Genomic DNA, 57671 nt, shown 5'->3' on the forward strand with positions numbered 1-57671 from the left:
CCGCAGCACCCAGTCCTCGAGCTCCCGCTTCAACGCCTGGATGCCGAGCCGCTCGCACAGCGGGATCAGCACCTCCCGCGTCGCCGTCGCGATCCGCACCTGCGACTTGATCGACCGCGCGTCCAGGGTCCGCATGTTGTGCAGCCGGTCCGCCAGCTTGATGACCAGCACCCGCACGTCCCGCCCGGCGGCGACGATCATCTTGCGGATCGTCTCGGCCTCGGCGTCGGCGCCGTAGAACATCTTGTCGAACTTCGTCACGCCGTCGACGAGCAGCGCCACCTCGCCGCCGAAGTCCCGCTCCAGCGCCCCGAGCGTGTAGTCCGTGTCCTCGACCGTGTCGTGCAGCAGCGACGCCACGAGCGTTGTCGTGTCCATCCCCAGGTCGGCGAGGATCTCCGTCACTTCCAGGGGGTGCGAGATGAACGCCTCGCCGCTCTTGCGCATCTGCCCGCGGTGCATCTGCTCGGCCATCGCGTACGCCCGCCGCAGCAACGCCACGTCACCGGTCGGGTGGATCGTCTTGTGCGACCGCAGCACGTTGCCCAAGGGGTCCTCGGCCGTCTGCCACGGCAGCATCGCCCGCAGCCGCGACCCGATGATCGCCGAGTACGTCGCCGTCGGGTCCCCGGGCACCGCCCCGCCCACCAGCGCCGAGTACGTCGGCGGCGGCGGCACCGCCGGCGAGTCCTCGGTCGGCGGCGCGGTGAGCCTCGCCCGCGGCGCCGCGAACCGGTCGTCGACGGGCATGGCCCGCCGCACCGTTGCGCGGTCCGCGTCCTTGCCCGCCCGCTGCCGCTTGTCCGCCCGCTCGCCCGCGGCCTGGTCCGTCGCGGGCTTCTCCACCGCGGGTCCTGCCGTCGCGGGCCCTTGCGTTGCGGGCTTCTGCGTTGCGGGCTCTTGCGTCGCGGGCGTGTCCGTTGCGGGCCGGTCGGTGGCTCGGTTGTCGGTGCCGGTCCTGTCGGCGGTGGGTCGCTCGTTGGTGGACCGTTCGTTGCGGGGCCGTTCGCCGCCCGGCCGATCCGCCGCGGGCCGGTCACCCGCCGGCCGCTCCCCGGAGGTCCGCTGCCCACCGGGCCCGGGCCGCGTCACGGGCGGCCGAGGGCCGGCGGGCCGTTCGTTGGCCGGCCAGTCCCTGCGCGTGTCGCTCTGCTCCTGCGGCCCCCGCTGGCTCTGCGGCGTCCGCGGCCCCTGCGCCGCCCACTGCCCGGGCGTCGCCTGCTCGTCCCGCGGCACCCGGCGCTCCTGCGCCCCGGGCTCCCGCCGCGAGGGCCGCTGCCCAGGTGCCACCTCGCCCTGCCCCGCACCGCCCCGCTCAGCCGCACCGCGCTCGACCGGCATGCCGTCGCCCGCGACCCCACCCGCTGCCGTCTCGGCCCCGGCGGCGCCGGCACTCTGCCAGGCCGTCAGCTCCTGACGGCTCTCGTCGTCCTGCGGCACACGCTGCCCGGGTGTCGCGTCGTTCGTCTGGTCGTCCCGCGCGGCCTGCGCTGCCGGGTGGCTCTCGGCCGTCTGCGCCTCCACCCGGCCCGGCTGCGAACGCTGCTGCCCGCCGCCACCTGCACCGGCAGCCCGTATGTCCTCGCGCCCCCGACCACCGCCACCCGGATCGGCCCGCTCCCGCGAACCCCGGTCCTGCGCGCTGTAGTCCTGCGGCTCTCGGTCCTGCGGCTCCCGGTCCTGCGGCTCCCGGTCCTGAGGATCCCGGTCCTGCGCGCTGCGCTCTTGCGTGCTGCGCTCCTGCGTGCTTCGGTCCTGCGGCCCGCGGTCCTGAAGGTCCCGGTCCTGGGCGCTTCGTTCCTGTGCGCCGGGGTCCTGCGCGCTGCGGTCCTGCGTGCCGTAGCCCTGCACGCCGTGGTCCTGCGTGCCGTGGTCCTGTGTGCTTCGGATCTGCGCACTGCGGTCCTGAGGGTCCCGAGCCTGGGCCTCTCGTTCTGGCGTGCTGCCGTCCTGTGCACTCCGGTCCTGCGGCTCCCGGCCCTGCGAACTGCGGTCCTGGGCGCCGTCCCCCTGGGAGCCTCCGCCGTAGGCGCCGGACTCGTCGGTGCCGGACTCGAGCGCCTCAGCCTCATGCACGTCGGAGTCATGCGCGCCGGGTTCGTGCGTGCTGGGGTCGGAGCGGCCGGCGTCGGACTGGTCTGTGGAGGACCTGTCCACGTACGGCTGGTCGGCGCGTTGCCGCTCCTGCTGGAGCCTGCCCCGGGTGTTGCGGTCCGGGTGGTGGCGATCGGTCGGGTGGCCGGGCCGGCGCCGCCGGGTCGGTGCCTCCGGCGCGTTGATGGCCGCGGTCGGCAGCCCCCTCGGCCCGAGCAGCGCCTCGCCCACCGCGTCGAGCAGCTGATGGGCGTCCGCGGCGCCAGGCACGGGGGGCGGAGGCGACGCGCCGCCGATCGTGAAGCCCGTCGGCAACGTGTGCACGAAACCCGCGGGCTCGTTGGGCTTGCCCCCGGGCGCCAGTGGGTCCAACATGAACTCGCTGTGCGCGGACGCGGACCCGGAGTTGGCGCCACCGGCGCCGGTGACCGTGGAGGGGCCAGCATCCAGGGGCGCGCCGGACTGATGCAGACCGGGCTCCATGCGGCACCTCCTCACCGACGGGCCGGGCGGGCCTGGGTTTGGGTAGGTTCCAGCCTAGTTTCCCTCGTGGCATCCGATCGGTCATTTGAGTATGTGCGATCGTCCGATGTGCTTACCCCTCCAAGTCGATCCGGACCGACGCAGCGGCCTCCACGCGGGTGAGAAAAGGGCGCCAGCGACCGGCGCCCGTGGCCGGCGATGACCACCCCATGTCGGCCTTGACCAGCCGAGTCTCCGGTCGCTCGAGCCACGCGAGGATCCGCTCGGTCTCCTCGGGCGTCGCGCGGGGCGTCGGGCCGTGCCCGGGCTGGACGGTCTCAGCTGTGGCGAGAACCACATCGAGCGTCGGCTGTGGATGCACCCTAGGGGGTGACACGCCCGCCGCGGCGAGCCTGCCGTGGCGCACCACCGCGAGCTCCCAGCCACCCTTCGCGGACGGGCGGGCGGCGATCAGCTCGGGCAGGCTGGTCAGCGAGACGAGCCGCTGCATGCGGATCGCGGTGCGCAGGAACGCGATCATCCGGGTGCGGATCGTGGCCGCGTCCTCGAAGCGCTCCGCGGCCGACAGCGCCTCGATGCGGGTCATGAGCCCGCGCACGACGGCGCCGGGGTCGCCGGTCGTCGCGGTGCGGAAGGGCTCGGCGGCGGCGGTCTCATAGTCGCCGGGGGAGATCTGGTGCTCGCACGGCGCCGGGCAGCGGCCGAGCTCGGCGAGCGCGCAGGCGGGGGTCTTCGTGCGCAGGGACAGCTTGTGGGTGCACTGGCGGATCGGCAGCGCGTCATAGATGCCGGCGGCGGCGAGCTCGGCGCCGCGCCGGGAGCCGAACGGGCCGAGATATGCCGCGCCGTCCGGCTGCACGTCGCGCACGACCGACAGTCGTGGATAGGCCTCGGCGGTGAGCTTGAGCCACATGACCCGCTCGGGGAACTTGGACCGGCGGTTGTACGGCGGTTTGTGCGCGGCGATCAGCCGCAGCTCCCGGACCTCGGCCTCCAGGGAATGGGCGCAGAGGATCGCCTCGACCCGCTCCGCCGCGTTGATCATCTCGTCGATGCGGGCGCGTTTCTCGGCGGCGGTGAAGTAGCTGCGGACCCGGGTCGCGATCGACGAGCTGGTCCCGATGTAGAGCGGGCGGTCCTTGTGCCCTCGGAACACATAGACCCCGGGGGCGTCGGGCAGCCCCTCGGCGAGGTGCCGCTTGCGCCGCTGGGACGGGCTGACCGCCTTCACGAACTCGATCGTCTCGCCGATGGTGTGCACCTTGTGGCTGCCCAGCCGGGCGATGAGGCCGTGCAGCACGTCGACGGTGGCGCGCGCGTCGTCGAGGGCGCGGTGGATCGGCTGGGTGCTCGCGTGGAAGTGCCGGGCCAGGGTCGACAGCTTGTTGTTGGGCACCTCGTCGGCGACCAGGGCCCGCCGGGCGATCGCCGCGGTGTCCAGGACGATCGGCTTCGGCCACGCGTAGCCGTGCTTGGCGCAGGCGGCCTTGAGGAACCCGGTGTCATACGGCGCGTTGTGCGCCACGAGCACGGCACCGGCGGCGAACTCCAGGAACGCCGGCAGCACCGTGTCGATCGTCGGCGCCTCCACCAGCATCGACTCGGTGATGCCGGTCAGGACGGTGATGAACGCCGGCAGTCGCTCCTGCGGGTTGACCAGCGTGCCGAACTCGCCCAGGACCTCGCCGCCGCGGACCTTGACCGCGCCGATCTCGGTGATGCCGCCGCCGTCCGGCGCGCCGCCGGTCGTCTCCAGGTCGACCACCACGAACGTCGACGCGAAGAGCGTCGCCGCACGTGGGTCGTCGAACAGGGCATCGAGCGTTTCCTGGTGGTAGTCGGCCACGGGCGCACACTACGACCAGGGTGTGACAAAAAATCGTTCAGTGCGGCGGGAACCGCAGTTCGAACCGGACGTCCGGCGAGCCGAGCGGGGCGTTGGTGCGCACCACGGTCGAGCCGTGCGCCCGCAGGATCTCCGCCACGGCCCGCGGGACCAGCTCGTCGGCCTCCCGGGTGCCGTCCAGGTCGGCCTGCCATTCGGGGGCGATCGACCCGCCGGCGTGACTGATCTCGACCGTGGGTGCCGGCGCACCCAGCACCCGCACGGCGACCCGTCCACCCGCTGGAGCGACCTTCAGTGCCGAGAACACGACGTAGTCCAGGGCTCTTGACAGTCTGCCTGGATCCGCCTGTACCGAAGCAGCATCCGTCACACCGAGGGTGATGGCGATGTTGCGGGCGTCCGCGATCGGCCGCAACTCACGGATGCGGGCCTCGGTGAGGTACGTGAGATCCACCGACCGTGATTCCGGCTGCCCGTCCAGGACTGAGGCCACGACCAGGTGGCGCAGCTCCAACAGCTCTGTGACCTGCTTGGCGAGCGCGCGCAACGCCCGCATCTGGTCCAGGTTCAGCCGGTGCGGTGCGTGGTCGACCACGCAGAGCGTGCCCAGCGCCGCGCCCTCACTGGTCAGCAGGGGAGCGCCGGCGTAGAACCGGATGCCGTCCTCGGCCTGCACGTAAGGGTTGTCGGCGAACCTCGCGTCCTCGGTGGCGTCCGGCACGACCATCAGGTCGCGGCCCATGATCGCGTGGGCGCAGAACGCGACCTCCCGGGGCGTCTCGGTCGGGCCGTCCAGGCCGATCTTCGCCTTGAACCACTGGCGTTGGGTGTCGACCAGGGTGACCAGGGAGATCGGCGCGCCGCAGATCTCGGATGCGATCCGGACGATGTCGTCGAAATCGGTCTCCGGAGGAGTGTCGAGGACCGCCAGCCCTCGTAGCGTCGAGATCCGCTCCGCTTCGTTCTCGGGTACCGGCGGCTGCATATCGGTGCCTCCTCGCTGGCATACCCCAATCGGGTGAAATAAGGATATGTCAGCTTTTAGCCTTTCGAGGGAAGCCGGCGGTGCTGGAGACCATCCGGGGCGAATCTGGTCGACAATGCGACACTGGAGTGATGCCCGCGCACGACGCTCCCGACGACCTCGACGACGAGGCCGCGGTGATGTCTGCGCCCGGGGAGGTGGACCTGCCGGACTCCGACGGCGGGATCGAGCCGGTGCTGCCCGAGATCATCCGCCAGCGGGTCATCTCCCTCGCCGCCGGCGCCATGACCGGCCTGCCCCTCGACGAGCTGCCGATGCCGCTGCGGCGGGTCGCGAAGTTCGCGCCGAACCGGCGCGCCCGCCTCGGTGGACCCGTCATCGCGATGCAGTTGTCCGGCGATCCCCTGCTGCGCCAGCGCCTCGCCACCAGGGTGGTCAACGACGCCGGTGACCTGGGCGCCTCCATCCTGGAAGGGCTCGCGCCACCCGCCGCCGACCCCGTCGAGGTCGCCGCGCTGGCGTACCTGGCCCGGCCCGACGGCTGGCGCGACATGGTCGAGCGGGCCACCGACACCGTCCGCGCCGAGGCGCAGGGCGCCGCTGCGTCCGAGCGGATCCGCGACGTCGAGCAGCGCCTCGCCCGCGCCGAGCACGACCGAGCCGTCGCCCGGGTCGAGGCCGACAAGCTCCGCGACGAGCTGGCCAGGCTCCGCGACGAGACGTCCGGCCTGCGCGAGGAGGTCCGCTCGCTGGGCAAGGCGCTGCGGGAGAGCCAGGCCAAGGAGCGCAAGGCGACGGAGATGCTCGCCAGCGAGAAGGGCCGCGCCACCCGGGCCACCGCCGACCACGACGCCGAGCTGCGCCGCATGCGCGCCAAGCTCGCCGAGGCGGAGACCGCGGCCGGCGCCCAGCGGCAGAGCGCCAAGGACGCACGGGCCGTCGACGACGCCCGGCTGTGGCTGCTGCTGGAGACGATCGGGCAGGCCGCCGTGGGACTGCGCCGCGAGCTGGCGCTCGACCCCACCGACCGGCTCCCGGCGGACTTCGTCGCCGACCACGACGCCGACCGGCCGGAGAACGCCACCGGCGCCGGATCGGCCCGCGCCCTGGACGCCGACGACCCCGCCCGGCTCGACCAGCTGCTGAGCCTGCCGAAGGCACACATGATCGTCGATGGGTACAACGTCACCAAGAAGGGCTACGGCGAGCTCTCCCTCGAACAGCAGCGCAACCGCCTGGTCGCCGGGGTCGGCGGCCTGGTCGCGCAGACCAGGGCCGAGGTGACCGTCGTCTTCGACGGCGCCGAACGGGTCGTCGGGCTGCCACCCGCACCACGCGGCGTGCGGGTGCTGTTCTCGAAGAAGGGCGAGACCGCCGACGAGCTGATCCGGCGCCTGGTCAGGGCGGAGCCCGCGGGCCGGCCGATCGTGGTGATCTCCTCCGACAAGGAGGTCATCGACGGCGTCCGGCGCCACGGCGCGTATCCGCTGGGCAATGACACCCTGCTGCGCCGCCTGTCGCGGTCCTGACCTGCGGAAACTCATTTTTGTCATACCCCCCGCTTACCGTGGAGCTACGGACGGTCAACGGAGGAGGAGCAATGCTCGTCGACTGCGAGACCTGCTCAGTGCGCGGCACCGCCTGCGGCGGTTGCGTGGTGACCCTGCTGCTGGACACCCCGCCCGCGCTGCACCAGCTCGGCGCCGCCGAGGTCCGCGCGATCGAGGTGTTCGAGCGCGCCGGGTTCGACGTCACCGTGCTCGACCCCACGCACGTCGAGGCGGCGGCACCACGCCGGTCGAGGCGGCACCGCGCCGCATAAGCTTGCGGAGTTTCTCACCAGGAGGTGCGGCGTGACCCCTCGCGCATGGGCGGCGATCACCCTCGCGGTGCTGCTCGTCGCGGTGGTGGTGGTCGCGGTGCTGCGGGTGCCCTGGTCGGCGCCGCCGGCCCCGCGCACCGACCAGCTCGCCGCGCTCGACACGCTGCCCGCCGACGCGGTCGCCCGCGGCCGGGCGTTCCACGCGGCGCTGCGCCCCGGCACCTACCTGTCCATCGCGCTCGGCCTCATCGTCGCGCTCCTGCTCGGGCTGACCCCGGCCGGCGCGTGGATCGTCGAGCAGGTGTCCCGGCCGTTCGGCGGCCACTGGCTGGCCCGCGCGCTGCTCGGCGGCCTCGCGGTCGTCTTCATCGGCGAGATCGTGGCGCTGCCCCTCGCCGCGTGGCGCCAGTCCATCCTGCGCCGCTATGGGCTCTCGACGCAGGACTGGTCCGGCTGGACCGTCGACATGCTCAAGGGCTACGCCGTCGGCGCCGTGATCGGCGCGGTCGCGCTCGTCGGCTTCTTCACCGTCACGCACTTCGCGCCGCGCTGGTGGTGGGCGTGGGGAGCGGTCGGTGCGGCCCTGCTCACGGTGCTGCTGTCGTTCGTCTTCCCGGTCCTGGTCGAGCCGGTGTTCAACAAGTTCACCCCGATGCCCGACGGCGAGCAGCGGACCCGGCTGATGGCCCTCGCGGCGCGCGACGGCGTCCCCGTCCGTGACGTGCTCGTCGCCGACGCGTCCCGCCGCACCCGCGCCGTCAACGCGTATGTGTCCGGCCTCGGCCCGACCCGGCGCATCGTCGTCTACGACACCCTGCTCGAAAAGGCGCCCCAGGAGGAGGTCGAGTCGGTCGTCGCGCACGAGCTCGGCCACGCCAAGGACGGCGACGTGTTCACCGGCACCCTGATCGGCGCGTTCGGCGCGGCCGCCGCCGTGTGCGCCCTCTACCTGCTCGGCTCGTGGGGCGCCCTGCTGCGCCGCGCCGGCGTCGACGCGATCGGCGAGCCCCGCGCGGTCGCCCTGCTGGTCGCCGTCGCCACCGTGGCGGGCCTGCTCGCCGGGCCCGCACAGGCGTTCGTGTCCCGGCGCGTCGAGGCCCGTGCCGACCGGCACGCCCTGCAGCTCACCGGCGACCCGGCCGGCTTCGAAGCCATGCAGGGCCGGCTCTCCCTGGTCAACCTCGGCGATCCCGACCCGAATCCGGTCGAGCAGTTCCTGTTCGGGTCCCACCCGACCGCCGTGGAGCGGATGGCGGAGGCGCGGGCCTGGGCGCGGGGCGAGCGATGACCACCCTGCTCATCACCAACGACTTCCCGCCCCGCCCCGGCGGCATTCAGCAGTTCGTGCACAACCTCGCCGTGCGCCAGCCCGCCGGCTCGGTCGTCGTCTACGCCTCGACGTTCCGCGACGCCGAGAAGTTCGACGCGGAGCAGCCCTTCGAGGTGATACGAGCACCGACCGGCATGCTCCTGCCCACCCCCGGCGCCGCCCGGCGCGCCGCCGAGCTCGCCCGCGCCCACGGCTGCGACAGCGTCTGGTTCGGCGCCGCCGCCCCGCTCGGCCTGCTCGCCGACGGCCTGCGCCGCCGCGCCGGGGTCGAGCGGGTCGTCGCCCTCACCCACGGCCACGAGGTCGGCTGGGCCGCTCTGCCGGGCGCCCGGACGCTGCTGCGGCGCATCGGCCGCGGCGCCGACGTCGTCACCTACCTCGGCGAATACACCCGCAGCCGGCTCGCCCGGGTCCTCGACGGTCACACGTCCCTGCAGCGGCTCGCCCCCGGTGTCGACGTCGACGCGTATTCACCCCAGGTCGACCGCCACCTCGTCCGCGCCCGCCACCACCTCACCGACCGCCCGGTCATCGTGTGCGTGTCCCGCCTCGTGCCCCGCAAGGGCCAGGACGTGCTGATCCGGGCGCTGCCCCTGATCCACCGCGCGGTCCCCGACGCCGCCCTGCTGATGGTCAGCGGCGGCCCCTACCGCGCCACCCTCGAGCGCCTCGCCCGGGAGACCGGCGTCGAACGCGACGTCGTGTTCACCGGCGCCGTCTCCTGGGCCGAGCTGCCCGCCCACTACGCCGCCGGCGATGTCTTCGCCATGCCCTGCCGCACCCGCCGCCGCGGCCTCGACGTCGAAGGCCTCGGCATCGTGTATCTCGAAGCCTCCGCCACCGGCCTGCCCGTCGTCGCCGGCGACTCGGGCGGCGCCCCCGACGCAGTCCGCGAGGGTGAGACCGGCTTCGTCGTCCCCGGCCGCGACGTGCCCGCCGTCGCCGACCACCTCACCACCCTCCTGCTCGACCGCGCCCTCGCCACCCGGATGGGCGCCGCGGGGCGCGCGTGGGTCGAGTCGGACTGGCGCTGGGAAACCCAGGCCGACCGCCTCCGCACCCTGCTCACCACGCCCCCGCCCCCGAACCCCTGACCCCTCTGGCCCAGGCGAAGGCCCAGGTTCGGGTCGGGCGGGTTCGGGCCGGGTTCGGGTCGGGGTCGGGTTCCGAGCCTGGTGGACCCGAGTCTCGCGTCCGAGTCCGTGTTGCGCCGGGTCCGTGTTGCACCGGGTCCGCGATCAGCTGATGTTCGACCGTGCCTGATGTTCGGAGACGGGCGCCTCGACGCTTGTGCACGGACTGCCTGGAGCGGCTCCGCTCCGCTCGGGTCGGGTCGGGTCCGAACCTGGCCGACCCGAGTCTCGCGCCCGGTCTGTGTTGCGTCCGGTCGGTGTCGCGCGCCCGGTCCGCGTCCGCTCTTCCCGCGCCAGGGTGTGATCCAGCTGATGTTCGACCGTGTCTGCTGCTCGGGGACGAGCGCCTCGACGCGGCGGTGTCGTCGCCATGATCGATGGTTCGACGGCACCACCCGGGCCAGGATCGCCTTGCGTCACGCGTTCAAGGCGTGGCGGCTGGGCTGAGTGCCGGCCCGGTGCGCGCGGGCCGCCGCCGTGATCACGGAACGTCGGTGGCGCCCAGGCCCGTGAAGTCTGTGATCACGGAGAGGTGGCCGGGTCGGCGGCGGCACCGCACGGCAGGCAGCGATTCTCGCCGGAGGGTCGCCCGCCAGGCAGCCAGGATCACTTTGCGCCAGGCGTTCAGGCGTGGACGCTGGGCTGAGTGCAGGCCCGGTGCGCGCGGGCCGTTTGCTGTGATCACGGAGAGTTGGCCGGGCCGGTGGCGGCATCACATGTCAGGCGGCCGGGATCACCTTGCGTCAGGCGTTCAAAGCGTGGCGGCTGGGCTGAGTGCCGGCCCGGTGCGCACGGGCCCGTCGCTGTGATCGCGGAACTCCGATGGCACCCCGGCCCCGTGAAGCTCCGTGATCACGGAGAGGTGGCCGGGCCGGCGGGCGCCGTCCACCCCGTGGAGTGCCGTGGGTCCGAGGATCAGCGAACCGCGACGCCCGGGTAAAGGCGCCACCACAGCATCAGTGCCATTTTTTTGCAAGCGCCCGATCGGGGGAATATTCAGCGCCGTCGCGGGCGAACATTTCCCCGCATTTCACCGGTGGCGCGACCGGGGTCAATGCCGCGCGCAGGGCCACCGGGCAGGTCGCGGAGTGGAGAAACGACAGGCTGGCCGTTCTGGGGGTTGGGGGCAGATCGGCCAGCGCCTATCGAAAGGGGGTCAGAACTTCGGGGCGTCGGGGGCTTCGAGCAGGCCGAGGCGCAGTGCGGTCATGAGGGCCTGGGCGCGGTTCGCGGCGCCGAGCTTCTCGTACAGCTTCGAGATGTGTGTCTTCGCGGTGGACTCGGAGACGAACAATTGCTTGGCGATGCCGGCGACGCTCATGCCGTCGGCGAGCAGGCGCAGCACCTGACCCTCGCGGGGGGACAGCTGCGGGCCGCTGGGGGCGAGCCGGCGCTTCATCGCCTCGGCCAGGTCGGCTGCCGTGAATGCCGAAGGGGCGGAGGCCGCGTGGCGGGCCGCCGCGACGACCTCGTCGGCGGGTGCGGTCTTCGGCACGAACGCGGACGCGCCGGCCTCGAGGGCGCCGAAGAGCTGGTCGTCCCCGGCGTACATGGTCAGCACGACGATGCCCATGGTGTTGCTGGTCTTGCGCAGCGCCCTGGTCGCCTCCAGGCCGCTGCCGTCGGGGAGGCGGAGGTCCATGATGACCACGTCGGGCTGGAGCGCGCCGGCCTGGCGGATCGCCTCGGCGGCCGTCGCGGCCTCGCCCACCACCTCGAACTGGCGGTCACGCTCGAAGGCGTGCCGCAGGCCTCTGCGGATGAGATCGTGGTCGTCGACGAGCAGAACTTTGGTGCGTGTCGTCGGCGTCGCGGTAGTCGACATTCCCGGTGCTCTCTCCCTCTGGTGCCTTCACGCTACCGCGCACGCGGTGCGGTTCCGAGCACAACCGCCACTGTTGTCCCATTCGGCACGCGCGGTGTGATCTCCAACCGGCCTCGGATACGTTCCGCTCTCTCGGCCATGATCGCAAGACCATAGCGTCCGTCAGGGCGGTTCTTACCTATGCCGCTTCCATCGTCGGAGATTTCTACCTGTGCGAACGGTGGATCGACCGCGCACGTTACCCAAAGATTCTCCGCGCCGGCGTGTTTCCGCGCGTTCGTGATGGCTTCCTGGGCAATGCGCAGCAGTTCCGCCTCGACCGCGGCGGGCAGCCGGGCGGTGGTTTCGTCGAGCGAAAGATGGACGCGCAGGCCGGCGGAGGCGCCGACGGTGCGGGCGTAGTCGGCGATCGCGGCGGTGAGCCCGCCGTACCGGTCGACCTCGCTGCGCAGCTCGAACAGCGACAGCCGCAGCTCGGTGATGACGCGGGTGACCTCGGCGCGCAGGATGCGCAGCTCCTCCTCGGCGGCGGTGGCGTCCGGCAGCGCGGCGACCGCGTTGTCGATGCCGTAGCCGACCATGACGAGCTCCTGCGCGACGCCGTCATGGATCTCGCGGGCGAGCCGCTGCCGCTCCTCGGTGGTGGCCAGGGAGCGGACCTCGTCGAACAGCAGCGCGGCCTCCAGGCGCAGCGCGGCGGCGCCGGTCAGGCCGGTGACCCGGGCGAGGACCGGCGGCGGGTACGCCCCGGCACTGTCACTCTCCAGAACGATCAGCCCGACGGTGCGTACCCCGGCGACGAGGGGCACCACCATCGAGGAGATGTCACGGCTCGGCGCGACCGACCGGGCCTGCGAGCGGCCGGACACGACCGGCTGCTGGGTGGCCCACGCGTCGGCGACGGAGCTCTCGGTGTCCAGGGCGGTCTCCCAGTCCAGGCGCTCCACGCCGGCCTGGGCGAGCACGACGAGCCGGCCGCCGCCGCTGCCGGACAGCACCGCGCCCCGGGAGGACGGGACCATGGCCCGGACCTCGTCGAGGAGATGCTCGGCGAGGCCGCCGGGGTCCAGGGTGGCGCCGGGCAGCTGCCGGGCGACGCTGCGCAGCTGGGTGAGCAGGCGGGTGGCCTCCACGTACGGCTGGGGGGTCTCGTCGGTGCGCCGCGCCAGCAGGGCCCGCTGCAGGATGGCCGCCTGGTAGGCGCCGGCCCCGGCCAGGACCAGCCACTGCAGGCAGGTGCCCAGGTAGCCGCGGTCGGACAGGAGCCCCTCCGATGCCCCGCCGGCGGCAAGGACGACGGCCGCGAGCCCCAGCAGGAGGCCGGCGACGCGCCGCCCGCCGGCGAGCACCGCGCCGATGACCGGCACCGGCAGGAAGACCAGGAAGTTGTCGTCGGCGGTCGAGGCGGCGAGGGTGACGACGAGGACCTCGGCGGCGCGGCCGAGCTGCGCGACCCGGTGCGTGGGCGGCGCGACCGTGGCGATCGCCACGGCGACCAGCAGCAGGGCGAGCCACAGCAGCTCGGCCGTGTGCATGCCGTCGATGAGCAGGAGTGTCGCGACGAGCGCGAGCATCAGGACACGAACCGCGATCACGGCGCCTCGTGGGCGGTCGCCCAGCACCGTCAGCTCGGTCAACGAATGGCCCTCCCTACCGTAGGTGACAGCATCAGCGCTCGTAGATGGCGGCGATGTCGCCGGCGTACTCCTTCAGGACCACGTTCCGCTTCACCTTCAACGACGGAGTGAGTGTTCCGGTCGCTTCGGTGAAGTCCTGCGGCAGGATTCGGAAGACCTTGATCGCCTCGGCCTTCGACACGGCGGTGTTGGCCTCGTCGATCGCCTTCTGGATCTCGGCGCGCAGCTCGGCGTCGTCGACCAGGGCGGCGGCGTCGGTGCCCGGCGCCCTGCCGTGCGCCTCGACCCAGGCCGGCAGCGCGTCGGGGTCGATGGTGACCAGCGCGGCGATGAACGGCTGCCGGTCCCCGACCACCATGCACTGGCTCACGAGGGGGTGGGCGCGGACCCGGTCCTCGAGCACGGCCGGGGCCACGTTCTTGCCGCCGGCGGTGACGATGAGCTCCTTCTTGCGCCCGGTGATGCGCAGATACCCGTCGTCGTCGAGCTCGCCGATGTCGCCGGTGTGGAACCAGCCGTCGCCGTCGATCGCCTCGGCGGTGGCGGCGGGGTTGTTCCAGTACCCCTTGAAGACGATGTCGCCCTGCACGAGGATCTCGCCGTCGTCGTCGATGCGGATCGTGACGCCGGGCAGCGGGCGGCCGACGGAGCCCATCCGGGCGCCGGTGTCGCGGTTGGCGTTGGTCGCGGGGGAGGTCTCGGTCAGCCCGTACCCCTCGAAGATGGTGACGCCGATGCCGCGGTAGAAGTGTGCGAGCCGCTCGCCGAGGGGCGCGCCGCCGGAGATCGCCCGGGAGCACTGCCCGCCGAGCGCGGCGCGCAGCTTGCCGTAGACGAGCCGGTCGAACAGTGCGTGCTGGACCTTCAGCAGCGCGCCGGGCCGCTCCGCCGAGGACCAGGCGATCGCCACCTGCTCCGCCCGGTCGAAGATCGCGCCCTTGCCGTCGGCGTGCGCCCGCTGCTTCGCGGTGTTGTACACCTTCTCGAACACCCGCGGCACCGACAGCACGAACGTGGGCCTGAAGCTCTGCAGCGTCGCCGCCAGGTTCTTGGTGTCCGCGGTGTGCCCCATGGTGGCGCGGGCCTGCACGACGCCGATCTGGATCAGCCGGGCGAAGGAGTGCGCCAGGGGCAGGAACAGCAGCGTGCGGGCGCCCTGGTGGAACAGCGACTGCAGCTCCGGGATCGCGTTGACGATGTCGGACAGCATGTTGCGGTGCGTGATCATGCAGCCCTTGGGGCGGCCGGTGGTGCCACTGGTGTAGATGATCGTGGCTAGGTCGTCGGCGCGGGTCTCGGCGCGGCGGCGCTCCACGTCCTCGCGGGGGACGGCGGCACCGTCGGCGCCGAGCACGTCCACCGCGCCGGGCGTGCCGTCGATCTGCCACAGGTGGGCGACGGCCGGCAGCCGGTCGCGGATGGCCGACACCGTGTCGCGGTGCGTGTCGGTCTCGATGAAGCAGGCGACCGCGCCGGAGTCCTCGAGGATCCAGGCGACCTGCTCGGGGCTGGACGTCTCGTAGATCGGCACGGTGACGGCGCCCACGGACCAGATCGCGTAGTCGATCAGGGTCCACTCGTAGCGCGTCTTGCTCATCAGCGCGACCCGCTCGCCCGGCTCGATCCCGGCCGCGAGGAGTCCCCGGGCGAGGGTGACGACCTGCTCGTGGAACTGGCCGCAGGTGACGTCCTGCCAGACGTCGCCGGCCTGGCGCTGGAACTGCACCGCGTCCGGCGCCGTGACCGCGTTGTCCCACACCGGGTCGGTCAGCGTGGCGTGATCGCCGACGGTGACCGCCGGGGGCACGGTGAACTCGCGCACGTGCGACTCCTTCTTCCAACCGTATTCGCCGAAACTACCCTGCCGACGGATCGCCAGGTACACCGCAGAGGTAGCCTGCCACGCATGGCCGACACTTCGACGCAGTCGATCGTCATTGACGCGCCCCCGGAGCGCATCGCCGAGGTCATCGCCGACTTCGCCCGATACCCTGAGTGGGTGGCGGCCGTGAAGTCGGTCAAGGTGATCGAGGAGTATGAGGACGGCTACGCGAGTCAGGTCAGCTTCGTGCTGGACTCGGGCCCGGTCTCCGACGAATACACCCTGCGATACGAATACGCGGAGGACCTGACCCGGATCGAGTGGAGCCTGGTCGCGCCGTCGAAGATGCAGAAGCAGCAGGAAGGCTCCTACGACATTACCGCCAACGCGGACGGGACCTCCACGGTGACCTATTCCCTCGCGGTGGAGCTGGCGATCGGCATGCTCGGCATGTTCAAGCGCAAGGCCGAGAAAATGATCATGGACACCGCGCTGAAGGAGCTCAAGCGCCGCGTCGAGGCCGGGGCGCCGGCGTGACCCGCGACCCGCGCGAGGAGGCCGAACGCCTCGTCGCCACCGCCCTCGCCGCCCTGTCGGTCGCCGCGAACAGCACCGCCGGGTTCGCCACCGGCTCCGCCGAGTGCTGCGTGTGCCCGGTCTGCAAGGCCATCGCCGCCGCCCGCGACCCCGACCCCGACTTCGCCGAGCGCCTTGCCACCGGCGTCGGCGACCTCGCCGTCGGCCTGGCCGGCGTGCTGCGAGCCTTCGGAAGCCCGGAAGCCGGAAGAGGCCGGGCAGAGGAAACCCGTACACCAGAACCGCCGGAACCGGAAGACGTTTGGCAACACGCCACCACGGAGACACCGATGTCGCCGAAACCGATGGCCAAGAAGGCCGTCAAGCCCAAGATTGATCCCGAGGCATAGCGCCTGTACGAGAGGAGACGGCCGCGGTGGGGTTGACCATCGGAGTCGACATCGGTGGAACGAAGGTGCTCGGCGGCGTCGTCGACTCGGCGGGTGACGTCCTCGCGCAGACCCGGCGTGACACGCCGGCGCAGGACCCGGCGCGGACGGCGGACCGGATCATCGAGGTGATCAAGGAGCTGGCCGAGGGGCACCCGATCGACGCGGTCGGCATCGGCGCGGCGGGCTGGATCGACGCGACGCGTTCGATCGTGCAGTTCGCACCCAACCTGGCCTGGCGCAACGAGCCGCTGCGCGACAAGATCACCGCCGCGGTCGGCCTGCCGGTCGTGGTGGAGAACGACGGCAACGCCGCGACCTGGGCGGAGTTCCAGTTCGGCGCCGCCCGCGACGCCGACAACTCGATGGTGCTGTTCACCGTCGGCACCGGCATCGGCAGCGGCATCGTCATCAACGGCAGCCTGATCCGCGGCACCAACGGCATCGCCGCCGAGCTCGGCCACATGATGATGGTCCCCGGCGGCCACCCCTGCGGCTGCGGCCGGCACGGCTGCCTGGAGCAGTACGCCAGCGGCAACGCCCTCGTCCGCTTCGCCAAGGCCGACGCACGGGACAGGCCGGAGCTCGCCGAGCAGCTCCTCGGCCTCGTCGGCGGCGACGTCGAGGCGATCAAGGGCCACGCCGTCACCCAGGCCGCCCGCCTCGGCGACACCGTCGCGATCGGCGCCTTCGAGCAGATCGGCCGCTGGCTCGGCGTCGCCCTCGCCGACATCGTGCAGATCCTCGACCCGCAGGTCATCGTCGTCGGCGGCGGTGTCATCGACGCCGGCGACCTGCTCATGAAGCCGGCCCGCGCCAGCTACGAGGACCAGCTCGCCCAGCGCGGCAGGCTGCCCGTCGCCGAGGTCCGCCCCGCACTCATGGGCAACCTCGCGGGAGTGGTCGGAGCCGCCGACCTGGCACGCGTATGACCAAGCTCCGGGTGCTGTCCTACAACCTGCACAGCCTGCGGGACGACCGCCGCGCGCTCGCGCAGGTGGTGCGGGAGATCGCGCCCGACGTGGCGATCCTGCAGGAGGCACCCCGCCGGTTCCGGTGGCGGCAGAAGTCGGCCGACCTGGCCCGCGACTTCGAGCTCGTCGTCGCCGGCGGCGGGCTGCCGGCGCTGGGCAACCTGATCCTGACCAACCTGCGGGTCCGCGCGTTCGGCGGGTTCGACATCCGCTATCCGCTGACGCCCGGCCGGCACATGCGGGGCGCCGCGTTCGTGCGCTGCAAGGTCGGCCGGTCCACGTTCGCCGTGGCCGGCTCGCACCTGTCCACCGACGCGACCGAGCGCCCCGACCAGGCCGCCGTGCTCAAACAGCACCTGTCGGAGCTGCAGGAGCCGGTCGTCTTCGCCGCCGACCTCAACGAGAACTCCGGCGGCGCCGCCTGGCGGACCCTCGCCGACGGCCTGGTCGACAGCGCCGGCGCCGACGAACGCCACACCTACCCGTGCACCGCCCCCCGCGAACGCCTCGACGTCGTCTTCGTCGACCCGCGCATCACCGTGCTGTCCTACGAGGTCGTCGACACCCCGGCCGCCCGCCTCGCGAGCGACCACTTCCCGGTGGTCGTCGAGCTCGACCTGCCCGACTGAGGCCGCGGCCGGCCCGCTGCCCGACCGGGTCGCGGCCGGCCTGCGGAGCCTGGGCCGCCGTGGTTCGTGGTCCTTCCTGCTCCGGTCCGTCGTGGGCACGCGCCGTCGCTCCCGTCAGCCACCGGTCGGCCGTGAACGGCCTCCCTGCCACCTCCGCGCACAGTTGCGCGGCCGCGACCTCCGGCCGCGACAAGCCCGCGGCCGTGGACGGCCGCGACACGACCTGCGGTCGTGACAGGCCCGCGGCCGTGGACGGCCGCGACACGACCTGCGGTCGTGACAGGCCCGCGGCCGCGACACGACCTGCGGTCGTGACAAGCCCGGCGCCGCGACGTGCGGGACTGGACAAAACAGCGCCGAGCGGACGAGGATCTGGCCGCGAAAGCACGAGCGGCATTTGGGAGACGACGCGGGTGACAAGCTTCGACGAACTGGCCGGCGGCGCGACCCACTGGCGTGACGGCGAGCCCGTCTACGACCGCGGCGACACCGTCTGCGTGATCGGCGCCGGCGGCACCGGCCTCGCCGCGATCAAGAACCTCCGCGAGGCGGGCTTCGGCGTCGACTGCTACGAGCGCGAGACCGGCGTCGGCGGCGGGTGGAACTGGCGGCACGACCGCAGCCCCGTCTACTCCAGCACGCACCTGATCTCCTCGAAGCCGTTCACCCAGTTCCCCGACTTCCCGATGCCGGACGACTGGCCCGACTACCCGCACCACTCGCAGCTGCTGGCGTACTTCGAGCGGTACGCCGACCACTTCTCGCTGCGTGAGCACATCTGGTTCGGCACCGACGTGGCCAGGGTCGAGCCCGCCGACGACCCCGACGGCGGCCCGCCGCGCTGGGACGTCACGGTCCGGGGCTCCCGCGGCGGGGCGCCACGCACGATGCGCTACGCCGCCGTCGTGGCCGCCAACGGGCACAACTGGTCGCCGAAGATGCCCGAGTACGAGGGGCTCGCCGAGTTCCGCGGCAAGGTGATCCACGCCAGCCAGTACAAGGACGCGGCCCAGCTGCGCGGGCGCAAGGTGCTCGTCGTCGGCGCCGGCAACAGCGGCTGCGACATCGCGGTCGAGGCGGCCCAGCAGGCGGCGAAGTGCTGGCACTCGACCCGCCGCGGCTACTGGTACGCACCCAAGTACGCCCTCGGCAAACCCGCCGACCAGGTCAACGACCGGATCCTGGCGATGCGGCTGCCGTTCCGGCTGCGCCAGTGGCTGCTGCAGCGCACGATCGCGATGACGGTCGGCGACCTGACCCGCTTCGGCCTGAAGGCACCCGACCACGGGCTGCTCGAGATGCACCCGCTGGTCAACAGCCAGCTGCCGTACTACCTCGGCCACGGCGGCATCACCCCGCTGCCGGACATCAAGCGCTTCGAACGCACCGAGGTCGTCCTGTCCGACGGCCGCACCGTCGAGCCGGACCTGGTCGTGTTCGCCACCGGGTACCTGCCGAACTTCGACTTCCTCGCCCCTGAGCTGCTGTCGACCGACGCGTCGGGCCGCCCGCGGCTGGCGCTGCAGATGCTGTCGCGCACCCACCCGACCCTCGCCGTCGCGGGGCTGCTGCAACCCGACTCGGGCGTGTTCACGCTCTCGCACTGGCAGACCGTGTTCATCGCCCAGTGGCTGCGGGTCCTGGACGCCTCACCGGCCAAGGCGCAGGCGCTGTGGGCCAAGATGCGCCAGGACGGTGACCGCCGCTTCACCGCCGGCAAGGTCACCGACTCGACCCGGCACTGGTTCGAGGTGAGCCACTTCGTGTACCTGCAGGAGCTGGAGAAGTCCCTGCACGAACTGGAGGCGGTCCGTTGACCACCCGAGTGATGCGCTCCGACGAGTGGTCCTCCCCGCCGAAGCCCGTCCAGCGCGAGGTGCTCATCGAGCAGCCCGACTCGCCGCAGGACCGGCCCCCGGTGCTGTTCGTCCCCGGGTACGGCCACGGCGCCTGGGCCTACGCCCAGCACTGGCTCGAGCACGCCGCCCGCCGGGGCTTCCCCGCCTCCGCGATGAGCCTGCGCGGCCACGGCGGCAGCGGCGCCGACCCCGCCGCCCGCCTGCGCGACCACGTCCACGACGTCACCCAGGTCGCCGCCGGCCTGCCCAAGCAGGCGGTCCTCGTCGGCCACGGCACCGGCGCCCTCATCGTCGCGATGGCCCTCGCGAGGTACCCGGCCCGCGCCGGCGTCCTCGTCGCCCCCTCTTCGGCGGCGTCAGCACCGCCCTCGGCCTGCTGCGCCGCAACCCCGCCGGCACGCTGCCCGGCCTGTTCGGCGGCCGCGTCACGCTGCGCCCGGCGCAGCTGTTCAGCCGCTCGCTGCCGGCGAAGGAGGCCCAGTCCTATACCGCCCGCCTCCAGCGCGTCCCGGCCGGCGCACAGCGGCAGCTGATCCGCCGGCAGGAGCCGGAAACCCCGGTCGGCGCCCCGCCGGTCCTCGTCGCCGGCAGCCCCGACGACCGCATCGTGTCGGCATCCGCCCTGGAGTGGGTCGCGCGCCGCTACGGCGGCTCCCCGCTGCTCTTCCCCGGCATGGGCCACGACCTGATGCTCGACGCCCGCTGGCAGGAACCCATCGACGCCATCCTGGACTGGCTGGAAAAACCCAGCTACGTGGGTTGAGCGGGCCGGGCTTGCCGGGCCAGCGGACAGGCCTGACGTCCGACGGGACATCAGGGTCGATATCGCGGCTTTTGTCCGGCGCCGCACGGCTGAGTGATCGTCGGGGCCCGGACAGGTGATCTTGCGGTCGTGATCGAAGGACGGCGGTGGTCGTCCTGGCGGCCAGGGCCGTCCTTTGATCTACAGGCGGGGTGGAGATCGCGGCGGTTCGGCGCGGGCGGCCTGCGCGCCGAAGTGTTCGTGCTGGTGGGTGGGCGGGTTCGGGGCTGGCGGGCGGACGGATGGTCTTGCGGTCGTGATCGAAGGACGGCGGTGGTCGTTCCGGCGGCCAGGATTTGCCTTCGATCAAGCGGGCGGGGTGAAGATCGCCGCCTGAAGCGTGACGTTCCCGGCCCAGTCTTCGAAGCTGTTCGCTGCGGGGAGGTCTCGGAGGATCGCGCCTTCTCCGCGCAGGGTGGATCTTGCACGGCGGGTGTGGGTTCAGGTGGCAGACGATCTTGCGGTCGTGATCGAAGGACGGCGGTGGTCGTCCTGGCGGCCAGGGCCGTCCTTTGATCTACAGGCGGGGTGGAGATCACGGCGGTCCGGCGCGGGCGGCCTGCGCGCCGAGGTGTTCGTGCTGGTGGGTGGCGGGCGCGGGTTGGCGGACGGACGGTCTTGCGGCCGTGATCCAAGGATGGCGGTGGTCGTTCCGGCGGCCAGGATTTGTCTTCGATCAAGCGGGCGGGGTGAAGATCGCCGCCTGAAGCGTGGGCGCTCCCGGTCCAGTCATCGAAGCTGGTCACTGCGGGGAGGTCTCGGAGGATTGTGCCGTCTCCGTGCAGAGCGGATCTTGCAGGGCGTGCGTGGGTTCAGGGGGAGACGATCTTGCGGTCGTGATCGAAGGACGGCGGTGGTCGTCTCAGCGACCGCTGGTGTCCTTCGATCACGCGGGTGGGGTGAAGATCGCCGTCCGGGGCGTGCTCCGCTGCAACAGACGCCGCGTCGTAGATGGCTCAGCGCGGCGGTGGCTCAGCGCGGCGGTGGGGCCGAGCGGCGCGGCGCTACACGCGGGCGCCGTTGTCGGGGTCGTCGTCCTCCTCGTCGCCGGGGCGCAGGCGCAGGATCAGCGTCACGAAGCCGCTCAGCAGCATCGCGAAGCCCAGGAACAGCGTCGACTGCGGCCCGAAGACCGGCAGCAGGTCGGGCCAGATCAGCAGCATCAGCCCGCCGACCAGGCCGATGACCGCCAGGAGCGTCGACGGCGCGATCCGTGGCAGCGGCGGCGGGGGAGGGGGCGTGTAGCCGGCCTCGTCGTCCTCGTCGTCGGGCAGGTCGGCGCCGAACGTGTCCAGGCCCTCCAGCAGCGACCGGTCGACGGCGTCGGAGGCGCGCCGCAGCGGCGTGCGGGGTGCCGGCTCGGTGTCCATGTCGGCGGCGGCGGAGCCGGACGAGTCGAGGTCCTCGGCGGCGGGCCAGGGCGCGCTGGTCGGATCGACGGTGGTGTGGAAGCCGGCGATGATGCTGGCGAACGTCTCGTCGTCCGATTTGCGGCTCGTCTTGGCCTCCGGGGCGGGGGTCGCCTTGGCCGGCTGGGGTGCCTCGGCGGGTGGGGTGTGCTGCTCGGGCACGGCGGTGAGCTGGCTGAGATAGTCGCGGGCCGTTGCGAGATGGTCACGATCAGCGTAGAGCCGGTCGGTGGGTCTGGCGGGCAGTGTCGTGGTGCGCGTCACCGGGTGCAGATCGGTGGCAGGCTGGAGGTATGCCGCGATCCCGCCGGCCGCCAGGACGTCCAGCAGATGCTCACCGACCCGAGGGTCGACGTCTCCGACGACCGCATACTCCTGCGCCACCAGGCCGTTGTCGCGCCGGCCGCGCCGCGCCCCACCCCCTGGCACCGCCTGCCCCTCCCCGCGGCCGACACCGCGACGACCGGGTCCGCCGCGAAAATACCGCTGACCGAAATCCTGACATGCGCAGTGGTGCTTCCGGGAGTGCGTTGTGGTGTGCCGAACTGGTTCGTAGGCTCTTTGCGACGGTCATCACCGATTGTCGGCAGATCTTGGAAGGTTGAGCGGTGCTCTACTGGTTCCTCAAGTACATCGTCCTCGGGCCTGTGCTGAAGCTCATCTTCCGCCCCAAGGTGGAGGGACTGGAGCATGTCCCCGCCGAGGGGCCCGTGATCATCGCCAGCAACCACCTGTCGTTCGCGGACTCGATCTTCATGCCGCTGAGCGTCAAACGCCGGGTCACCTTTCCCGCGAAAGCGGAGTATTTCACCGGGAAGGGGATCAAGGGCCGGCTCGTGAAGCTCTTCATGTCCGGGACCGGGCAGATCCCGATCGACCGCTCCGGCGGCAAGGCGGCCAGGGCCGCCCTGGAGGTCGGGCTCAAGATCCTGCGGGCCGGCGGCGTCTTCGGCATCTACCCGGAGGGCACCCGGTCCCCGGACGGGCGGCTCTACCGGGGCAAGACGGGCGTGGCGCGCCTCGCCCTGGAGTCCGGGGCCGTCGTGGTGCCGGTCGCGATGATGAACATGGACAAGGTCCAGCCGATCGGGCAGCGCCTGCCCAACCTGAAGCGCGTGCACATCCGCTTCGGCCCGGCGCTGGACTTCTCCCGCTACGCCGGGATGGCCGGCGACCGGTTCATCGAGCGGGCGGTCACCGACGAGATCATGTATGAGCTGATGACGCTGTCGGGCCGCGAGTACATCGACATGTACGCCCAGAAGGTGAAGAGCACCCCCGAACCGGCCAAGGCGGAACCTATAGCGGCGTAGGCGGCAGCTCGGCGAGGGTCAGCAGCAGCGGCGCCCCGGCCTGGGTGGCGAAGGCGACCAGCTCGCTGCGCCACGGCTCGAGCCGGTCGGCGGAGGAGGGGCCCAGCCGGCCGAGCGCCTGCACCGCCCAGGTCAGCGACAGGATGCGGGCGGAGGCGTTGGGGATCTCGCCGTAGAGCTCCGCGGCGGCCAGGTGCATGTCGGCGGCCCGGGCGAAGTCGCCGTCGACGAAGGCGATCGCCCCGGTGATGGTCCGCATCGCCGCCTCGACCCAGGGGGTGCGGTGCGGCACGTCGGCGAGCATGTCGCGGATCGCCATCATCGCGACCCGGCCGGCGAGGACGGCGGCGTGCGCGGTCGCGTCGATCCACTCGCCGCTGGCGATGGCCCGCACCTCGCGCCAGGTCTTGGCGAGCTCGACGATGAGCGCCTCCGCGTCGCGCTCCCGGCCCTGCAGGGCACGGCAGAGGGCACCGTGGCCCAGGACGGTCCACTGGAGGCGGTAGAAGCCGCTGCGCCGCCCGGCGGCGACGAGGTCCTCGATCTCCTCCGGGTTGACGAGGGGCTCGCCGCGCAGGATCTTCATCCAGGCGTGGGCGCCGCGCACCTGCAGGTCCCACTCCGACGCGGGGGCGCGTTCGGCCACGTCGATCAGGGTGGCCCAGTCGCCGGTGAAGTACGCGACCTGCGCGACGTTGGAGTAGCCGGTCGCGAGGGTGTGGCTGCCGGGGACGGTGTGGCGGGTGCTCTCGTACATCGCCGCCGATGCGGTCCAGTCGCCGTCCTCGAGCAGCGCCCACGCCACGTTGCGCATGGCCCGGTGCTCCGACAGCAGCCGCCGCTCCCGGCACACCTCCAGGGCGGCCTGCAGCTCGACCAGGCCGGAGCGGTCGCCGGCCTGGAACAGCGCGGTGCCGATGGTGATCCGGGCGCTGGTGGCGACCTCGATCAGGCCGAGACGGTCGGCGATCTCCGCGGCGGCGCTGGCCGCGGCCACCGCCGGCTCGACCTCGAAGTTGGACATGTGCAGCCGGCCGAGCTCCGCGTAGGCGTCGGCCTTCTGCGGCGCGTCCGGCAGCTCGTCGAACAGCTCCACGGCCCGGTCCAGGCAGGACAGCGCGCCGAGCCGGTCGGCGCGCAGCCACGCGGCCTGGCCGCGGATGGTCCAGGCCCGGGCGGCGCTGGCCTGCTCGCCGGCCGCGTACAGCCGCTCGGCCAGCTCGGCGAGCTGGTCGGTGCCGCCGGTGCCGAGGAAGGACTCCGGGTCGGCGTAGAAGGCGATCTCGGTCCCGAGGAGCGCGATGCGCAGCCACTCGCCCTGCTCGGTGGTGTCGTCGCAGAGGGCAAGCGCCTTGCCGGCGTGCGCCGCGGCCGCGTCCAGGGCGTGCAGCGCGTAGGTGCGGCGGGCCGCCCGGTGCAGCGCGTCGCGCGCGGGCACGCTGTACCGCGGTGCGTCCAGCCCGAGCGAGCCGGCGATCTCGTAGGCGGTGTAGCGGTGGTTGGCGACCACCTCGGCGAGGTCGGTGTCGCGGTCGGCGGCGACGCTGTCGAGCCAGGCGGCGGTCAGTTCGTGCCGGGCGACCCGCTCGGTGCGGGGGAGCCGCTGGTAGCACACGTCACGGACGAGGACGTGGCCGAAGCGGTACTCCGTCTGCCCCTCCATGGTGGAGGCGGCCTGCTCGTGGATCAGGTCGCGCTGCTCCAGCCGGCGCAGCGAACGCTCGATGCCGTCGGCGGGGCGGCTCATGGCGGCGGCGACCGCGCCCGGCCAGAAGTTCATCCCGACCACGGCGGCGGCCTGCAGTACCGCCCGATCCGCCGCTTCGAGCAGGTCGACCCGGTTGGCGATGACGGCGTGGACGCTGTCGGGCATCGGCAGCACCCGGCTCAGCGCGTCGGAGGTGCGCAGGTTGCCCTGCTCGGCGAGCATGCGGGTGTACTCGAGCGCGTACAGCGGGTTGCCGTCGGCGAGCTCGACGAGGGAGTTCAGCGAGTGGCCGGGGAACGCCGCCTGGCCCAGCAGGTGCGCATACATGGTGGCGATCTCGGCGTCGCGCAGCGGCGGCAGCGTGATGGTGACCGACCCCGCGATCGCGCCGGCCCAGCTCGCGTTGCGCTCCAGGAACTCCGGCCGGGCCGTGGACAGCAGCAGCAGCGGCACGTCGCGCACCGAGGCGCCCAGGCGCTCCACGAAGCGCACCATCGACTCGTCGGCCCAGTGCAGGTCCTCGAAGACCAGGACGGTGGGGCGGTGCGCGGCGAGGGCGACCACGAAGCGCCGCCACGCGGACTCGGTCTCGTCCGGGGCGAGCTTCGGCCCGGGCAGGCCGACGAGGGGGCTGAGCGCGTCGGAGAGCCGCTCGGCCTCCGACGGGGTGACGATCACGCTGAGCGCGGTGTCCAGGCGTTCCCGGGCCGTCTCGGCGGTGTCGGTGTCCAGGATGCCGGCCTGCGCCTTGACGATGTCGGCGAGCGCGGCGTAGGTCACGTTCTCCCCGAACGGCGGGCAGCGCCCGGTGCGCCACGCGACCGGCGCGTCGAAGAGCCGCTCGGCGTGCAGGAACAGCTCGTGCACCAGGCGGCTCTTGCCGATCCCGGCGTGGCCGATGACGGTGACGAGCTGCGGGGTGCGCTCGCGCAGCCCCCGGTGCAGGGCGTTGACCAGCAGGCTCAGCTCGTGGGTGCGGTTGACCAGCGGGGTGGAGCCGGCCTCCCGGTCGGGGTGGTTGCGCCGCAGCGGTGCCAGGGCCAGCCACACCTCGGTCGGGGTGGAGCGCCCGCGCAGCGTCGCCGGTGGCTGCGCCTCGTAGCGGATCGAGGACTTCGTCAGCGCGTACGTGCTGCCGCAGACGAGGACCCCGCCGGGCGGTGCGAGGGACTGCAGCCGGGAGGCGGTGTTGACCACGTCGCCGGCGACGATCGCCTGGCCGCCGTCGCGGGCCGCGGCCACGTCGACCAGGGCCTCACCGGTCGCGACGCCGACGCGGAAGCGCAGCGCGCGCTCGCCTTCGCCGGTGCTGGCGTACCGCGCCAGGACCCGCTGCAGCTCCAGGCCGGCCCGCACGCAGCGCACCGCGTCGGTCTCGGTGGCCACCGGCGCGCCGAAGAGGGCCATCACGGCGTCGCCGATGTACTTCTCGACCACCCCGCCGTACTGGCCGATGACCTCGCGGGCGGTGGAGAAGAAGCCCTTCTGCAGCTCGCGGACCAGCTCCGGGTCGGCGCGCTCGACGTAGGGCGTGAAGTCGATCAGGTCGACGAACAGCACGCTGATGCGGCGGCGGTCCTCGCTGCGGGTGGCGGGGATCGGCACCGTGGCGCGACCCATGTGACCACCGCCACGGTCGGACCGGCTCCGCCCGCCGCCGGCGGACCCTGACGAGGCGCGGGGGGTGCCGCAGCCGGTGCAGAACGACGCGTCCCGGCCCAGCGAGCGCCCGCAGGTCGCGCAGGCAGGGCTCAGCTCGGCGCCGCATCCACCGCAGAAGCGGTCGCCGTCGCCCGACTGGCGGCCGCAGCGTGCGCACTGACTGGAAATCGCCGACACTCCCTGACTCAGGTCCCCGCACATCCTCACATGCCGGGAACCCCACCGGCCACCGCGTTGCGCTCCGCAGCGCGGTGGTGCGAGACGCAGGTCAGCGGTCGGTCATCCCGGCGCGGCGGCGCAGGGCGCTGAGGTCGGTCACGACGATGCGCCGGCCCTCGGTGCGCAGCCAGCCGCGGCTGGCGAACGAGCCGATGGCCTGGTTGACGCTCTGCCGGGAGCCGCCCGCCATCTCGGCCAGCTGGCTCTGGTTGAGCTCGATGGTGACCATCGGCGCGTTGGTCTCGCCGGCGAGGCGCACGAGGGTCTTGGCGACCCGGCCCGGCAGGTCGAGGAAGACGTGGTCGGCGTTCTGCTCGGTGAGCCGCCGGATGAGCGCGCCCAGGGAGCGCATGACGGCGTCGAGGATGCGCGGGTTGGCGTGCACCAGCTCGATGAAGGCGTGCCGGGACAGGGCGAGGGCCTGGCAGTCCTCGATCGCCTCCGCGGACGCCGAGCGGGCCGCCCCGTCGAGCAGGGACACCTCGCCGAGCGTGTCGGGCGGGCGGACCACCGAGAGGACCGCGCGCTCGCCGGTCGGCGCGGTCCGGAACACCATCACGGCACCGCGCTTGAGCACGATGAGTGATTCGCCCGGATCGTTTTCGACGAACAGCAGCTGGCCCTTGCGGTATGTCCGTGGCACTGCCGCCTGGATGACCCGCTGACGCACGTCGGGCTCCAGACCACTGAACATTTCCACACCGGTCAGTGCGTCGCCGGGATCTGGCAGCCGACCCTCCACGGTCAAACCCCTCCCGGTGCAGCGTTGATCGGACTCATGATCACCGTAGGTGATCACGAGCACAGTACGGAACTTCTACCAGATCATGACGCGCGTGTCGGAGTCTGTACATCCCCCGCATCGGCTCACCGACAGCCCGCGCATGAGCCCGCAGGCAGGCTAGTGCCAGCACGCAAACCGCTGGGGGGCGGGGTTGGTGTCGGGTGCCCGGGGTGCCGGTGGTGCGAGCACCGGTTCCCCGGGTATCTGCGTTTTTCCAGACACGTGCGCCGATGCGGGCGCATAATGCGCTGCGTGGCACCCGCTGCCGACCAGGTGCACGCGACGCTGCGCAGGAGTTGGCAGTGCAGTCCCGGTCCGTGCATTCCTCTCGGCGACGACGCCTGGCGGGTGGGGATCGACGACGGCCAATTTGATGCGACTCGGCTCGACGGCGACCAGTTCGTGGTGAAATGGGCCCCGGTGGCCCGGCGGCGGGGGTTTGAGGCCGGCCTGTGTGCCGCGGAACACGTCGACGCCTCCGGGGTGTGCGCCGGCCGTCCGGTCCGCGCCGCCGACGGCGCGCTCACCACGCGGGCCGGTGACGGCGTGCTGGCCCTGCTGTGTCTGGTGCCCGGCCGGCCGCTGCGCGCCGACGACCCCCTGGACCAGTCGTGGTGGGGCGGCGCGCTGGGCGCCGTGCACCGCAGCCTGCGCCGCTTCGTGCACCCCGACCTGGCGAGGTTCCAGGCGGCCACGGCGCCGGCGGCGGCACCGCACCTGGCGACGGAGCCGTGGCTCGGGCCGGCCGTCGCGGACACCGCGGCCGTGGTGCGCCGCATCATGATCACCGACCAGCTCACCTACGGGGTCCGGCACGGCTCGCCCGCCGCCGCCCGCTTCCGGCTCGACTCCGCCACCGGCCGGGTCGGCCTGGTCGGCTGGGCCGGCTCCGGCACCGGTCCGCTGCTGTACGACCTCGCCCACGCCGTGCTGTGCGCCGGCGGCACCGGCACCGACGCCCTCGTCGAGGCCTACGTGCGGGCGGGGCCCGTCCCGGCCGACGAGTGCGCGGCGATCCTGCCGCCGATGCTCGCCCTGCGCGCCGCCACCCACGCCGTCACCGTCGCCGCGAAGATCCACGCCGGCGTCGGTACCCCCCGCGACCACGCCGAACTGACCCGGCTGGCGACCCTGCTGCTGTGAGGCCGGGCGCCGCCGGGCAGGATGGGGGCGGTGTCGGCCTATCGCTACTTCTACGACTGTGAGTTCATCGAGGACGGTCGCCTGATCGACCTGGTCTCCATCGGGGTGGTGGACGAGCACGGCCGGGAGTACTACGCGGTCTCCACGGAGTTCGACGGCTCACGGGCGGTGCCGTGGGTGCGCCGCAACGTGCTGGACAAGCTGCCGTCACCCGCCGACAAGGCGTGGCGCTCCCGCGAACGGATCCGGGAGGAGCTGCTGGAGTTCCTGGTCGAGCCGCTGCGCGCCGGCGAGGCCGACGAGCTGGAGCTGTGGGCCTGGTACGCCGCCTACGACCACGTCGCCCTCGCCCAGCTGTGGGGCCCGATGCCGACGCTGCCCCGGGAGATCCCCAGGTTCACCAAGGACCTGCGCCAGCTGTGGGACGAGTCGGGCCGCCCGCCCCTGCCCGCGGCGGAGGGGCGGCACGACGCGCTCGTCGACGCCCGGCACAACCTGGCCCGCTGGGCCGTCATGCGCCCGGCGTAGCCCTCGTCAGCGGCACCCGCAGCAGGAAGTACAGCGGCATCCCGATCGGCGACAGCAGGATCGTCAGGACCAGGACCGGCGCCATGACCAGCGGATGGATCCGCCGTTCGCGGCTGTCCAGGTAGATCCACCGGCCGATGAACAGGTCCCAGGCGAGGACCTGCGCCCAGACGGCGGCGACCACGTCGTCGTCGGCGAACAGGGCGCGCACGCCGGCGAGGTCGGGGTTGAGCATCTCCGCGGCGAAGTCACCGAAGACCGGTGCGATCGCGAAGGCCCAGACGACCAGGGCGGGCAGGACGACGTACGGCGACCCGGCGATGCGCTCGCTCCACCGCCACCCGGGCGCGACGATCATCAGCGCCCAGAACGGCACGACCACCAGGAACGCCAGCTGGAACAGGGTGCCGGCCATCAGTGGACCTCACTCAGCATCGGTGCGGCGGGGGTCTGCACCGTACGGGGACGGGCCAGGGCCCAGGTCAGGCCGCCGCCGGCGGCCAGCAGCAGGCCGGCGAGCGCGGCCAGGGTCAGGGCGTCGGGGTGCGCGACCGACTGCCCGCGCAACGCCTGCCACACGAACAGGACGGTGAGCGCCGCGTACGCGCTGCCGGCGACGATCACGAGCCGCGACCGGACCCGGTCGAACCGCAGCCGGGCGAACCGCCGCGAGGCCAGGACCAGCAGGAACCCGAGCAGCGGCAGTGCCTGCAGGGCGTGCATGCCGATGAAGTGCCCGGCGCGCAGGTCGCCGCCGGTGGTGCTCCAGTTGACCAGTGGCAGCCCGGGCCCGCCGTCGGGCACGCCGACGCTGTGCGCGCCGATGATCGTGGGCTGCTGGCCCTCGGGCAGGTTCAGCTGCGCCTTGGTGGGCATGGTCATCAGGAAGCCGACCATCATGCCGCCGAGGCCGACGAGCAGGCCGAAGCGCACGGCGAGGGCGTTGGCCCGGTCCGGCAGCCGCTGGATCAGCAGCAGGACGGCGAGCCAGGCGGTGCACAGCCAGGCGATCGCGATCGTGGCGCCCATCACGCTGAACAGGGTCGAGTCGAGCGGGGTCTGGTTGTTGAAGTGGCTCTGCCGGCCACGTGCCGCCTGGCCGACGATGATCACCATCTCGCCGATCATGGCGGTGGCGATCACGGTGCCGAGCCACCAGCCGAGCCGCTGCCGGCGATCCAGCAGCGACAGCAGCCACGCGATGGTGACGGCGTAGATCGTGATCGACACCGCGAACTTGAACGGCTTGAGCCAGATCGGGACGCCGAGCAGGTCCCGGTCGTCGACGACGAGGCCGGCACCGGCGAAGATCGCGATGAGGACCATCACCGCGGCGGAGAAGATGAGGGGGCGGTGCAGCTGTGCGAGACGCATCAGAAGCTCCCAGCAGTATGGATAGCGGTGCTGTCCACTATTGGAGAGCTACACTATCCATGTCAACCCTGAAAGGACCCTGATGCGCATCGCGGAACTGAGTCAGAAGACCGGCGTGCCCGTGCCGACCATCAAGTACTACCTGCGCGAGGGGCTCCTCCCGGCCGGCGAGCTGACCAGCCCCAACCAGGCGCACTATGACGATCGCCACGTCCAGCGGCTGCGCCTGGTGCGGGTGCTGCTGGACATCGGCCGGCTGCCGATCGCCACGATCCGTGACCTGCTCACCGAGCTGGACCAGCCGGATCCCGACGTGCACGAGGTGCTCGGCCGGGCCCTGCCGGCCACCGTCGGCACCCGTGAGACCAGCGATCCGGCCATGATCGCCGCGGCCCACGAACGGGTGAGGACGCTCATCAAGCAGCGCGGCTGGCTCATCTCCGACAACGCCCGCACGCGGCAGGCGGCGGCCGAGGTCGTCGCCGCGTTCCAGCAGGTCGGCGCCGATGTCGAGCACCTGCTGGAGCAGTACGCCGACCTCGCCGAGCAGATCGCCGTGCACGACCTGCGCTTCGTCGCCCGGGCGGCGGACAACGAGGGCAAGCTGCACGCCGCCGTGGTGGGCTCGATTCTGGGGGATTCCCTGCTCGCGGCCCTGCGGCGGATGGCGCAGGAGCACGAGTCGGCCAAGATGTTCGGCATCCGCGACGACACCTGTTAGGCGCGATGTGCTGACTGATGCGACGTCGGCGGGTTCAGGCGGAGCGACTACAGTGCGCTGTGAATCGGCAGCGTCGCCAACGAGTGGGACCCTCCGGCTCGGCTGTGCCCCTCAACAGGGCCCGTCAGCATGGTCGAGCAGCACCGCAACCAGGAAGGCAAGATCTAGCATGCGTATCGGCGTACTGACCGGGGGCGGCGACTGCCCCGGCCTCAACGCGGTCATCCGTGCCGTGGTCCGCAAGGGAATCTCCACCTACGGTCACGAGTTCGTGGGCTTCCGTGACGGTTGGCGCGGCCCCCTTGAGGGCAACACCCGCGAGCTGGGCATCGCGCAGGTCCGTGGCATCCTGCCGCGAGGCGGCACCATCCTCGGCTCCTCCCGGACCAACCCGTTCAAGATCGACGGCGGTGTCGAGAGGATCAAGTCGAACCTGGCCGAGCTGGGCATCGACGCGCTCGTCGCGATCGGCGGCGAGGACACCCTCGGCGTCGCGGCGAAGCTGACCGACCTGGGCGTCAACGTCGTCGGCGTGCCGAAGACGATCGACAACGATCTCGGCGCGACCGACTACACGTTCGGCTTCGACACCGCGGTCAACATCGCCATGGAGGCGATCGACCGGCTGCACACCACCGCCGAGTCGCACCACCGCACCCTCGTCGTGGAGGTCATGGGCCGCCACGCCGGCTGGATCGCGCTGCACGCCGGCCTCGCCGGTGGCGCCAACGTCATCCTCCTGCCGGAGCGGCAGTTCGACGTCGAGCAGGTCGCCGGCTACGTCGAGAAGCGTTTCCAGACGCAGTACTCGCCGATCGTCGTCGTCGCCGAGGGCGCGCAGCCGCTCGACGGCCAGATGGTGACGCACAACCAGGAGCTCGACGCGTTCGGCCACGTCCGCCTCGGCGGCATCGGCCAGTGGCTCGCCGAGCAGCTGGAGGCCAAGACCGGCAAGGAGGCCCGCACCGTCGTGCTCGGCCACATCCAGCGTGGTGGCACCCCGACCGCGTTCGACCGGGTCCTCGCGACCCGCTTCGGTCTCGGCGCGATCGACGCCGTGCACGAGGGCGACTTCGGCAAGATGGTCGCGCTGCAGTCCACGGACATCGTCCGCGTGCCGCTGGCCGACGCGACCCGTGAGCTCAAGACCGTCCCGGTCGAGCGGTACACCGAGGCCGAGGTCTTCTTCGGCTCCTGAGCCCCTGACGTGGGTCCGGCCCTGGGTGCAGGGCCGGACCCGTGCTGCGCCGCCAACCTAGGGAGTGCGTTCGTGCGGACCATCGCCGTCTTCGGCGCCGGCAAGCTCGGCGAGGTGCTGCTGTCGGGGCTGCTGCGGGCCGGCTGGCCCGCCGACCGCCTCCTCGCCACCGCCCGCCGCCCCGAGCGGGCGAAGGAGCTGCAGGAGCGCTACGGCATCCGGGTCGTGGACAGCGAGACCGCGCTGCTGGAGGCCGACGTGCTCACCGTCGCGGTGAAGCCGCAGGACGCCGGGGCGCTGCTGGCCGACCTCGGCCCGAAGCTGCCCGCCGGCAAGCTCGTCGTGTCGCTGTGCGCCGGCCTGCCGACCGCGTTCTTCGCCCGGCACCTGCCCGAGGGCACCCCCGTGGTCAGGGTCATGACCAACACCCCGGCCCTGGTCGACGAGGCGATGACCGCGATCTCCGCCGGGCCGCACGCCACCGCCGAGCACCTCGCCCTCACCGAGGAGATGTTCCGCCCCCTCGGCCGCACCATCCGGGTCCCCGAGTCGCAGCAGGACGCGGTCACCGCGCTGTCCGGCTCCGGCCCCGCGTACTTCTACTTCCTGGTCGAGGCGATGACCGACGCCGGCATCCTGCTCGGCCTGCCCCGGCAGGTGGCGCACGACCTCATCGTGCAGACCGCGATCGGCTCCGCGGTGATGCTGCGGGAGTCCGGTGAGCACCCGGTGAAGCTCCGCGAGGCCGTGACGTCGCCGGCCGGCACGACCATCAACGCCATCCGCGAGCTGGAGAACCACGGGGTCAGGGCCGCGTTCCTGGCCGCGCTCGAGGCCGCGCGGGACCGCGCCAGGGAGCTCGCAGCGCAGAGTGGTTGAATCTGCGGCGTGACCGTCATCACTTGCACGTGCTGCGGCGTGGAGCTCGGCGACGTGCCGAGCATGTGGTCGTTCTCCGCACCCGACACCTGGGGTGTGCCGGGCGTCGGCGGTGCGTCGTTCCTGGAGGAGGAGCTCTGCTTCGTGGAGCTGCCCGACCTCGATGAGCAGCACTTCTTCATCCGTGGCCTGATCGAGGTGCCGATCCGGGGCGCGCAGGAGGCGCTGACCTACAGCGTCTGGGCCAGCCTCAGCCCGGCCGGCTTCGCGCGGGCCGTCGAGCAGTGGGAGGACCCGGACCGGGCCGCCGAGCCGCCGTTCTTCGGGCAGCTCGCCAACCGCATCCCCGGCTATCCCGAGACGCTGCGCCTGCGGGTGCGGGTGCACACCCGCCGGCCGGGGCTGCGGCCCCTGGTGGAGGTGCGCGCGCACGAGCATCCCCTGGGGGCGCGGCAGCGCGAGGGCATCGACGCGCATGAGCTCAAGGAGATCGCCGCCGTGTGCGGCGCCTGACAGTTCGTTCATTCAGGTATTCACCGGTATCCGCACACGGTGTGGTGCCCGTACCGTTACGTGCAGTGAAGCTGATGTATGCCGTGACCGGTGGCCCCCCGCCCGTCACGTGTCCCGCGCTCGGTGCCCTTCCCCAGCCGACGAGCGCGGCGCAAGGCCCGCCGTCGGCCGCAGAGGTGGTCGACGGCGGCTTTGCGGCATGATAACCGGGTGCGATTCGAAACCAGCCGTGCCCTCGACGCGGTCGAGCGGAGACTGAGTGTCGACCCCCTCGCGGTGGGCGGGGTCATCGACCTGGTGGAGGCTGCCCGCAGCGTCGACCTCGACGGCGGCCGCCCCGCCTCCCTGCTGCGGCTCGGCATGTTCATCGACGCCCTGAGCCGGCAGCTCGGCGACGGCAACGTCGCCCTGTACGCCGTCGCCGAGCGCGGTGCCATGTCCGACACCGACTTCACCTCCAACGAGCGGATGGTGCTGCGCCGCTGGTCCGACGACGGGCTGATCGAGATGCTGCCGCCCGGCGCGCGGACCGGTGCCAGGGTGCGTGAGGCGGCCGCGCTCACCGGCCTGCCGCTGATCAGCCGCACGCCGCTGCCCGGCCACCCGGGCCCGGTCTACCTCACCACCGGCGCGGCCGGCGGGATGGAGCTGGCCCTGGCCCCGTCGACCGGCTCCTCGCCGCGGCCGCACCCCGTGCTCGCCCGGTTCTGGCGCTGCCCGGCCGCGGACTGCCCGACGTTCGGCCGGCAGCCCGCCGCCGGCGCCGGTCAGCCACCGCCCGCGCTGCCCAGTGGCGCGCCGCTGTGCCCGCGCCACGGCGACCGGCTGATCGACGCCGGCCCCCGGCCGCCGGCGATGACGATGGCGGTGCGCATCGACGGCACCGTGCGTGCCCGCTTCCCGCTGACCGCGGCCCGCCCGGTCGTCGTCGGCCGGGCCCCGGAGGAGCCGGGCGGCATCACCATCGGCAACTGGCTCAGCGACGAGTCGACCCGGCGGGTCAGCCGCAACCACGTCCGGCTCGAGCTGCGCGACGGCATGATCCTGGTCACCGACGTCAGCACCAACGGCGCCGCGGTCCTGGCCCGCACCGGCTCCTCGGTCCCGCCGCGCGAGGTCGACCTGCACCGAGGCGAGCCCAAGGCGATGGGGGAGTGGGACGAGGTCGAGCTGTATCCGGAGGTCACCGTCGGCCGCGCGGACCGCCCGCCGTCGACGGTCGCCAAGGGCGGCGCCCCCAACTCCGTCATGGCCGACGCGCCCACGATCGCCCTGCGCCTGCCGAAACAATAGGCGTGAGTGCGTCGCGGCAGCGGCGCATGGGGGGTGTGGGGTGGGACCCCCGCACCCAACCGCGGGCGAAGCCCGGGAGCTGGAAACTGTGTTGCCGTTGCAGCGACGGCGAGCTATCTTTCGAGCGTGATCACGACGACCGCCCTCTTCGAGTCAGGCCTATCGGCCGGCTCGGCGGTCGCGCGCGCCTCGGCACTGCGAAGCTGACCCTCCTCCCGCAGCCTTCATTGCGGAACCTACGGAGGAGGGTGGTTCGGCCACCCTGACGACGTGGCCGCACGGTTCTGCACACCCACCACACATCCACTGTGGAGTGTCAGATGGCCAAGCAGACGTTCACGAGGAACAAGCCTCACCTCAACATCGGCACCATGGGTCACGTCGACCACGGCAAGACGACCCTGACCGCCGCGATCACCAAGGTGCTCGCCGAGCGCTACCCGACCGTCAACCGGTTCACCTCGTTCGAGGGGATCGACCGGGCGCCGGAGGAGATCAGCCGGGGCATCACCATCAACATCGCCCACGTCGAGTACGAGACCGCGACCCGCCACTACGCGCACGTCGACATGCCCGGCCACGCCGACTACGTGAAGAACATGATCACCGGCGCGGCGCAGGTCGACGGTGCGATCCTGGTGGTCAGCGCGGTCGACGGGGTCATGCCGCAGACGCGCGAGCACGTCCTGCTCGCGCGGCGCATCGGCGTGCCCCACCTGGTCGTGGCGATGAACAAGGCCGACGCGGTCGGCGACGCCGAGCTGCTCGACCTCGTCGAGCTGGAGATCCGCGAGCTGCTCACCGGCTACGGGTTCCCCGGCGACGACGTGCCGGTCGTCAGGGTGTCCGCGCTGCGGGCGCTGCAGGGCGACCCGGCCGGCGTGCGGTCGGTGTCCGACCTGCTCGACGCGGTCGACCGGTACGTCCCGGTGCCCGACCGGGTCCTCGCCGAGCCGTTCCTGATGCCGATCGAGAACGTGCTCACGATCACCGGCCGTGGCACCGTCGTCACCGGTGCGGTCGAGCGGGGCACGCTGCGGCTCAACGCCCCGGTCGAGGTCGTCGGGCTGGGCCCCACCCGGTCCACCGTGGTGACCGGCCTGGAGACGTTCGGCCGGCAGCTGGAGCAGGCCGAGGCGGGTGACAACGCGGCGCTGCTGCTGCGCGGGATCCGCCGCGGCGACGTGCAGCGCGGCCAGGTCGTGGCCGTGCCGGGCTCGGTCTCGCCGCACCGCCGGTTCACCGCACACGTGTACGCGCTGACCACGAAGGAAGGGGGCCGGCACACGCCGTTCTTCGCCAACTACCGGCCGCAGTTCTTCTTCCGGACCACGGACGTGGTCGGCGCGGTCGACCTCGGCGAGGTGAGCATGGTCATGCCCGGCGACACCGTCGACCTGACGGTCGAACTGGGCAAGCCGGTCGCCATGGCCACCGGGCTGGGCTTCGCCGTCCGCGAGGGTGGCCGCACGGTTGCCGCCGGTACGGTCACCGAACTCTTGGATTGAGTGCGAGCTCAGCGAGCATGGGGGGGGTGTGGGGTGGGAACCCCCCCCCAACGGAACCGCTGGCGAAGCCGCCGGAGCCAGGAACAGCATGAAAATCCAGGGGGCGGGCAGGTGGCCGGTATGGACACCGATCACGTGCAAGGACCGGCCGACGCACCGCTGACGCTGCTCGAGTACGGGGACTACCAGTGCCCGTACTCGGGCAGGGCGTTCGGCGTGGTGGAGCGCCTGCAGCTGCACTTCGCCGGGCGGCTGCGCTTCGCGTTCCGGCACTTCCCGCTCGTCGACCAGCACCCGAGGGCGATGCCGGCGGCGCTGCTCGCCGAGGCCGCCGCCGACGCCGGCTCGTTCTGGGGGATGCACGCGCTGCTGCTGTCCCACCAGGACTACCTGGAGGACACGGACCTGTCCCGCTACGCCGAGCAGTTCGGCCTGCCGGGCACCGGCGGGACCCGCGCGCACTACCAGCGGGTCGACGACGACCTGGCCGCGGGCCGTGCCGCCGGGGTGCGAGGGACACCCGCGTTCTTCGTGAACGGAGTGCCGCACGAGCGCGGCTTCGAGTTCGAGTCGCTGCGCGAGACGCTCGATAAAGTAGCAATCGGGTGAGATAAGGGTGAACAGTGTCGATTGCCGGACCGGTTACGGCTTGTCCTCCCTAAGATTTTTGAGAAGAAACACAGCCAATTTTGAGCTGAACGAAGGTTGCCGCTAAGAACGTCAGGGCAACCTGTAGGGGATGCGGAACCGGTACGTAGACCTCCTGCGAGCCGTCGCGATCATCCGGGTGGTGACCTACCACACCCTGGGGTTCGCGTGGCTGACCGTTGCGTTCCCGGCCATGGGCCTCATGTTCGCGCTCGGCGGCTCCCTCATGGCCGCCTCCCTCGACCGTGCCGACGGCATCGGGCTGAAGGCGATCGGCCGGCGCATGCGCCGCATCGTCGTGCCGTTCTGGGTGCTCGGAGCGTTCGCCGTCGTGCTCATGTCGTTCATGGGCGGCCTCGAGCACACCTGGCGCCTCGTCCTGTGGTTCCTGCCGCTGGACGACCCGCCGACGTCGGAGAAGGGCGGGGTCTGGTTCAGCCAGATCTGGTACGTCCGTTCCTACCTGTGGTTCATCATCCTGTCGCCGGTCATGCTGTGGCTCTTCCGGCGGGCGCCGATCCCGACCGTCCTCGTGCCGTTCGGGATCCTCGTCGCGCTGTGGGAGACCGGCCACGGCACCGGCGGCATGATCCGCGACTTCTTCATGTACGCGCCGATGTGGATGCTGGGCTTCGCCCACCACGACGGCACCCTGCAGCGCATCTCGAAGAAGGTGCTCTGGCCCGCGTGCCTCGTCATCGGCGGCATCGGCCTGGCCATCCTGTACAGCCACCCCGGGCCGCGCGGGTACGACATGAACGACGCGCCGATCGCCGACGCGCTGTGGTCGACCGCGTTCCTGCTGGTGATGCTGCACGCGGCGCCGGCGGCGCTGAGCCTCGGCGCGGCCGAACCGGCGGTCGAGGCGGTCAACCGGCGGGCGCTGACCATCTACCTGTGGCACGAGGCGGTCATCACGGCCGTGCGGCTCGCGGCGGTCGCCGCGGGCGTGTCGCTGCTCGGCCCGTACGGCGGGCTGCTCCAGGTCGTGCTGGTGTTCGCCCTGGTCAGCCTCGTGGTCCTCGCGCTGGGCTGGGTCGAGGACCTGGCCGCCAGGCGCAAGCCGAAGCTCATCCCGCTGCCCTCCCGGGCACCGGCCGGCCGGCTCGAGGACCGGGTGCAGCCCGTACCGGTGTAAAAAGCAGGACGACACGCCGACACTGGTCTTTGCTGGAACTTGCTGGAACCCGCTACCGTGCCGTTCGTGTCCGAACCGATCACCATCGAGATGCTCGAGCGGCGGATCGACCGGTTGCGTGGCGAACTGCGACGAGCCGCCACCACCGGTGACCGGATGCAGGCCCGTGCCCTGCGGGCCGAGCTGCGCCAGGCGGAGCACGCCTGGGACGACGCCCTGGCCGACCTGGAGGACCAGGCCCGGCCGGCGCCGCAGCCGGTGCACAAGCCGATGCTGTCCATCCGTGAGCAGGTCCATCACGCGCTGACCCTGCTCACGGTGCCGGCCGCGCCGAAGCTCATCATCGCCGTCCACGACGCCTTCTTCCCGGGTGAACTGGTCGCGGCGCGCCTGACCAGCCTGCGCCGCGACGAGGAACGCTCGTTCCGCGTCCAGCCGTTCGGCCGGCCGTACTACCTGTGCCCCGCGCTCACCGCCGACCTGCTGTCGCCGGCGCGCGGGCTCCTGGCGCTGTCCACCTGGCCCCTGGAGACCAGGGTCGTCGGTCCGCTCAGCGCCCGCGTCGACTTCCTCACCGGCGCGATCAGGGTGGCCCAGCGGGTGGCGCAGCTGCCCGAGGACGCCCACGACGCCCAGCGGCTGCTGTGGCGGTTCGCGGCCAGCATCCCCGGCGCCGGCAGCGCCGGCATCACCCCCGAAACCGTCGCCGGCCTCGCCCAGGCCGAGCTCGACGTGCACCTCGAAGCCGACACCGCGGACCGCACCGCGGCGGCGGCCAGGGCGCAGGAACGCCTCGACGGATCCGAAGCACTGTTCGGTGCCCGTCTGCAACGCCTGCGTCGTACCGCGAGCACGACATGAACACGAGCACCACACCGCGAACAGCTTCCCCGAAAGAAGACCGCTCATGGACCCACTGGTCGACCGGTTGGACCGCATCCGCGGCACGGTGGCGCCGCGCAACCACAACGCGCGCACCATCGCGGCCCTCACCAGCAACCCCGGGTGCGGCCGCCGCGGGCTGATGGACGCCGCCGGGGTCAACAAGGGCGCCGTCGCCGGGCAGCTCGGCTTCCCCGCCGGCTTCGGCCAGTCCCGGTTCGCGATCGCCCGCGGCAACGCGTTCGAGGCGCAGGTGAAGGCCGACGGCGCCGCCGAGCTGCTGCAGCTGCTGCGGGAGCGGCTCGGCCTGGCGATCCCCGAGGTCGCCTACGACGACCTGTCCAACGTCGGCGGCAACGCCAGCCGCGAGGTCCGCTACGCCCGCACGAAGGCGCTGCTCGCCCGCGCCGCGTCGGAGCGTGACGACGCCGGGACGCTGTTCGACCACCCGATGCTGCGGCTGGAGATCGCCGGGTACTACGCGTACCTGGAGCCGGACCTGATCGCGTTCCGGGCCGGCGGGCGGTTCCACGTCGTGGAGATCAAGTCGTTCGCGGTCATCGACGGGCAGGCCGACCCCGGCAAGACCGCCGCCGCCGCGACCCAGTCCGCGGTGTACGTGATGGCGATGCGCGAGCTGCTCGCCGAGCTCGGCCACCCGCCGGAGACGGTGTCGCACGACGTGGTCCTCGTCTGCCCGGAGAACTTCGCCAACCGGCCGACCGCCACCCTCGTCGACGTGCGCAAGCAGCTGACGGTCCTGCGCCGGCAGCTGTCCCGGCTCACCCGCCTGGAGGCGATCCTCGACGCGCTGCCGGCCGGGCTGTCCTTCGACCTCGCCTACGACAGCGACCAGCAGGCCACCCGCCCCGCCGACGAGCTGCGCAAGGCGGTCAGCACGATCGACGCCCGGTACAGCCCGGACTGCCTCGGCACGTGCGAGATGGCGTTCTTCTGCCGCGACGAGGCGGCCGGCTCGACGTCCGCGCTGGGTCGTTCGGTCCGGGACGACCTCGGCGGGGTCGAGAGCATCGGCACCGTCCTGGGCCTGGCCCGGGGGACTCTGACGCCGGGTGCCGGCCAGGAGGAGATCGCCGGGCTGCTGCGCTTCGCGCACAAGCTGCGCACCGAGTGCCTCGACGGCATCGGATAGCACGACGTGAGTATCTTGACGGCCCTGGCACGGGCGGAGGCGGTGGAGTCCGGCAGGGCGCAGCCGCTGACCACGGTCCGGCACACGCACATCGCCGAACGGCCCCTCGTGCTCGTGCCGCTGAGCCTCGCCGGCGAGGCCGCCGCGCCCCTGGCCGCGATCGTCGGCACCGACCCGGCGCAGCCGCGGCTGCTGGTCGTGGCCAACCCGCGCGACCGCACGCAGCGCTTCGACTTCGTCGCCGAGCTCGCCCGGGTCGTGCTGTCCTATGTGGACGGTTGCGCCCGCAGCGTCGACACCGGCACCGGCGGCACGAAGCTGCGCTACGCCGAGGCGCCGCAGGTCATCGTGCCGAACCGGGGCGGCGTCGAGTTCGTGCGGCTGCTGGGCCGCTCCACCCGGTTCCGCCGGCCGTTCGGCCCGTACCCGGTGCACCGCACCGTGCCGATCCTCGGGCAGTGGCTGACGTTCCTGCGGGAACGCGCCGACCACCCGGGCTCCTCGATGCTCCTGGCGATGACCGAGGTCCTCGGCAACCACTGGGCGACCGGGCAGAGCGGCCTGGAGGACGCGAACCTCGCGGCGCTGCTCGGCTGGATCGACCCGCCCGGCGGTCTGGACGGCGCCTCCGCCGCCGCGCTCGCCGAGGACCCGCTGCGCTCCCCGCCGGCCGGGCCGAGCACCGACCCGACCTTCGACAACGAGATCCTCGCCCCGGCGCTGGCCGCCGTGGCCCGCTCCGACACCGACGACTTCGCCCGGGAACGGGCCCTCGCGGCGCTGACCGCCGCCGTCGCCGACCAGATGCGGCCGACCTGGGACCTGACCTGGCAGGCGGTCCGGCTCCTGCGCGGCCGGCCCGCCGGCTCGTCCGTGCAGACCCGATGGGCGATGGACCGCGACGTGTTCACCATGTACCACATGGCCCTGGCCGAGGGGACCGCGCTGCCGCAGCCCCGCCGGGACAGTGCGGTCGCCGCCGCGGGCCGCCTCGACCGGCTGGAGCGTGAGCAGGCCCGCTACGACGCGCAGCGCGCCCTCGACGACCCCTTGGTGATGGCCGAGTTCCGGCTGTCGGGGGAGGCGTTCACCGGTACCGTCGTGGCCGCGTCACCGAACCGGGTCGACACGTCGGGCAAGAAGGCCGCGCTGCGCCCCCACATCACGGTGCAGACCGACGACCCGGTGCGCCTGGAACCGGGTGCGCACCTGGTGTCCCCGGCCCGCCTCGCGCAGCAGGCGACCGTCGTGTCGGTGTCCAGTGTGGACGTGGTCCTGGAGCTGTCCAAGGGCATGGGCCGCTCCACGAAGCAGCCGGCGCCGGGCTCGGTGCCGGAGGTGGGGGAGCGCGTCACGTACGGCCCGGTCACCGACGCCTACCAGCCACCGGGCCGCTTCCCGAGCCGCGACGACACCCCGTGGACGCACGGCGGCCCGCCGCCGGTCGTCGAGTACGGACCCAGCGAGAACGACGCCGTGGAGGACTGGTCGTGAGCAACGTGATCGACGACATCCTGCGCGACTTCGGCTCCGCCGCGGGGCGGGGCGTGGTCGTCGACTCACCGCCCGGCGCCGGCAAGTCGACCCTGGTGGTGCGGGCCGCGCGGACCCTCGCGGAGGCCGGTGAGCGGCTCATGGTGGTCGCGCAGACCAACGAGCAGGTCGACGACCTCATCGACCGGCTCGCCACCGCCGCACCCACGCTCGCCATCGGCCGGCTGTCGGCGTCGACCTACGTACCGGCGCAACGCGTCGTCAAGCACGGCACCGTCACCGTCAGCGGCGCGGTCGGCGACATGAACGCCAGCGCCGTCACCATCGGCACCGCCGCGAAGTGGGCGACCGTCACCGACGGCAGCTGGGAGCGCGCGATCGTCGACGAGGCGTACCAGATGCGCTCCGACATGCTGCTGCGCGTCGCCGGCCGGTTCTCCCGCGCGCTGTTCGTCGGCGACCCCGGCCAGCTCGACCCGTTCTCCGTCGTGGCGGTCGAACGCTGGGCGGGCCTGTCCTGGGACCCGATGCAGAGCGCCGTCGCCGTGCTGCTGCGGCACAACCCGGACCTGCCCGTGCACCGGCTGCCGGTGTCGTGGCGGCTCCCGCCGTCGGCGGCGTCGGTGGTGTCGGCGGCGTTCTACCCGTTCACCCCGTTCGAGGCGGGCACGAAGCCGGCGGACCGGCGCCTCGAGTTCTCCGCCCGGGCACTCGGCGGCGCCGGCCGTCCTGACACGGGCCTCGACGCGACCCTGGAGACCGCCCGGCGGACCGGCTGGGCGCTGCACGAGCTGCCGCCCCGGCACACGGTGCGCACCGACCGGGAGGCCGTCGCCGCGATCGCCGACCTGGTGACCCGCCTGCTGCAGCGCGGGCCCGTCGCCTACTCCGAGCACGCCCCCGGCGGCGCCCCGTCACCGTCGACCGGGTCGCGGTCGGCGCCGCGCACCGCGACCAGGTCGCCGCGATCCGCCAGGCCCTGGCCGGCACGGTCGCCACCGACGTCACCGTCGACACCGCGAACCGCCTGCAGGGCCGCGAGTACGACGTGACGGTCATCCTGCACCCGCTGTCCGGCCGCCGCGACGCCAGCGCCTTCCACCTGGAGGCCGGCCGCCTGTGCGTGCTCGCCTCCCGCCACCGCCACGCGTGCATCGTGGTGGCCCGCGCCGGCATCGCCGAGCTCCTCGACACCCACCCGTCCGCCGAACCGGTCCACCTCAACGTCCCGGTCCGCTTCCCCGACGGCTGGGAGGCCAACCAGGCCATGCTCGCCCATCTTTCCTCCGCTGCGGCCTGACGGCCGAAAGAGCAGTGGGGGATTCTCACCCCACACCCCCAATGCTCCCTTCGGTCGCACGCCCTGCGCTGCGCGCGGCCGGAACACACGCATGCGCGTGGCGATCGGAAGAACCCGGGTCCAGGTTCGAGGTCGTGCCAGGTCTGTCGTCCGATTCGCCTGCCCTGCGCGCGAGACGCGAAGGCAGGCCCGACCCCAAAAGATCCACCACAGCCCTCGACGGACGTGACCCTCCCGGCGCGTCTTGCGCGCAGCGCGGCGGCCGGGTGGCTCGGCGCGGCGGCGGCAGGGTGGTTCAGCGCAGCTGCGGCAGGGTGGTTCAGCGCAGCTGCGGCAGGAAACGGTGCCGGGCGAGCGCCGCCGTCGTCTCGGCGGCGAGTGCGGCGACGAACGCGGTGATCGCGAGGATGACGATCCACGCCCAGATCCGGTAGCCCGGCGGGTGGGCGTAGGCGACCCAGTGCAGCGTGAACGTGGCGACCGCCGCGTAGGGGAAGGCGTACGCCCAGAATCCCGACGTGAAGTGCAGGCGGCGGTACACGCCGATGAGCCGGAGCTGGACGAGCGCCGCCAGCAGGGTGTAGCCGGCGAGCCCGAAGGTCACGGCGTCGACCCTGTTGTGGGTGACGGCCAGGTACGCCAGGCCGGCGAGGGCGGGCGGAGCCGCCTGGATCGCCAGGGTGGGCCGCAGCTGCGGCGGGAGCGGCGGCCGGAAGTACAGCCGGGCCAGGATCATCGAATCGATGACCAGCCACGACACGACACCGAGGCCGAAGCACACCCGGGCGGGGCCCGGCCAGCCGGCGAGGGCCGCGCCGATGGCGGCGATGAGTCCCCCGGCGACGGAGGGCAGCACGTATCCGGGGTGCAGCTTGTCCGGGTCGAGGCCGGCGGAGATCCACTGGCCGGTCATCCATCCGGCCAGCACGATCGTGACGGCGGCGAACACGCCGAACAGCCACTGCCCCGCCGTGCGTTCGTGCCGCATCAGGCCGATGGCCAGCAGCATGCCGACGATCGGGATCAGCGCGACGAACGGCCCCAGCACCGGGTCGCTCAGCTCGGCGGCCCAGCCGCCCGGCCGCCGCGGCACCTGCGACACGTAGGCGGCCAGGAGCGTCAGCCAGACGGCGGCGGCCAGGACGCACAGGATGTCGGAGACGACCGCGGGTGCGAAGTGCAGCAGCGCGGCGTAGCCCCAGCAACCGGCCAGGCCCGTCAGGCCGTACGCGATGCCGAACAGGTTCGGGGTGACCCCGACGGCCGGCTCGCTGGTCCGTGTGTCCACGCCCGCGCAATACCCGGCGCCGCGGCGGATATCCCGGCCCGCCCGTGGCCACGACAGCAGCCGCCGCTGCCGCCAGCGGACGGTGTACACGCACGCCTCGGCACCCTCGACCTGGCAGATGTCGTGGGTGACGGTGGCGGCGGGCAGCCCGAACAGCGCCGGCAGCTGGGTCAGCAGCCCGCGGGTGTAGTCGCAGTCGTAGCGGCTGGGCCGGTAGCCGGCGCGCAGCCGGTACTGCACCCGCGCCGCGCCGTGGCCGGTCGACAGCGTGGACATGTCGGCGGTGGTGTTGAACTTGGCGCTGGTGGTCGCGATGAGCCGGATCAGCCTCGTCGGCCCGCCGGGCATCAGCAGGCCCAGCCGCAGCGGGGTGTTCACCGAGTAGGACAGGATGCTCTGCCCGACCCGCAGCCCGACGGACTCGTCGCCGAGCACCTGCGCCGCCGCGCCGAACACGTTGATCTTCGTCTCGTAGGACCACCAGCGGCGGGCGTCGTCGTATGCCTCCGGCGGCTCGTGTTCGCCGGCGAGGTTGAGCACGTGCGCGACCGCGGTGTCGCCGCCCCTGGCGCGCACATACCGCACAATGGCGCGCAGGGTGACACCGGCCGTCTCGCGGATCTGTTCCATGGCGCCTCCGGTGCTCGACATCGGCGCGATCCGGGGACTGCGGAGGATGTCCGGCGGGTAAGACTGCTCACATGGATCCTGAGCCGCTCATCGTCGTGGACGGCGCCAACGTCGTCGGGTCCGTGCCGGACGGCTGGTGGCGCGACCGGCGAGGGGCCGCGACCCGGCTCCGCGACGCACTGGCGGCCCGCGACACCGCCGCACTGCCCGCCTCGCTGCTCGGTGCGGTGACCCTGGTGGTGGAGGGCGCCGCCCGTGGTGTGCCGCCGGTCGCGGGTGTGGCGGTGCAAGCCGCGCCGCAATCCGGTGACGACCACATCGTCGCGCTCGTCGCTGACAATGTCGGCCGCCGTCCTGTCGTGGTGGTGACCTCCGACCGGGAGCTCCGCCAACGAGTGCGCGAGCTCGGTGCGAGTATTGTCAGCCCTGGTGAGTTGCGCGCGTCGATCCCATATGGTGGGCGACGTGAATCTATCTAGCGGATAGGATTTGTCGGCAACATGTGCGCACCTTGGCATGGGTTTGCCGGTACCCGGAGGTTCGACCTTCTCAACATGCGGGAAGAGATTGACCGGGCGTCGTACGGTGACAAAGCTGAACTCGTAGACGTGTCGTGAATGGCCGGTGAATGTCGGCCGAAAACATCAGACAAATTGTCATCGATCTATTCTGTGCGGCAGGTTACAACTCTGTCGCGCGGCGTGACGATGCTGGTAAGGTCGGTGCCATGTGCCATGAGGTACTCCTTGACCCACTCTGGGTCTCGCGGCGTGCACACCATTTCGACGGCCTTTGTCGAGCGGCTGTCCGTTGATTCGGCGTCATTCCAAAGGCTTTTCGAGAGGAATTGAAAATGGCCATTTCGGTCGTCGGCGCTCCAGAGGTGACGCCATCGGTGGTCACCATCACCGTGCACATCACCCTCAACGGTGACGAACTCCCACCGGAGGCGTCCCGCCTGATCAGCGACCTCGAGGCGCTCGCCGCCAGCCAGGCCAAGCAGCAGATCCAGCGCGGCCCGCAGACCTCGGCGCCGCTGCAGCGCGCCACCGCGCCGGCGCACACGCTGCAGCACGGGCCGTCCCAGCACACCGGCCGTAACCTGCGACTGGTCGAGACCCCCGACTCCGGCGGATCCGGCGCGGCCGAGCCCACAAGGGTCAAGCGGATCGGCGCCGCCGCACCCGACGCGCCGTCGCTCTACCTGTGCACCGGCTCCCGGCTCGTCCTGCGCGACGGCGCGCCCGTGCCGCTGACCCGCCGCGAATACGACCTGTTCCTGTTCCTGTGCGAGCACCCGCGTCGCGTGTTCAGCCGGGCGCAGCTGCTGCGCCAGGTGTGGGGCTACGACATGGTCGGCACCGAGCGCACCGTCGACGTCCACGTGCGGCGCCTGCGGGTCAAGCTCGGTGAGGCCGCACGGATCATCGCCACGGTGCGCGGCGTCGGCTATCGTCTCGACGATGACGCCGCCGTCCAGGTTGTCGTTCGCGAGGACTGACCTCCGGATCCCCGCGCTCGCCGCGGGGATCCTCCTGCTCGTCGACCTGCTCAGGGTCTGGCTCCCGTCGATCATCACGATCTTCGGGCAGGCGGCGTCGACGCCGGCCGAGCTCATGGGCGCCTTCGCGCTGCTGTGGTTCCTCGCGCCGTTCGCGGTCGTGCCGCTGGCCGTCAGGTGGGACGCGGCGAAGGTCGCGATCGCTGGCGCCGCGGTGCTCGCCGCCGCCCGCTTCGCGCTGCTGTTCGTCCACGGTGGACAGCCGCAGCTGTATGTCGCCTCCGCCGGCCTGCTCGGGGGGCTGTCGTGGCTCGCGGCGAGCGCCGTGCGCGGCGGCCGCCGCCGTCGGCGTCCCGCTCGGCCTGGCCGCCGCCGCGCTGCAGCACGCCGCCCTGCGCACCGTCGACCTGACCTGGCAGCCACGCTGGTGGGCCGCTCCACTCGTCGCGCTCGAGTGCCTCGTCCTCATCTGGTGCCAGTGGCGCACCGCACCGGGGCGCAGCTCCGCCGCGGCCTGGTTCCTGGTGGGGCCGGCGATGCTGCTCACGGGCATGTTCGCGCTGTCCCCGGCCGTCGCGACGCTCGCACTGTCCTACCGCTTCGACCCCGTCGCAGGCACGGCCCCGCCCGTGGTGCCGGAGCTGCTGCTCGGCCTGGCCGTGGCCGGGTTCCTGGCCGGCGCCACCGGCCGGCTCGCCGGGCGCTTCGACCGTGCCCTCGCGGCGGTGCTGCTGCTCGGCGCCGCGGTCGTGTTCGGCTGGCTCGGCCCCGACGGGCTGTTCCTCGCGCTGCTGCTGGGCTGCGGCGCCTTCGGCCGGGCGTTCCGTGCCGCCGCGGCCGACGCCGCACCCGACGCGGACGCGGGCCGCGGGGCGGCGGCCGGGCACGCCGCGGTCGCCGGGATGGTCGTGTTCGCCGTCGCCGCCGTCGCGTACTACGCCGCCTACGACCTCGGCTACCCCAACCGGTGGGTGCCGGTCGCGGTGGCCCTCGCGCCGGCGTGGGTCCTGCTCCGCGCCGGTGGTGGCGCCCCCGCCGTCGGGCTGTCGTGGCGCCCCGGGCTCGCCGCCCTCGGCGTCTGCCTGCTCGTGCCGCTGCTCGGGATCACCACGACGCCGCCGGTCTCCGCCGCCTCCGGCGCCGCGCCGGAGCGGGGGCTGCGGCTCGTGGCGTACAACATCCGCATGGGCTTCGGGCTCGACGGCACCTACCGTCCCGCCGTCGCCGCCCGGGCGATCGCCGCGTCCGACCCTGACGTCGTGGTCCTGTCCGAGGTCGACCGGGCCTGGCTGCTCAACGGCGGCCACGACGACCTGCGGGTCCTCGCCGCCGAACTCGGCATGCGCTCCTGGTTCGCCCCGGCCGCCGACGCCGTCTGGGGCGACGCGGTGCTGACGAACCTGCCGGTCAGCGCGGTCGAGACGGTGCCGCTGTCCGCGGTGGGCGCGCCGACCGGTGCCCAGGCCCTCGGCGTCGTGGTGCGCTTCGGCGGCCGCGACATCGCCGTCGTCTCCACCCACATCCAGCCCCCGCCGGACGCCGAGCCCCTGGTCCAGGTCGCCGAGATCGCCGCGTTCGCGACCCGCTTCGGCGCCGGCCGCCCGACGTTCATCGCCGGCGACCTCAACATCGAACCCGGCGACGCGTCGATGCGGGCGTTCGCCGACGCCGGGTACGCCGACGGGTTCGCGGCGTTCCGCCCGGTGCGCACGTTCCCCGCCGACCTCCCCGTCAAGCAGATCGACCACGTCCTCGTCCGCGGCCTGACCTGCACCGATGTCAGCGTCGGCACCGCAGTGACGTCGGACCATGCGCCGATCGTCACAACACTGCGCTGATTGAGCACGCCCATGAATGGGCAACCTGACGCTCAGAGAGAGAAAGGGGCAGCGATGAGCGTCACACATGCGAACACGAACGGGAGCACGATCGGTGGCCTGGCCACCGAGCGTCGCGACGACCTTGGCAACACGGTCGACACGATGTCAGCCAAGACCGAGCAGCGCGCGGCCGAACTGGCCGAGCAGGGCAAGGACGTGGCACGCCGTCGGCCCGTTCCGCTGGTGACCGCCGCCGCGGCCGGTGTCGCCACCGTGATCGTCGCGGTGGTCACGGTCGTGCGACGCCGCCGGAAGCCGACGCCGCGTCAGCGGGCCGTCAACGCCTGGCGGAGCACCAGCAAGAGCGTGAGGAAACGGGTCAAGCGGTAACTTCCTCTCCAAGGAACGCGCCCCCGTACCGGGACACCGGTGCGGGGGCGCGCCTGTTCAGCGGCTCAGGATGCGGGCATGCGGTAGGCGGCGAGCTGGGTGGCCTGGGCGACGATGCGGTCCTCGGCGTCCCAGATCTCGCAGACCTGGTCCACCAGGCTCTCGGTGAGCAGCCGCGCGCGCTGGCGGACCCGCAGCGGGCCGGGGGCGGGCAGCGCCCGCACGTACACCGTGAGCTCCAGGGTCGGCGTCCAGCCGTTGCTGCCCAGGGTGAACGTCGCCGGCGGGAAGGCATCGGCGGCGAACAGCAGGGACACCGGGTCCCAGGCGGCGCCGTCCGGCAGCCGCAGCCAGCCGCGCAGCTCGCCGGGCGGGTCACCGACGGCCTGCCAGTCGATGCGCTGCTCGAACTGGTCCAGCATGTCGATGCGCAGCCCGGTGCCGGGTGCCTGCGAGGGCGTGGCGAACAGGGCGTCCTCGGCGGCGACCGGCGGGGGAGCGGCGTCGACCCAGCGGGGCTCGCCGGCCGCCGCCAGGGCGCCCAGGGTGAACAAGGCCTCGACGCACGTGCGGTCCTTCTGGCTCAGCCGCGCCCTGACCTGGCTGGCGGAGCGGCCGGCGCGCAGCACCTCGACGGTGACGGCGGCGGGACCGGGGTCGGGCGGTGAGAGATACACCGCGCTCGCCGACAGCGGGTCGGGGTGGGTGCCGGCGGTCTCGATCGCGGCGCGGGCGAGGATCGCCAGGAGGTAGCCGCCGTTGGGCTTGCCGCCGACGGTCCACAGTGGATCAAGGTCGGTGTCGAAGCTGTCGTCGTCGGCGCGCTGCACGCTCGTCGCGTCGGTGAACCCTGCCACGCCTGCCTCCTTCTGGTTGGATGACGGCATGGCTCGCACGCGGCTCTACCGCAACGGTGACCTGGTAGCCGAGGATTTCCCGATCGACGATATCTCGGATCACCTGCAGGCCGACGACACGGTGGTGTGGCTGGACCTCACGGCACCGTCGCGGGAGCAGTACGAGCAGGTGCAGGAGGAGTTCGGGCTGCACCGGCTGGCGATCGAGGACGCCGCCTCGCCCCGGGAGCGGCCGAAGCTCAACCACTACAGCGGCCACCTCTACCTCAGCGCGTATCAGGTCGCCTTCGACGGCGGCACCAGCGAGCTCGTCGTGCACCAGGTGTCGGCGTTCCTCACCGACCGGGCGCTGATCACCGTGCACGGCGACGGCTTCGACATCGACGCGGTGGTGCAACGCTGGGACACGACCACCGAGCTGGCCGTGCACGGCGTCGCGTACCTCGTGCACGGGCTGCTCGACGTCGTCGTCGACGGGCACTTCGACGCGGTGCAGGAGCTCGACGACGCGCTCGAGGCCCTGGAGGACAAGCTCTTCGAGGAGACGCCGCAGGCGGTCCGCGACGTGCAGCAGCGCAACTTCCGGCTCCGGCGGGTCCTCAGCCACCTGCGCAAGATCGTGCTGCCGATGCGCGAGGTGGTCAACGGCCTGGCCCGGACCAAATTCGTCGACGAGGACATCGCGCCCTACTACCAGGACCTCTTCGACCACGTCATGCGGGTCACGGAGTGGACCGAGAGCCTGCGCGACTTCGTGTCGAGCATCCTGGAGTCCAACCTCGCCGTGCAGGGCAACCGGATGAACAACATCATGAAGAAGGTCACCAGCTGGGCGGCCATCATCGCGGTGCCGACGGCTGTTACAGGTTACTACGGGCAGAATCTTCCGTTTCCCGGTTACGAGCACCGCACGGGCTTCGTGACCTCCGCCGTGCTCATCGTGCTGCTGTCCGTAGGGCTGTACGTCACCTTCAAACGCAAGGATTGGCTATGACTGACTTCGATGTGGTGGTGCTCGGCGCCGGTCCGGGCGGCTACACCGCCGCCGTGCGCGCCTCCCAGCTCGGGCTGCGGACCGCGATCGTGGAGGACAGGTACTGGGGCGGCGTCTGTCTCAACGTCGGCTGCATCCCGAGCAAGGCCCTGCTGCGCAACGCCGAGCTGGCGCACATCTTCACCGCCGAGGCCAAGACGTTCGGCATCCAGGGCTCGGTGACCTTCGACTACTCCGCCGCGTTCCAGCGCAGCCGCAAGGTCGCCGACGGCCGGGTCAAGGGCGTGCACTACCTCATGAAGAAGAACGAGATCCGCCAGTTCCACGGCCGCGGTGTCTTCCTCGACGACCACACGCTGCAGGTCGGGGACGAGACGGTGACGTTCGCCAACGCCATCATCGCCACCGGTGCCACCACCAGGCTGCTGCCCGGCACCTCGCTGTCGGACCGGGTCGTCACGTACGAGGAGCAGATCCTCAGCGAGGAGCTGCCGTCCTCGATCGTCATCGCCGGGGCGGGCGCGATCGGCGTCGAGTTCGCGTACGTGCTGCACAACTACGGCGTCAAGGTCACGATCGTGGAGTTCCTGGACCGCATGGTGCCGCTCGAGGACGCCGAGGTGTCCGCGGAGCTGGCGAAGCGGTACAAGCGACTCGGCATCACGGTGCTCACCTCGACCCGGGTCGAGTCGGTCTCCGAAACGGACGCCGGGGTCAAGGTCACCGTTTCCTCGGGCGGCAAGTCGCAGGTCCTGGAGGCGGACAAGCTGCTGCAGGCGATCGGCTTCCAGCCCCGCGTCGAGGGCTACGGCCTGGAGAAGACCGGGGTCGCGCTGACCGAGCGGGGCGCGATCGCGGTCGACGGGCGGCTGCGCACCAACGTGCCGCACATCTACGCGATCGGCGACGTCACCGCGAAGCTGATGCTCGCGCACGCCGCGGAGTCGATGGGCATCATCGCGGCGGAGACCATCGCCGGCGCGGAGACGATGGAGCTGGACTACGTCATGATCCCGCGGGCGACGTACTGCCAGCCGCAGGTCGCCAGCTTCGGCTGGACCGAGGCGCAGGCGCGCGAGCAGGGCTTCGACGTGAAGGTCGTGAAGTTCCCGTACACCGCCAACGGCAAGGCGCACGGCCTCGGCGACGCCACCGGCTTCGTGAAGATCATCAGCGACGGGAAGTACGGCGAGCTGCTCGGCGCCCACCTGATCGGCCCCGAGGTCACCGAGCTGCTGCCGGAGCTGACCCTGGCCCAGCAGTGGGACCTCACGGTGCACGAGGTCGCCCGCAACGTCCACGCCCACCCGACCCTCGGCGAGGCGGTCAAGGAGGCCATCCACGGCCTTGCCGGCCACATGATCAACATGTAGTCCAGTTTCTAGGACCGGCGGGATGGCGACAGCCGCCGGTCCTGGGCGGTCGGTAGGCTTTGCGGTATGCGGCAGGAGTGGCACCACTTCACATATCCCGGTCCCGAGATCTCCCGAGTGGCCGTCGCGGGCAACCTCGACGACGACGCGGAGTTCGGTCTGGACCACTGGCGCACCCTGCCCCGCGCGCAGACCCCGCCGTGGCCGGACCAGCAGGCCGTCGACGAGGTCGGCCAGCTGCTGTCCTCCGTGCCGCCGATCGTCGCGCCCTACGAGGTCGACCAGCTCCGCGAGCGGCTCGCCCTCGTCGCCGACGGCAAGGCGTTCATGCTGCAGGGCGGCGACTGCGCCGAGACGTTCGCCGACAACACCGAGGCGCACGTCCTGGCCAACGCCCGCACCCTGCTGCAGATGGCGGTCGTGCTCACCTACGGCGCGTCCCTGCCCGTCATCAAGCTCGGCCGGGTCGCCGGCCAGTTCACCAAGCCCCGCTCCGCGGCATTGGACTCGCTGGGGCTCCCGGCATACCGCGGCGACATGATCAACTCCTTGGACAAGGACCCGCAGGCGCGCATCGCCGACCCGCAGCGCATGGTCCGCGCCTACGCCAACTCCTCCAGCGCGATGAACATGCTCCGCGCCTACCTCGGCGGCGGCATGGGCGACCTGCACGCCGTGCACGACTGGAACAAGGGCTTCGTCGTCACCTCACCCGCCGGCCAGCGCTACGAGGCGATCGCCCGCGAGATCGACCGCGCGCTGCGCTTCATGCAGGCGTGCGGCGTCAACGACGACGAGGCGCTGCGCACCGTCACCCTGTACTGCTCGCACGAGGCCCTGGCGCTGGAATACGAGCGCCCCCTGGCCCGCATCGCCGGTGGCCGTCCCTACGGGCTGTCCGGGCACTTCCTGTGGATCGGCGAGCGCACCCGCCAGATCGACGGCGCCCACGTCGACTTCATGTCGCGCATCGCCAACCCGATCGGCGTCAAGCTCGGCCCGACCACCGCCCCCGAGCAGGCCCTGGAGCTGTTCGAGAAGCTCAACCCCGACAACATCCCCGGCCGGCTCACGTTCGTCGCCCGCATGGGCAGCACCAAGGTCCGCGACGCGCTCCCGCCGATCGTGGAGAAGGTCACCGCCGCCGGCTGCCGCGTCGTGTGGCAGTGCGACCCCATGCACGGCAACACCCACGAGTCCTCCAACGGATACAAGACCCGGCACTTCGACCGGATCGTCGACGAGGTCCTCGGCTACTTCGAGGTCCACCGGGAGCTGGAGACCCACCCCGGCGGCCTGCACGTCGAGCTCACCGGCGAGGACGTCACCGAGTGCCTCGGCGGCGCCCAGGCGATCGTCGACGAGGACCTCCCCGACCGGTATGAGACCGCCTGCGACCCGCGGCTCAACACCCAGCAGTCCCTGGAGCTGGCGTTCCTCGTCGCGGAGATGCTGCGTGGCTGAGGGCCGGGTCGCGGACCTGCGCTCCGACACCGTCACCCGGCCGACGCCGGCCATGCGCGCCGCCATGGCCGACGCGCCGGTCGGCGACGACGTGTTCGACGAGGACCCGTCGCTGCACGAGCTGCAGTCGCATGCGGCCGCGTTGTTCGGCCACGAGGCGGCGCTGTTCACCCCGTCCGGCTGCATGGCCAACCAGATCGCCCTGCAGCTCGTCGTCCCGCGCGCCGAGGAGCTGCTCTGCGACGCCGACGCCCACGTCGTCACCTATGAGATGGGCGCGGCCGCGGCGTACGGCGGCATCTCCACCCGCACCTGGCCCGCCGTCGGCGGCGCGCTGGACCCCGCGGTCGTCGCCGCGATGATCCGCCCGCCGGGCGGTTACACCGTCGCCACCCGTGCCATCGCCGTCGAACAGACCCACAACCGCGGCGGCGGCACCATCATCCCGCTGCCGGCCCTGCGCGACCTGCGCACCGTCTGCGACGACGCCGGCCTGCTCCTGCACTGCGACGGCGCCCGCATCTGGCACGCGCACGTCGCCACCGGCGTCCCCCTCGCCGAATACGGCCGGCTCTTCGACACCCTGTCCGTCTGCCTCTCCAAGGGCCTCGGCGCGCCCGTCGGCTCCCTGGTCATCGGCTCCGCCGCCCGCATCGCCGAGGCCCGCCTGATCCGCAAGCGCCTCGGCGGCGGCATGCGCCAGGCCGGCATCCTCGCCGCCGCCGGCCTGCACGCCCTGCGCCACCACATCGGCCGCCTCGCCGACGACCACGGCAAGGCCCGGCACCTCGCGGCGTCCCTCGCCCCGGCCGGCGTCGTCGACCCGGCCCGCGTCGAGACCAACATCGTCCTGCTGGACCTGCGCGACGCGCCCCTCGACGCGGCGCAGCTGACGGCGGCCGCGCGTGAGCACGGCGTCCTCGTCTCCGCGTTCGGCCCGCGCACCGTGCGCCTGACCACGCACATGGACCTCACCGACGACGACGTCGCCACCACCGCGGCGGTCCTCACCAAGCTCCTGACCTGATCGTCCCTCCCCGCCACCGCCGCGGGGTCAGCGAGGTGCGGGCAGACCTCGCAGCAGCGCGATGTCGGCGGCGTGGTCGGCGGACAGTTCGCCGCCCGGGGTCTCCACGATCAGCGGCACGCCCGCCGCGGCCGGGTGGCGGACCAGCTCCGCGAACGCCGCCGCGCCGATGGTGCCCTTGCCGAGCGACTCGTGGCGGTCGCGGGTGGAGCCGCAGGTGTCCTTCGAGTCGTTGGCGTGGATCAGTTGCAGCCGGCCGGGCCCGGCCGCCCGGACCAGGGCGTCGAGGGTCGCGGTCATGCCCCCGGCGGTGGCCAGGTCGTGGCCGGCGGCCCAGGCGTGGCAGGTGTCGAAGCAGACGCCCAGGTGCGGGTGGTCGTCGACGGCGGCGAGGTACGCCTCCAGGTGCTCGACCCGCGACGCCAGGGAGCGGCCACCGCCGGCGCTCGGCTCGACCAGCAGCGGCGGCCAGCCCTGCCCGGCCGCACGGTCGAGCAGGGGGCGCAGCACGTCGCGTACCACATCCAATGCCTTCTCGGCATGGGCGGCGTCGACCGCCGAACCGGCGTGGAACACCACACCCCGCGCGCCGATCGCCTTGCCGCGGCGCAGGGCGTGCTCAAGGGTGGCGACGGACCGTTCGACGGTCGCCTCGGTGGGGGAGCCGAGGTTGACCAGCAGCGCGGCGTGGATGTACGCGGTGACGCCGCGCTCGCCGCAGCCGGTGAGGAACGCGGCGTCCTGCCCGGGGTCGCCCTCGGTGAGCGCCCACCCGCGCGGGTTGGACACGTAGACCTGCACGGCGGTCGCGTCCGTCTGCTCGACGTAACGCAGCGACGCCTTGGCCAGGCCACCGGCGGCGGGCGCGTGCCCGCCGACCGGTGTCGTGCCATGCACTAGAAGTACGCCAGCAGGCGGATCCGCGTGCCCGGTGGGACCTGGGTGTTCGGCGGCGGGTCCATCTGGCGGACGGTGCCGAAGCCCTGCGCGTCGACCGCGAGCCCCATCGCCTCCAGGGTCTGGCGGGCCTGGTCGAGCTGCATACCGCGGACCTCGGGGACGGTGAGGAGCGCGGGACCCTTGGAGATCTGCAGATCGATGACCATGCCGTCGGTGACGCTGTTGCCGTCGCCGATGCTCTGCGAGACGACCTGGTCCTTGGGCTTGTCGTTGTCGACCGCCTCGATCTTGCCGACGGTGATCTTCACCTTGGCGAGGGCCTGCTTGGCCTCCTCGATGTTCTTGCCGATGACCAGCGGCACCTTCACCGGGTTGGGGCCCTTGCTGACGTTGACCTTGATCGTCTGGCCGGGCTTGACCTCGGCGCCGATCTTCGGGTCGGTGTCCACGACGTATCCCGCGGGGACCGCGTCGTCGAACTTCTCGGCGCGGGTGGCCTGCAGGCCGGTCGCCTGGAGGTCGACGACGGCGAGGTCGTACTCCTTGCCGGCGATGTCGGGGACCTTGTGGATCTCCGGTCCGAGCGACAGCGTCAGCGTGATCGTGCCGCCGTCCAGGATGCGCGCGTGCGCGGCCGGGTCCTGGGCGAGGACCTTGTCCTTGGCGACCTTCGCGTCGAACTTCGGCGGGCCGAACTTCACCTTGAACCCGGCGGCCCGCGCCTGCTGACCGGCCATGTCACTGGTCATCGTGGTCAGGTCGGGGGCGTCGGTGTACCGGCCGACACCGATCCAGTAGCCGCCGACGGCGACCAGCAGACCCAGCGTGAGCATCGCCGCGATCACCGTGAGGCGGGTCCGGGGGTTGGCGTTGACCTGGGCGAGCAGCTCCGCGAGCTTTGCGGCGGGCCCGGCCGGCTCCGGCTGCGCCCGGCGGCGACGGGTCACCTGCTGTGCGGGGGCGGGGCTGGGCAGCTTCGCCCACGAGGGCCGGGCCGGCTCCATCGTGCCGGTGCGGTACACGTTCTGCGGCACCGACTCGATCTGCGGCACGATCACCGTCGGCTGCGACAGCGGCCGGGACCGGGTCGCGAGCTCGACGCCGACGTCCTCGCGGGCCGCCTGCACCTCGGTGAGCATCGCGCCCGCGTCGGTCGGGCGGGCGCCGGGGTCGCGGCGGGTCGCGCGGATCACCAGGTCGTCGACGGCCGGCGGGAGCCCCGGCGTGTACCGCGACGGGAACGGCACGTCCCGGTCGACGTGCTGCCACGCGACCTCGACGGGACGGTCCGCCTCGTAGGGCACCCGGCCGGTGAGCATCTCGAACAGCACGATGCCTGCGGAGTACACGTCGGTGCGGGGATCGGCGTGGCCGTCGGTGACCAGCTCCGGCGCGACATAGGCGACGGTGGCCATGAGGTGCGAGCCGGTCTCGTCGGCGCTGGCCTCGACCGCGCGGGCGAGCCCGAAGTCGGCGACCTTGACCACGCCGTCGATGAGGTTGTGCGCGTCGCCGGGGGCCTCCGCGACGAGGACGTTCTCCGGCTTGACATCGCGGTGGACCAGGCCGGCGCGGTGCGCGGCGGCGATCGCGGCGAGCATCTGCTCCATGATCGCGAGGGCTTCCTGCGGCTGCAGGCGGCGGCGCTCGGCGAGCACCTCGCGCAGCGTGCGACCCCGCACGAACTCCATGACCAGATACGGCAGCCCCTGATGGTTGCCCTGGTCGTAGACCGCGACGACGTTGGGATGGGTGAGCCGGGCGATCGTCTTCGCCTCGTCGGTGAACCGGCTGACGAACTGCGGATCGTGCGACTGCGCAGGGTGGATGATCTTCAGGGCGACGGTCCGCTCGAGCCGCTCGTCGAGAGCGGTGTAGACCGTCGCCATGCCGCCTTTGGCGACACGGGAGCGAACGCGGTAGCGCCCGTCTACAAGCGCACCGAGAAGGGGATCGGCGACCGTGGTATCCATTGGCTGCGAGTGTACGGCTGGTGAACCGGTTTCCTCAGCGTCCTGCCATACCGACATTGCTTTGTCCCTGTTTCGGGGTTTTCGAGGCCGTACGCGTCGGCGACGGTGCCGATACGGACGGTGACGGACTGGCCGAAACGGTCGCGCTGGGGCTCGCCGTGGGCGTCGGCGTGCTCTCCGGCGTGTTCGTCGCAGGGGTCCCGGCGGGCGGCGGCACAGCCGGCATCGCCAGGACCGGCGGCGCCACTGACCGGCGCACCTGCGGCCGGGCGTGGGTCGGCTGGGCCGCCGGCCCCGGCGACACGCCGCCGATCACCTCGGGGGTCGGGCCGGCCGTGGCGGCGGCGGCCGCGACCGACGCCGGCGGCGGCGTGCGCAACG

Annotated in this window: 47 protein-coding genes and 2 pseudogenes (2 of these 49 cut by a window edge); 34 read left to right on the top strand and 15 right to left on the bottom strand. The window is 72.3% G+C overall.

Annotated features, from left to right (window positions below):
- The 3 genes from OHA72_RS18640 to OHA72_RS18650 all read right to left on the bottom strand — a co-directional run.
- Positions 1-750 carry the beginning of a RelA/SpoT family protein gene (locus OHA72_RS18640; protein WP_442788726.1) on the bottom strand. 1140 nt of this gene lie to the left of the window's left edge, so 750 of the gene's 1890 nt are visible here — the first part of the coding sequence; the start codon lies at positions 748-750; its stop codon lies off the left edge, out of view.
- Between the two features lie 1939 nt (positions 751-2689).
- The gene (locus OHA72_RS18645) at positions 2690-4423 is read right to left on the bottom strand and encodes a DEDD exonuclease domain-containing protein (RefSeq protein WP_327009083.1); all 1734 of its coding nucleotides are present in this window, start codon (positions 4421-4423) and stop codon (positions 2690-2692) included.
- A 37-nt stretch (positions 4424-4460) separates the two neighbouring features.
- Positions 4461-5408, bottom strand: coding sequence for a GAF domain-containing sensor histidine kinase (locus tag OHA72_RS18650; RefSeq protein ID WP_327009084.1), 948 nt, complete (start codon positions 5406-5408; stop codon positions 4461-4463).
- A 131-nt stretch (positions 5409-5539) separates the two neighbouring features.
- Between OHA72_RS18650 and OHA72_RS18655 the strand changes: the two genes are divergently transcribed.
- The 4 genes from OHA72_RS18655 (at position 5540) to OHA72_RS18670 (ending at position 9654) form a co-directional block, all read left to right on the top strand.
- The gene (locus tag OHA72_RS18655; protein WP_442788606.1) at positions 5540-6937 is read left to right on the top strand and encodes an NYN domain-containing protein; all 1398 of its coding nucleotides are present in this window, start codon (positions 5540-5542) and stop codon (positions 6935-6937) included.
- A 71-nt stretch (positions 6938-7008) separates the two neighbouring features.
- Positions 7009-7230, top strand: a complete 222-nt coding sequence (locus OHA72_RS18660; protein ID WP_327009085.1) for a hypothetical protein — start codon at positions 7009-7011, stop codon at positions 7228-7230.
- A gap of 31 nt (positions 7231-7261) precedes the next feature.
- Positions 7262-8518 carry a M48 family metallopeptidase gene (locus OHA72_RS18665; RefSeq protein WP_327009086.1) on the top strand — a complete coding sequence of 419 codons (1257 nt, stop codon included), beginning with the start codon at positions 7262-7264 and terminating at the stop codon, positions 8516-8518.
- The gene (locus OHA72_RS18670; RefSeq protein WP_327009087.1) at positions 8515-9654 is read left to right on the top strand and encodes a glycosyltransferase family 4 protein; all 1140 of its coding nucleotides are present in this window, start codon (positions 8515-8517) and stop codon (positions 9652-9654) included. Before OHA72_RS18665 ends, OHA72_RS18670 begins: the two co-directional genes overlap by 4 nt.
- 1195 nt (positions 9655-10849) lie before the next feature.
- On the opposite strand, the gene OHA72_RS18675 is transcribed toward OHA72_RS18670, so the two are convergent.
- The 3 genes from OHA72_RS18675 to OHA72_RS18685 are packed head-to-tail and all read right to left on the bottom strand — an operon-like array spanning position 10850 to position 14977.
- A complete protein-coding gene (locus OHA72_RS18675) occupies positions 10850-11518 on the bottom strand; it encodes a response regulator transcription factor (protein WP_033362529.1) in 669 nt (222 codons plus the stop codon).
- A 32-nt stretch (positions 11519-11550) separates the two neighbouring features.
- Positions 11551-13155: a sensor histidine kinase gene (locus OHA72_RS18680; protein WP_442788607.1), complete on the bottom strand. Its 1605-nt coding sequence runs from the start codon at positions 13153-13155 to the stop codon at positions 11551-11553.
- A gap of 31 nt (positions 13156-13186) precedes the next feature.
- Positions 13187-14977, bottom strand: a complete 1791-nt coding sequence (locus OHA72_RS18685) for an AMP-dependent synthetase/ligase (protein WP_327009088.1) — start codon at positions 14975-14977, stop codon at positions 13187-13189.
- A gap of 84 nt (positions 14978-15061) precedes the next feature.
- Here OHA72_RS18685 and OHA72_RS18690 point away from each other — a divergent pair, with 84 nt between their 5' ends.
- The 6 genes and pseudogenes from OHA72_RS18690 to OHA72_RS18715 all read left to right on the top strand — a co-directional run bounded on the left by OHA72_RS18690 (position 15062) and on the right by OHA72_RS18715 (position 20167).
- Complete coding sequence (locus OHA72_RS18690; protein ID WP_327009089.1) at positions 15062-15514, top strand: SRPBCC family protein; 453 nt, start codon at positions 15062-15064, stop codon at positions 15512-15514.
- Positions 15511-15903, top strand: coding sequence for a hypothetical protein (locus OHA72_RS64695; protein ID WP_442788608.1), 393 nt, complete (start codon positions 15511-15513; stop codon positions 15901-15903). Before OHA72_RS18690 ends, OHA72_RS64695 begins: the two co-directional genes overlap by 4 nt.
- A 26-nt stretch (positions 15904-15929) precedes the next feature.
- Positions 15930-16874 carry an ROK family glucokinase gene (locus tag OHA72_RS18700; protein ID WP_327009090.1) on the top strand — a complete coding sequence of 315 codons (945 nt, stop codon included), beginning with the start codon at positions 15930-15932 and terminating at the stop codon, positions 16872-16874.
- Positions 16871-17545, top strand: coding sequence for an endonuclease/exonuclease/phosphatase family protein (locus OHA72_RS18705; RefSeq protein ID WP_327009091.1), 675 nt, complete (start codon positions 16871-16873; stop codon positions 17543-17545). The genes OHA72_RS18700 and OHA72_RS18705 overlap by 4 nt, the downstream gene beginning before the upstream one ends.
- A 413-nt stretch (positions 17546-17958) precedes the next feature.
- Complete coding sequence (locus tag OHA72_RS18710) at positions 17959-19362, top strand: flavin-containing monooxygenase (protein ID WP_327009092.1); 1404 nt, start codon at positions 17959-17961, stop codon at positions 19360-19362.
- An 11-nt stretch (positions 19363-19373) separates the two neighbouring features.
- A pseudogene (locus OHA72_RS18715) lies at positions 19374-20167 on the top strand (alpha/beta hydrolase).
- Between the two features lie 1043 nt (positions 20168-21210).
- Here the strand turns inward: OHA72_RS18715 and OHA72_RS18720 are convergent.
- Positions 21211-22044: a DUF308 domain-containing protein gene (locus tag OHA72_RS18720; RefSeq protein ID WP_327009093.1), complete on the bottom strand. Its 834-nt coding sequence runs from the start codon at positions 22042-22044 to the stop codon at positions 21211-21213.
- 179 nt (positions 22045-22223) lie between these two features.
- Between OHA72_RS18720 and OHA72_RS18725 the strand changes: the two genes are divergently transcribed.
- Entirely contained in the window at positions 22224-22928 is a 705-nt protein-coding gene (locus OHA72_RS18725) for a lysophospholipid acyltransferase family protein (RefSeq protein WP_327009094.1), read from the top strand.
- Here the strand turns inward: OHA72_RS18725 and OHA72_RS18730 are convergent.
- Positions 22915-26499, bottom strand: coding sequence for an AAA family ATPase (locus OHA72_RS18730; RefSeq protein WP_327009095.1), 3585 nt, complete (start codon positions 26497-26499; stop codon positions 22915-22917). The genes OHA72_RS18725 and OHA72_RS18730 overlap by 14 nt on opposite strands.
- Positions 26500-26566: 67 nt before the next feature.
- Positions 26567-27259, bottom strand: coding sequence for a Crp/Fnr family transcriptional regulator (locus OHA72_RS18735; RefSeq protein ID WP_033362537.1), 693 nt, complete (start codon positions 27257-27259; stop codon positions 26567-26569).
- Between the two features lie 294 nt (positions 27260-27553).
- On the opposite strand from OHA72_RS18735, the gene OHA72_RS18740 reads away from it, so the two are divergent.
- Both OHA72_RS18740 and OHA72_RS18745 read left to right on the top strand, forming a co-directional pair.
- On the top strand, positions 27554-28444 hold the full coding sequence (locus OHA72_RS18740; protein WP_327009096.1) for a phosphotransferase enzyme family protein: 891 nt from the start codon (positions 27554-27556) through the stop codon (positions 28442-28444).
- Between the two features lie 30 nt (positions 28445-28474).
- The gene (locus tag OHA72_RS18745) at positions 28475-28972 is read left to right on the top strand and encodes a polyadenylate-specific 3'-exoribonuclease AS (protein ID WP_327009097.1); all 498 of its coding nucleotides are present in this window, start codon (positions 28475-28477) and stop codon (positions 28970-28972) included.
- Here the strand turns inward: OHA72_RS18745 and OHA72_RS18750 are convergent.
- Positions 28956-29387: an ABA4-like family protein gene (locus OHA72_RS18750; protein ID WP_327009098.1), complete on the bottom strand. Its 432-nt coding sequence runs from the start codon at positions 29385-29387 to the stop codon at positions 28956-28958. The genes OHA72_RS18745 and OHA72_RS18750 overlap by 17 nt on opposite strands.
- The gene (locus tag OHA72_RS18755; RefSeq protein ID WP_327009099.1) at positions 29387-30346 is read right to left on the bottom strand and encodes a hypothetical protein; all 960 of its coding nucleotides are present in this window, start codon (positions 30344-30346) and stop codon (positions 29387-29389) included. The genes OHA72_RS18750 and OHA72_RS18755 overlap by 1 nt, the downstream gene beginning before the upstream one ends.
- Positions 30347-30428: 82 nt before the next feature.
- Between OHA72_RS18755 and OHA72_RS18760 the strand changes: the two genes are divergently transcribed.
- The 12 genes and pseudogenes from OHA72_RS18760 to OHA72_RS18815 all read left to right on the top strand — a co-directional run bounded on the left by OHA72_RS18760 (position 30429) and on the right by OHA72_RS18815 (position 43073).
- Complete coding sequence (locus tag OHA72_RS18760) at positions 30429-31067, top strand: MerR family transcriptional regulator (protein WP_327009100.1); 639 nt, start codon at positions 30429-30431, stop codon at positions 31065-31067.
- A gap of 169 nt (positions 31068-31236) precedes the next feature.
- Complete coding sequence (locus tag OHA72_RS18765; protein WP_327009101.1) at positions 31237-32265, top strand: 6-phosphofructokinase; 1029 nt, start codon at positions 31237-31239, stop codon at positions 32263-32265.
- A gap of 72 nt (positions 32266-32337) precedes the next feature.
- Positions 32338-33144 (top strand): pyrroline-5-carboxylate reductase, encoded by an 807-nt coding sequence (gene proC / locus OHA72_RS18770; RefSeq protein ID WP_327009102.1) that lies wholly within the window; start codon positions 32338-32340, stop codon positions 33142-33144.
- A 9-nt stretch (positions 33145-33153) separates the two neighbouring features.
- Positions 33154-33657, top strand: a complete 504-nt coding sequence (locus OHA72_RS18775) for a DUF2199 domain-containing protein (protein ID WP_327009103.1) — start codon at positions 33154-33156, stop codon at positions 33655-33657.
- A gap of 210 nt (positions 33658-33867) precedes the next feature.
- Positions 33868-34950 carry an FHA domain-containing protein gene (locus OHA72_RS18780; RefSeq protein WP_327009104.1) on the top strand — a complete coding sequence of 361 codons (1083 nt, stop codon included), beginning with the start codon at positions 33868-33870 and terminating at the stop codon, positions 34948-34950.
- 320 nt (positions 34951-35270) lie between these two features.
- The gene (gene tuf, locus OHA72_RS18785) at positions 35271-36458 is read left to right on the top strand and encodes an elongation factor Tu (RefSeq protein WP_327009105.1); all 1188 of its coding nucleotides are present in this window, start codon (positions 35271-35273) and stop codon (positions 36456-36458) included.
- Positions 36459-36578: 120 nt separating this feature from the next.
- Positions 36579-37067 (top strand): DsbA family protein, encoded by a 489-nt coding sequence (locus OHA72_RS18790; protein WP_327009106.1) that lies wholly within the window; start codon positions 36579-36581, stop codon positions 37065-37067.
- Positions 37068-37197: 130 nt separating this feature from the next.
- Positions 37198-38244: an acyltransferase family protein gene (locus OHA72_RS18795; RefSeq protein WP_327009107.1), complete on the top strand. Its 1047-nt coding sequence runs from the start codon at positions 37198-37200 to the stop codon at positions 38242-38244.
- Between the two features lie 66 nt (positions 38245-38310).
- Positions 38311-39105 (top strand): hypothetical protein, encoded by a 795-nt coding sequence (locus OHA72_RS18800; protein ID WP_327009108.1) that lies wholly within the window; start codon positions 38311-38313, stop codon positions 39103-39105.
- A 46-nt stretch (positions 39106-39151) separates the two neighbouring features.
- Positions 39152-40279 (top strand): hypothetical protein, encoded by a 1128-nt coding sequence (locus OHA72_RS18805; protein WP_327009109.1) that lies wholly within the window; start codon positions 39152-39154, stop codon positions 40277-40279.
- 6 nt (positions 40280-40285) lie between these two features.
- Positions 40286-41773 carry a hypothetical protein gene (locus OHA72_RS18810; protein ID WP_327009110.1) on the top strand — a complete coding sequence of 496 codons (1488 nt, stop codon included), beginning with the start codon at positions 40286-40288 and terminating at the stop codon, positions 41771-41773.
- Positions 41764-43073 (top strand): annotated as a pseudogene (locus tag OHA72_RS18815) (AAA domain-containing protein). Before OHA72_RS18810 ends, OHA72_RS18815 begins: the two are co-directional and overlap by 10 nt.
- A gap of 319 nt (positions 43074-43392) precedes the next feature.
- Here OHA72_RS18815 and OHA72_RS18820 read toward each other — a convergent pair.
- Positions 43393-44991, bottom strand: a complete 1599-nt coding sequence (locus OHA72_RS18820) for an SLAC1 family transporter (RefSeq protein ID WP_327009111.1) — start codon at positions 44989-44991, stop codon at positions 43393-43395.
- 71 nt (positions 44992-45062) lie between these two features.
- Between OHA72_RS18820 and OHA72_RS18825 the strand changes: the two genes are divergently transcribed.
- From OHA72_RS18825 to OHA72_RS18840, 4 genes are all read left to right on the top strand, one after another.
- Positions 45063-45470, top strand: a complete 408-nt coding sequence (locus OHA72_RS18825) for an NYN domain-containing protein (RefSeq protein WP_327009112.1) — start codon at positions 45063-45065, stop codon at positions 45468-45470.
- Between the two features lie 374 nt (positions 45471-45844).
- Positions 45845-46492, top strand: coding sequence for a winged helix-turn-helix domain-containing protein (locus tag OHA72_RS18830; protein ID WP_327009113.1), 648 nt, complete (start codon positions 45845-45847; stop codon positions 46490-46492).
- Positions 46493-46764: 272 nt separating this feature from the next.
- Positions 46765-48330, top strand: coding sequence for an endonuclease/exonuclease/phosphatase family protein (locus OHA72_RS18835; protein ID WP_327009114.1), 1566 nt, complete (start codon positions 46765-46767; stop codon positions 48328-48330).
- On the top strand, positions 48331-48702 hold the full coding sequence (locus tag OHA72_RS18840) for a hypothetical protein (protein WP_327009115.1): 372 nt from the start codon (positions 48331-48333) through the stop codon (positions 48700-48702).
- 65 nt (positions 48703-48767) lie between these two features.
- On the opposite strand, the gene OHA72_RS18845 is transcribed toward OHA72_RS18840, so the two are convergent.
- Positions 48768-49559 carry a thioesterase family protein gene (locus OHA72_RS18845; protein WP_327009116.1) on the bottom strand — a complete coding sequence of 264 codons (792 nt, stop codon included), beginning with the start codon at positions 49557-49559 and terminating at the stop codon, positions 48768-48770.
- Positions 49560-49587: 28 nt separating this feature from the next.
- Here OHA72_RS18845 and OHA72_RS18850 point away from each other — a divergent pair, with 28 nt between their 5' ends.
- From OHA72_RS18850 to OHA72_RS18865, 4 genes are all read left to right on the top strand, one after another.
- Positions 49588-50553: a magnesium transporter CorA family protein gene (locus OHA72_RS18850; protein WP_327009117.1), complete on the top strand. Its 966-nt coding sequence runs from the start codon at positions 49588-49590 to the stop codon at positions 50551-50553.
- On the top strand, positions 50550-51926 hold the full coding sequence (gene lpdA / locus OHA72_RS18855) for a dihydrolipoyl dehydrogenase (protein ID WP_327009118.1): 1377 nt from the start codon (positions 50550-50552) through the stop codon (positions 51924-51926). Before OHA72_RS18850 ends, lpdA begins: the two co-directional genes overlap by 4 nt.
- 66 nt (positions 51927-51992) lie before the next feature.
- On the top strand, positions 51993-53390 hold the full coding sequence (locus OHA72_RS18860; RefSeq protein ID WP_327009119.1) for a class II 3-deoxy-7-phosphoheptulonate synthase: 1398 nt from the start codon (positions 51993-51995) through the stop codon (positions 53388-53390).
- Positions 53391-53442: 52 nt separating this feature from the next.
- Positions 53443-54417: a threonine aldolase family protein gene (locus tag OHA72_RS18865; RefSeq protein WP_327011602.1), complete on the top strand. Its 975-nt coding sequence runs from the start codon at positions 53443-53445 to the stop codon at positions 54415-54417.
- A 27-nt stretch (positions 54418-54444) separates the two neighbouring features.
- Here the strand turns inward: OHA72_RS18865 and OHA72_RS18870 are convergent, their stop codons facing one another.
- Both OHA72_RS18870 and OHA72_RS18875 read right to left on the bottom strand, forming a co-directional pair.
- Positions 54445-55314, bottom strand: coding sequence for a deoxyribonuclease IV (locus tag OHA72_RS18870; RefSeq protein WP_327009120.1), 870 nt, complete (start codon positions 55312-55314; stop codon positions 54445-54447).
- Complete coding sequence (locus tag OHA72_RS18875; RefSeq protein WP_327009121.1) at positions 55314-57290, bottom strand: Stk1 family PASTA domain-containing Ser/Thr kinase; 1977 nt, start codon at positions 57288-57290, stop codon at positions 55314-55316. Before OHA72_RS18875 ends, OHA72_RS18870 begins: the two co-directional genes overlap by 1 nt.
- 158 nt (positions 57291-57448) lie before the next feature.
- On the opposite strand from OHA72_RS18875, the gene OHA72_RS18880 reads away from it, so the two are divergent.
- Positions 57449-57671: the 5' portion of a hypothetical protein gene (locus OHA72_RS18880; RefSeq protein WP_327009122.1), read on the top strand. It continues 188 nt past the right edge of the window; 223 of the gene's 411 nt are visible here — the first part of the coding sequence; the start codon lies at positions 57449-57451; its stop codon lies off the right edge, out of view.

The organism is Dactylosporangium sp. NBC_01737 (assembly GCF_035963215.1).
Lineage (GTDB): Bacteria > Actinomycetota > Actinomycetes > Mycobacteriales > Micromonosporaceae > Dactylosporangium.

Excerpts from the sequence above, each read along its gene's own strand:
- OHA72_RS18675 (WP_033362529.1), bottom strand. The coding sequence starts at position 11,518 with ATGTCGACTACCGCGACGCCGACGACACGCACCAAAGTTCTGCTCGTC.
- OHA72_RS18655 (WP_442788606.1), top strand. The coding sequence starts at position 5,540 with ATGCCCGCGCACGACGCTCCCGACGACCTCGACGACGAGGCCGCGGTG.
- OHA72_RS18755 (WP_327009099.1), bottom strand. The coding sequence starts at position 30,346 with ATGCGTCTCGCACAGCTGCACCGCCCCCTCATCTTCTCCGCCGCGGTG.
- OHA72_RS18790 (WP_327009106.1), top strand. The coding sequence starts at position 36,579 with ATGGACACCGATCACGTGCAAGGACCGGCCGACGCACCGCTGACGCTG.
- OHA72_RS18850 (WP_327009117.1), top strand. The coding sequence starts at position 49,588 with ATGGCTCGCACGCGGCTCTACCGCAACGGTGACCTGGTAGCCGAGGAT.
- OHA72_RS18795 (WP_327009107.1), top strand. The coding sequence starts at position 37,198 with ATGCGGAACCGGTACGTAGACCTCCTGCGAGCCGTCGCGATCATCCGG.
- OHA72_RS18705 (WP_327009091.1), top strand. The coding sequence starts at position 16,871 with ATGACCAAGCTCCGGGTGCTGTCCTACAACCTGCACAGCCTGCGGGAC.
- OHA72_RS18835 (WP_327009114.1), top strand. The coding sequence starts at position 46,765 with ATGTCGCCTCCGCCGGCCTGCTCGGGGGGCTGTCGTGGCTCGCGGCGA.
- OHA72_RS18690 (WP_327009089.1), top strand. The coding sequence starts at position 15,062 with ATGGCCGACACTTCGACGCAGTCGATCGTCATTGACGCGCCCCCGGAG.
- OHA72_RS18865 (WP_327011602.1), top strand. The coding sequence starts at position 53,443 with ATGCGCGCCGCCATGGCCGACGCGCCGGTCGGCGACGACGTGTTCGAC.
- OHA72_RS18825 (WP_327009112.1), top strand. The coding sequence starts at position 45,063 with ATGGATCCTGAGCCGCTCATCGTCGTGGACGGCGCCAACGTCGTCGGG.
- OHA72_RS18760 (WP_327009100.1), top strand. The coding sequence starts at position 30,429 with ATGCGCATCGCGGAACTGAGTCAGAAGACCGGCGTGCCCGTGCCGACC.
- OHA72_RS18660 (WP_327009085.1), top strand. The coding sequence starts at position 7,009 with ATGCTCGTCGACTGCGAGACCTGCTCAGTGCGCGGCACCGCCTGCGGC.
- OHA72_RS18750 (WP_327009098.1), bottom strand. The coding sequence starts at position 29,387 with ATGGCCGGCACCCTGTTCCAGCTGGCGTTCCTGGTGGTCGTGCCGTTC.
- lpdA (WP_327009118.1), top strand. The coding sequence starts at position 50,550 with ATGACTGACTTCGATGTGGTGGTGCTCGGCGCCGGTCCGGGCGGCTAC.
- OHA72_RS18650 (WP_327009084.1), bottom strand. The coding sequence starts at position 5,408 with ATGCAGCCGCCGGTACCCGAGAACGAAGCGGAGCGGATCTCGACGCTA.
- OHA72_RS18820 (WP_327009111.1), bottom strand. The coding sequence starts at position 44,991 with ATGGAACAGATCCGCGAGACGGCCGGTGTCACCCTGCGCGCCATTGTG.
- OHA72_RS18765 (WP_327009101.1), top strand. The coding sequence starts at position 31,237 with ATGCGTATCGGCGTACTGACCGGGGGCGGCGACTGCCCCGGCCTCAAC.
- OHA72_RS18875 (WP_327009121.1), bottom strand. The coding sequence starts at position 57,290 with ATGGATACCACGGTCGCCGATCCCCTTCTCGGTGCGCTTGTAGACGGG.
- OHA72_RS18670 (WP_327009087.1), top strand. The coding sequence starts at position 8,515 with ATGACCACCCTGCTCATCACCAACGACTTCCCGCCCCGCCCCGGCGGC.
- OHA72_RS18805 (WP_327009109.1), top strand. The coding sequence starts at position 39,152 with ATGGACCCACTGGTCGACCGGTTGGACCGCATCCGCGGCACGGTGGCG.
- tuf (WP_327009105.1), top strand. The coding sequence starts at position 35,271 with ATGGCCAAGCAGACGTTCACGAGGAACAAGCCTCACCTCAACATCGGC.
- OHA72_RS18730 (WP_327009095.1), bottom strand. The coding sequence starts at position 26,499 with ATGTGCGGGGACCTGAGTCAGGGAGTGTCGGCGATTTCCAGTCAGTGC.
- OHA72_RS18830 (WP_327009113.1), top strand. The coding sequence starts at position 45,845 with ATGGCCATTTCGGTCGTCGGCGCTCCAGAGGTGACGCCATCGGTGGTC.
- OHA72_RS18860 (WP_327009119.1), top strand. The coding sequence starts at position 51,993 with ATGCGGCAGGAGTGGCACCACTTCACATATCCCGGTCCCGAGATCTCC.